Source organism: Paenibacillus sp. tmac-D7, from assembly GCF_006519665.1.
GTDB lineage: Bacteria > Bacillota > Bacilli > Paenibacillales > NBRC-103111 > Paenibacillus_G > Paenibacillus_G validus.
In genome coordinates this window covers 1-44,639 of the sequence record NZ_VIDW01000039.1, presented here as the reverse complement: position 1 = coordinate 44,639, position 44,639 = coordinate 1, and the positions used below count along the sequence as shown (strand labels likewise).

Annotated in this window: 40 protein-coding genes, 1 tRNA gene and 2 pseudogenes; 11 read left to right on the top strand and 32 right to left on the bottom strand. The window is 50.7% G+C overall.

Annotation, left to right across the window (positions count from 1 at the left end):
• The 17 genes and pseudogenes from FKP33_RS21125 to FKP33_RS21045 all read right to left on the bottom strand — a co-directional run.
• A pseudogene (locus FKP33_RS21125) lies at positions 1–396 on the bottom strand (transposase); the annotation flags it as partial.
• Between the two features lie 225 nt (positions 397–621).
• A pseudogene (locus FKP33_RS21120) lies at positions 622–1,094 on the bottom strand (chromate transporter).
• Positions 1,095–1,173: 79 nt separating this feature from the next.
• On the bottom strand, positions 1,174–1,848 hold the full coding sequence (locus tag FKP33_RS21115) for a chromate transporter (protein ID WP_258313512.1): 675 nt from the start codon (positions 1,846–1,848) through the stop codon (positions 1,174–1,176).
• Positions 1,849–1,928: 80 nt separating this feature from the next.
• A complete protein-coding gene (locus tag FKP33_RS21110) occupies positions 1,929–3,362 on the bottom strand; it encodes a sulfatase family protein (RefSeq protein WP_141336299.1) in 1,434 nt (477 codons plus the stop codon).
• Between the two features lie 443 nt (positions 3,363–3,805).
• The gene (gene pgmB, locus FKP33_RS21105) at positions 3,806–4,441 is read right to left on the bottom strand and encodes a beta-phosphoglucomutase (RefSeq protein WP_141336298.1); all 636 of its coding nucleotides are present in this window, start codon (positions 4,439–4,441) and stop codon (positions 3,806–3,808) included.
• Positions 4,438–6,144, bottom strand: coding sequence for a glycoside hydrolase family 3 protein (locus FKP33_RS21100; protein ID WP_141336297.1), 1,707 nt, complete (start codon positions 6,142–6,144; stop codon positions 4,438–4,440). The genes pgmB and FKP33_RS21100 overlap by 4 nt, the downstream gene beginning before the upstream one ends.
• A gap of 34 nt (positions 6,145–6,178) precedes the next feature.
• On the bottom strand, positions 6,179–7,048 hold the full coding sequence (locus tag FKP33_RS21095) for a carbohydrate ABC transporter permease (protein ID WP_141336296.1): 870 nt from the start codon (positions 7,046–7,048) through the stop codon (positions 6,179–6,181).
• Position 7,049: 1 nt separating this feature from the next.
• A complete protein-coding gene (locus tag FKP33_RS21090) occupies positions 7,050–8,006 on the bottom strand; it encodes an ABC transporter permease (RefSeq protein ID WP_258313511.1) in 957 nt (318 codons plus the stop codon).
• Between the two features lie 304 nt (positions 8,007–8,310).
• On the bottom strand, positions 8,311–9,858 hold the full coding sequence (locus FKP33_RS21085) for a sulfatase family protein (protein WP_141336295.1): 1,548 nt from the start codon (positions 9,856–9,858) through the stop codon (positions 8,311–8,313).
• A gap of 171 nt (positions 9,859–10,029) precedes the next feature.
• Positions 10,030–11,550 carry an extracellular solute-binding protein gene (locus FKP33_RS21080; RefSeq protein WP_141336294.1) on the bottom strand — a complete coding sequence of 507 codons (1,521 nt, stop codon included), beginning with the start codon at positions 11,548–11,550 and terminating at the stop codon, positions 10,030–10,032.
• Between the two features lie 70 nt (positions 11,551–11,620).
• Positions 11,621–13,459, bottom strand: coding sequence for a cache domain-containing sensor histidine kinase (locus FKP33_RS21075; protein WP_141336293.1), 1,839 nt, complete (start codon positions 13,457–13,459; stop codon positions 11,621–11,623).
• Positions 13,456–14,472 carry a helix-turn-helix domain-containing protein gene (locus FKP33_RS21070; protein ID WP_141336292.1) on the bottom strand — a complete coding sequence of 339 codons (1,017 nt, stop codon included), beginning with the start codon at positions 14,470–14,472 and terminating at the stop codon, positions 13,456–13,458. The genes FKP33_RS21075 and FKP33_RS21070 overlap by 4 nt, the downstream gene beginning before the upstream one ends.
• Positions 14,473–14,795: 323 nt before the next feature.
• Complete coding sequence (locus FKP33_RS21065; RefSeq protein WP_141336291.1) at positions 14,796–15,257, bottom strand: sulfatase-like hydrolase/transferase; 462 nt, start codon at positions 15,255–15,257, stop codon at positions 14,796–14,798.
• A gap of 25 nt (positions 15,258–15,282) precedes the next feature.
• The gene (locus tag FKP33_RS21060; RefSeq protein WP_141336290.1) at positions 15,283–16,275 is read right to left on the bottom strand and encodes a Gfo/Idh/MocA family protein; all 993 of its coding nucleotides are present in this window, start codon (positions 16,273–16,275) and stop codon (positions 15,283–15,285) included.
• A 35-nt stretch (positions 16,276–16,310) separates the two neighbouring features.
• Positions 16,311–17,306 carry a zinc-binding dehydrogenase gene (locus FKP33_RS21055; protein WP_181410233.1) on the bottom strand — a complete coding sequence of 332 codons (996 nt, stop codon included), beginning with the start codon at positions 17,304–17,306 and terminating at the stop codon, positions 16,311–16,313.
• A 207-nt stretch (positions 17,307–17,513) separates the two neighbouring features.
• Positions 17,514–18,743, bottom strand: a complete 1,230-nt coding sequence (locus FKP33_RS21050; protein ID WP_306439379.1) for an anaerobic sulfatase maturase — start codon at positions 18,741–18,743, stop codon at positions 17,514–17,516.
• A 1,002-nt stretch (positions 18,744–19,745) separates the two neighbouring features.
• Positions 19,746–22,328 carry an adenosylcobalamin-dependent ribonucleoside-diphosphate reductase gene (locus FKP33_RS21045; RefSeq protein ID WP_141336287.1) on the bottom strand — a complete coding sequence of 861 codons (2,583 nt, stop codon included), beginning with the start codon at positions 22,326–22,328 and terminating at the stop codon, positions 19,746–19,748.
• 455 nt (positions 22,329–22,783) lie between these two features.
• Here FKP33_RS21045 and dat point away from each other — a divergent pair, with 455 nt between their 5' ends.
• The gene (gene dat, locus FKP33_RS21040) at positions 22,784–23,623 is read left to right on the top strand and encodes a D-amino-acid transaminase (RefSeq protein WP_141336286.1); all 840 of its coding nucleotides are present in this window, start codon (positions 22,784–22,786) and stop codon (positions 23,621–23,623) included.
• 106 nt (positions 23,624–23,729) lie between these two features.
• On the opposite strand, the gene FKP33_RS21035 is transcribed toward dat, so the two are convergent.
• Positions 23,730–24,575, bottom strand: a complete 846-nt coding sequence (locus tag FKP33_RS21035; RefSeq protein ID WP_054798160.1) for a lipoate--protein ligase family protein — start codon at positions 24,573–24,575, stop codon at positions 23,730–23,732.
• 212 nt (positions 24,576–24,787) lie between these two features.
• Here FKP33_RS21035 and FKP33_RS21030 point away from each other — a divergent pair, with 212 nt between their 5' ends.
• From FKP33_RS21030 to FKP33_RS21020, 3 genes are all read left to right on the top strand, one after another.
• Positions 24,788–26,599, top strand: coding sequence for a DEAD/DEAH box helicase (locus tag FKP33_RS21030; protein WP_127609586.1), 1,812 nt, complete (start codon positions 24,788–24,790; stop codon positions 26,597–26,599).
• On the top strand, positions 26,596–27,654 hold the full coding sequence (locus FKP33_RS21025; RefSeq protein ID WP_306439378.1) for a YqhG family protein: 1,059 nt from the start codon (positions 26,596–26,598) through the stop codon (positions 27,652–27,654). The genes FKP33_RS21030 and FKP33_RS21025 overlap by 4 nt, the downstream gene beginning before the upstream one ends.
• Positions 27,655–27,814: 160 nt before the next feature.
• Positions 27,815–28,753, top strand: coding sequence for a hypothetical protein (locus FKP33_RS21020; protein ID WP_141336285.1), 939 nt, complete (start codon positions 27,815–27,817; stop codon positions 28,751–28,753).
• A 136-nt stretch (positions 28,754–28,889) separates the two neighbouring features.
• Here the strand turns inward: FKP33_RS21020 and FKP33_RS21015 are convergent, their stop codons facing one another.
• The gene (locus FKP33_RS21015; protein WP_054800490.1) at positions 28,890–29,093 is read right to left on the bottom strand and encodes a YqzE family protein; all 204 of its coding nucleotides are present in this window, start codon (positions 29,091–29,093) and stop codon (positions 28,890–28,892) included.
• A gap of 221 nt (positions 29,094–29,314) precedes the next feature.
• Here FKP33_RS21015 and FKP33_RS21010 point away from each other — a divergent pair, with 221 nt between their 5' ends.
• Positions 29,315–29,728 (top strand): YjdF family protein, encoded by a 414-nt coding sequence (locus tag FKP33_RS21010; RefSeq protein WP_141336284.1) that lies wholly within the window; start codon positions 29,315–29,317, stop codon positions 29,726–29,728.
• A gap of 213 nt (positions 29,729–29,941) precedes the next feature.
• Here FKP33_RS21010 and argS read toward each other — a convergent pair whose 3' ends face one another.
• Positions 29,942–31,645, bottom strand: a complete 1,704-nt coding sequence (gene argS / locus FKP33_RS21005) for an arginine--tRNA ligase (RefSeq protein WP_141336283.1) — start codon at positions 31,643–31,645, stop codon at positions 29,942–29,944.
• Positions 31,646–31,856: 211 nt separating this feature from the next.
• The gene (locus tag FKP33_RS21000) at positions 31,857–32,342 is read right to left on the bottom strand and encodes a GNAT family N-acetyltransferase (protein ID WP_054798603.1); all 486 of its coding nucleotides are present in this window, start codon (positions 32,340–32,342) and stop codon (positions 31,857–31,859) included.
• A gap of 332 nt (positions 32,343–32,674) precedes the next feature.
• Between FKP33_RS21000 and FKP33_RS27800 the strand changes: the two genes are divergently transcribed.
• On the top strand, positions 32,675–32,824 hold the full coding sequence (locus FKP33_RS27800; protein WP_230876321.1) for a hypothetical protein: 150 nt from the start codon (positions 32,675–32,677) through the stop codon (positions 32,822–32,824).
• Between the two features lie 292 nt (positions 32,825–33,116).
• On the opposite strand, the gene FKP33_RS20990 is transcribed toward FKP33_RS27800, so the two are convergent.
• The 3 genes from FKP33_RS20990 to FKP33_RS20980 form a co-directional block, all read right to left on the bottom strand.
• Entirely contained in the window at positions 33,117–35,240 is a 2,124-nt protein-coding gene (locus FKP33_RS20990) for a heavy metal translocating P-type ATPase (RefSeq protein WP_141336282.1), read from the bottom strand.
• Entirely contained in the window at positions 35,230–35,601 is a 372-nt protein-coding gene (locus FKP33_RS20985; RefSeq protein ID WP_127609592.1) for an ArsR/SmtB family transcription factor, read from the bottom strand. The genes FKP33_RS20990 and FKP33_RS20985 overlap by 11 nt, the downstream gene beginning before the upstream one ends.
• Before the next feature lie 211 nt (positions 35,602–35,812).
• Positions 35,813–35,896 (bottom strand) — tRNA-Leu (locus FKP33_RS20980).
• 351 nt (positions 35,897–36,247) lie between these two features.
• Here FKP33_RS20980 and FKP33_RS20975 point away from each other — a divergent pair.
• Positions 36,248–36,472: a hypothetical protein gene (locus FKP33_RS20975; protein WP_141336281.1), complete on the top strand. Its 225-nt coding sequence runs from the start codon at positions 36,248–36,250 to the stop codon at positions 36,470–36,472.
• 18 nt (positions 36,473–36,490) lie between these two features.
• Here the strand turns inward: FKP33_RS20975 and FKP33_RS20970 are convergent, their stop codons facing one another.
• From FKP33_RS20970 to FKP33_RS20955, 4 genes are all read right to left on the bottom strand, one after another.
• A complete protein-coding gene (locus FKP33_RS20970; RefSeq protein WP_141336280.1) occupies positions 36,491–36,700 on the bottom strand; it encodes a hypothetical protein in 210 nt (69 codons plus the stop codon).
• 180 nt (positions 36,701–36,880) lie between these two features.
• A complete protein-coding gene (locus tag FKP33_RS20965; protein WP_054798495.1) occupies positions 36,881–37,117 on the bottom strand; it encodes a hypothetical protein in 237 nt (78 codons plus the stop codon).
• A 177-nt stretch (positions 37,118–37,294) separates the two neighbouring features.
• Positions 37,295–37,618: a hypothetical protein gene (locus FKP33_RS20960; protein WP_141336279.1), complete on the bottom strand. Its 324-nt coding sequence runs from the start codon at positions 37,616–37,618 to the stop codon at positions 37,295–37,297.
• 134 nt (positions 37,619–37,752) lie between these two features.
• Positions 37,753–38,322: a xanthine phosphoribosyltransferase gene (locus FKP33_RS20955; RefSeq protein ID WP_127609600.1), complete on the bottom strand. Its 570-nt coding sequence runs from the start codon at positions 38,320–38,322 to the stop codon at positions 37,753–37,755.
• A gap of 307 nt (positions 38,323–38,629) precedes the next feature.
• On the opposite strand from FKP33_RS20955, the gene FKP33_RS20950 reads away from it, so the two are divergent.
• Positions 38,630–39,346 carry a DUF4309 domain-containing protein gene (locus FKP33_RS20950; protein ID WP_258313510.1) on the top strand — a complete coding sequence of 239 codons (717 nt, stop codon included), beginning with the start codon at positions 38,630–38,632 and terminating at the stop codon, positions 39,344–39,346.
• Between the two features lie 58 nt (positions 39,347–39,404).
• On the opposite strand, the gene FKP33_RS20945 is transcribed toward FKP33_RS20950, so the two are convergent.
• Positions 39,405–40,025 carry a DedA family protein gene (locus FKP33_RS20945; RefSeq protein WP_054798493.1) on the bottom strand — a complete coding sequence of 207 codons (621 nt, stop codon included), beginning with the start codon at positions 40,023–40,025 and terminating at the stop codon, positions 39,405–39,407.
• A 174-nt stretch (positions 40,026–40,199) separates the two neighbouring features.
• On the opposite strand from FKP33_RS20945, the gene FKP33_RS20940 reads away from it, so the two are divergent.
• Positions 40,200–41,249, top strand: coding sequence for a YkvI family membrane protein (locus tag FKP33_RS20940; protein WP_127609604.1), 1,050 nt, complete (start codon positions 40,200–40,202; stop codon positions 41,247–41,249).
• Here FKP33_RS20940 and FKP33_RS20935 read toward each other — a convergent pair.
• Both FKP33_RS20935 and FKP33_RS20930 read right to left on the bottom strand, forming a co-directional pair.
• Positions 41,172–41,678 carry a hypothetical protein gene (locus FKP33_RS20935; RefSeq protein ID WP_127609606.1) on the bottom strand — a complete coding sequence of 169 codons (507 nt, stop codon included), beginning with the start codon at positions 41,676–41,678 and terminating at the stop codon, positions 41,172–41,174. The two genes, FKP33_RS20940 and FKP33_RS20935, sit on opposite strands and share 78 nt — an antisense overlap.
• 25 nt (positions 41,679–41,703) lie before the next feature.
• Positions 41,704–41,970: a hypothetical protein gene (locus FKP33_RS20930; RefSeq protein ID WP_054798490.1), complete on the bottom strand. Its 267-nt coding sequence runs from the start codon at positions 41,968–41,970 to the stop codon at positions 41,704–41,706.
• Positions 41,971–42,062: 92 nt separating this feature from the next.
• Between FKP33_RS20930 and FKP33_RS20925 the strand changes: the two genes are divergently transcribed.
• Together FKP33_RS20925 and FKP33_RS20920 are read left to right on the top strand one after the other, a co-directional pair.
• Entirely contained in the window at positions 42,063–42,827 is a 765-nt protein-coding gene (locus tag FKP33_RS20925; RefSeq protein WP_141336278.1) for an SDR family NAD(P)-dependent oxidoreductase, read from the top strand.
• A 49-nt stretch (positions 42,828–42,876) separates the two neighbouring features.
• The gene (locus FKP33_RS20920) at positions 42,877–43,902 is read left to right on the top strand and encodes an EamA family transporter (protein WP_141336277.1); all 1,026 of its coding nucleotides are present in this window, start codon (positions 42,877–42,879) and stop codon (positions 43,900–43,902) included.
• 173 nt (positions 43,903–44,075) lie between these two features.
• Here FKP33_RS20920 and FKP33_RS27285 read toward each other — a convergent pair.
• The coding region (locus FKP33_RS27285; protein ID WP_373423933.1) for an ATP-binding protein at positions 44,076–44,639 on the bottom strand (564 nt) is incomplete at its 5' end.

Genomic DNA, 44,639 nt, shown 5'->3' with positions numbered 1-44,639 from the left:
TGAGAGGAAGGGACAGGTTTTACAAACCTCCGGGTTTGATGTGTAATGTCTGTCACCTTCTCGATTCGTTGTTTTGTAGGTGAGCTGCTGGTTATTTGGGCACACATAAGAATCGGTACCTACATGGTATTTAAATTCCCATTTATGAAATAAACCCTGTGTGGGATGAAAGCGACGATGAGCAATAACGGAAAAAATCCTTCTGTCGTGTAATTTCTTGCAAATGGGATTGGTTAAATAACCCGAATCCCGGGCTACGGCTTCGACTTTAAAGCCGAAACGCTTTACCTGTCGGTCCAGTCGTTCAACGTAAGGTAAGGAATCGTGGACATTGCCTGCAGTGACATGTACATCCGTAATGATGTTGTACTTCATATCGACGGTACGATGGTCTTGAAAAATTAAATATTCAAGTCCTCAGCTCATCCAATACTCTTCTTCTTTATTTCACTAATAATGAGAAAAAACGCATTTCTTAAATATTCAATATTTATGAATAATATACATTGTTATTTCACTTGGTTCCTAACCATCTTATTATGAGTAAAGGGCTTGTTAAATAATGAATTTATTCAACTAAAAAACCAAATGTTCACTCTGATTTTGATTGGCGGATTGAATTTAAGAAAAGATAGCCGCTCCAAAAAGCCCTGACAGCACAATAACATAGAGCGGATGGGTTTTAAGCTTCAATAAGGCGAAAAGAGATGAGACGAAGATGATCCAAGCGATCATAGTGTACCAAGTCAAATCGAATGTGACCATATTGCTACTCAAACCGAATTTAATCGCCCCGTAAAAAATAAGGCCGGTCACGATAGCGCGCAATCCGTAAAATGCCGATTTGACCACTTTGTGCTTATATATTTTATAGAAGAAGGTTGCTACGGCAACGACGATGATTAGCGAGGGCAAAAGCATGCCTAATGTGGAAACAACTGCCCCTGCGAGTCCGGCAGTTTTATGCCGACAAAAATAGCAGTGTTCGTAGCGATCGGTCCCGGAGACATACCGGCTACAGCAGTTACATCGATGAATTCCTGACCGGTCATCCATTGATTCTTCTCGACTGCAGCTCCGATTACGGGGATCATGGCATAGCCGCCGCCGAAGGAAACAAATCCGATCGTCAAAAATGTGCGAAACAACTCCCAAAGCATCATCATACGCTCCTCAAATTCCGTCTCCTAAATAATAATCCGTATACAGGTATTGGCTTGGTTCCTCTTTTTCCAAGCTCACCTTCATTCCCATCAGTTCTTTGATTTTGACCTGAAGAATGCCGATGAATGCGCCGGTAACAATGGCGATAACCGGGCTAAAATGCGTAATTACCATAATTGCGGTTGTTGCCAAAACGGTACAAAAGGTAGTTTTATCAACAATGGCCGTTTTACCGATCTTGATCCCGGCATATGCGATAAGAGCAACTATGGAAGGCTTGATGGCTTTAAAGGCCGCTTCAATCTTCGGATTGTCCTGAACCTGCAGGAAAGCGATGCTTAGCCCCAGAACGATGAAGAAAGTTGGAAGCAACACACCCAGCATGGCCGCGATGGCGCCGGGAATGCCGGCGATTCTGAAGCCGACGAAAGTGGCGGAATTAATCGCGATGGCACCGGGAATGGATTCGGAAACCGCGAACACATCGGTCACATCCTTTTCCTTAATCCATTTACGGCGCTCTATTACTTCCCTCTCAATGAGAGGGATCATGGCATAGCCCCCTCCGAATGTAACAGGGCCAATCTTAAAGAAGCTCCAAAATATTTGACCTAAAAGCTTCCAATTCAGTTTATACGTTATTCGAGATTTCTGCTGGGTTAATAGGACACTTTTACTTGCCAATACGGGATCAACTGACATGGGATCGCCGTCCTTTTTGTATTTGAAATAATTTATTAGCTTCTTAATCCAAAAAAAGTTATCTACTCTTTGCTTGGAAGAACCGTGGCCTCAACCGATACCGGCCATCTCTCGCTCTCAGGAACATCGACGGCTTTGCCCCACTTGGACAGTAACGCATAATGCTCAGCTTTTTCCTGATGCTTTTCGATGATCGCCCCAATGTTCCAGGTTTGCTGGAGATGCTTTTGAAACTCTCGTGCAATATCGGTTCTTTCGCTATGGAGGTTATAAAGCTCGAACGGATCCTCCTCAAGGTCGAAAAGTTGATTGAATTCCTCGTGAAACGCATACGCCACATATTTCCACCTTCCTTTGCGAAGCATACGGCCTGGGATATGGCGTCCATCAAACGTATGCAGGGTCTCGCTGATGACCATTCGTTCTTTATCCTCCCCTCCGCCGGAAAGCTGCCGCTTCAGACTGATACCGTCAGGTCTCGGCGGTGTGGGCGCACCGGCAAATTCGCATAATGTCAGCCCTACGTCCATAATACTGACAGGTTGGGAAATTTTATGCCCGACGGTAATTCCATCGCCGGCAAAAACAATCGGAATCTTCGCGGATCCTTCATAGAATGTATTTTTGCCGATTAGCCCATGTTCGCCGGCTTGTTCGCCATGGTCCGACATGTAGACGAATACGCCTTGGCGGTCTTGCCGTTCAAGGTATCGGTTCCACGCTTCACGCACCTCGCCGACCTGTCCGTCTATGGTTTCGATCATACCCAGATAGGCGGTACGAAGCTTTCTCAACGTATCTACAGTCAGCTTGCTCTCTCGCAGCTTAGACAGGATAGGGTGATCACTATCGCTTTCGAACGATTGCGGAAGATCGATCCTCTCCTTGTAATACGAATATAAATCCGCAGGAGCAACGAACGTATGGTGAGGGCCGTAAGTTCCCACCACGATGCATTGGGGCTTCTCGTGGTCTTGGTTCAAATATTCCAAGGCAGCCCTGATCACCGCTCTATCATATTCAAGCACCGGCGAAGTACCTCCGCCGATAATCTTCAAAGGTTGATTGGCCATCGTTCCGACATAAGGCCCGAGATCGTTTCTTGCTTTACCATACCTTCCCCAAAACAGCGGCGTCATTTCCCCCATGATTCGCTTGGTAAACCCGTGGCGTTGGTCTTCTCCCAGGAAATGCATGCGTCCGCACAATACCGTCTCATATCCTTCCGCCGCAATACTGTGCAGGAAAGTTGTCTGGGCGCTGCCGATCGCCCCTTCATTCGTATAGATACCGGTTTTTTCCGGCAATTGGCCGGTTAGCATCGACATTCTAGAAGGCACGCAAAGCGGCGACGATGTATAGGCGTTTTCAAACACTGCGCCGTCGGCAGCCAACTGATCCGTGTGGGGCGTACGCACCAACGGATGCCCCGCAAAACCTGCATAGAGAGCATGATGCTGATCGCTTAAAAATACCAGAATATCAGGTTTACTCAATCTATCACTCCGTTCGTTATTCTGTTTCTCCCTGGATCCTCCGTCACTGTCTGTTCGACTGCATTAATTTATGAAGCTCTTTGCCATCGGAAGCGGAACTGATCTGCTTTTTCTTTCTATTGATTTAAGCCTGAAATAATACGGCCAGCAAAATCATATAAAATACCGTATAACGGCCCGATCGACATGCAGGACCATTTGGCATCCAAAAAAAACCGATCCCTTCACCGACTCTCACGGCAGGAATAATCCTGGAGGTCAGTGTCGGGATAAAGTTAAGGCTTTGGTGGCTGAAAAAAATAAAAAATTACCCAACGTAAGCGCAATAAACGACTTCGCCCAAAGCTGAGCCTGCCCCTTAGGGCGAGACGCCCCCTCAGTGCTGCGGGAACGTCCCAATCTTTCCTCATAAATCCCCGCCCCATTACCCCCTAAACAGGGCGTTATACAAGAGGGAGGAGCTCAGTGAGAGAATCCAGCTTGTAGTCCGCCATGGAACAGTTTCTCGCTTCGCTTACGGCAGCCGCTGCCATGCGTCCCCTTTTGGCAGCCAGTATTCCGGCTTCGGCATCCTCTACGACAAGACAATCGGCCGGTTCCATACCAAGCTTTCGCGCGGCCAGCAAAAAAACTTCGGGATCCGGTTTACTCTGCTGTATTTGAGTTCCATCAGCTACTGCCTCGAAGAACCCTTCCAACCCTACTCGCTTAAGTATGAGAGGCGTGTTTTTGCTAGACGATCCGATCGCCAGCTTGCAACCCTGCTCACGCAAGGCGAGTAAAGTCTCTTTGACCCCAGGAAGCAAATCCTTTTCGGACAGATTCTCCAAGAGTCCCCGGTAAAATTCATTTTTTTTCTGTGCAAGCTCCATCTTTTCCTCAGGGGAATAACACCTTTGGGCTTTCTCCAGAATGATCTCAAGACTCTCCATCCGGCTGACGCCGCGCAAACGGTGATTTACCTGCTCGTCGAAATCAATCCCCTCTTGCGAGGCAATATGAGACCAGGCCAGGAAATGATAGTGATCCGTCGATACGATAACTCCGTCCAAATCGAAAATGATCGCTTTATAATTCATAGTCTTGTATCCCACATTCCACAGAAAGGATCAACAGGGCTTATTCCCTTGAACTCGGATCGTCCCATCAGCTTGTCAATCAAGGCATGCAGCACATTGTCATTGGAATTGTAGGCGTTAATGTAGGTTCGTACCCTCGGCGCATCCAAGAGATGGTACGGATTTTCGACGGAAATAAAGATCGTCGGAATCGAGGACATGTACACGGGAACATTGGCGCCCATCGGCTGCTTCCATTCTATCCGCACCACGGTTTGATTGCTTTTGGTCACCATATTGGCCAAATAAACAATCAAATCGTACTTCCCGACGATATTACTTTGCGGCGTCATCATGCCTTCAAAGCCCGGATTCGTCTCGAACCGGTCGACATCAAATCCTTCCGCTTGCAACAGATTCATGAACTGATCGGCCGCTCCTACTCTTGCCGAATATGCAATCCCCGCTTCAGATTCGATATCGTAAAAAAGCACTTTCTTATATTTGTCGGGGTGAATCGGCAGAACGCCTTTCTCTTCTTTCACGATCGTAACGGCCCTATCGGCACACTCCACCGACCATGCCCGGTGTTCTTCATTTCCTAATACCCGCATGGCTTCATCCAGCGATGGGAACAACGTTCCATCCGCTTGTTTCTTATGAAGCTTTAAGGCCGCTTTCAAGGCAAGAATTTTCGTCAGCGCATCATGAAGCCTTTCCTGCGTAATAACGCCGTTCTCAATGCCCTGCTTCATGTACTTAAAGTCCTCTTCCAGACTGCGGGTGAAGAGGAACATGTCGCAGCCTGCCGCGATGGCATGAGGTACCGCTTGCGCTCTAGGCATAGAGATCATCATCCCGGCCATGGTCGAAGCATCCGTTACGACCAGGCCGTTAAAACCCATCCGTTCCTTCAACAGCTTCGTCGTCAATTCATAAGATAACGAGGCTGGCAAAAGCTCTTCATCCTTCAGATTCGGATTAAGCTTTCTGCTGTAAGCCGGCTGCAAAATATGGCCGACCATTACCGTCATGGCGCCTTCCTCGATACATGCTTTGTAGATGGCCCCGTAAGTGGCGTCCCATTCCTCACAGCTCAAGGGATTGATGCTCTCCACCAAATGCTGATCCCGCTCATCCAAACCGTCTCCGGGGAAATGTTTAATCGAGGCGGCTACGCCGTATTTCTGCACCGCTTTTAGATACTGAACTCCCATCTGCCGGACGCGATCCGGTTCCGAACCGAAAGTCCGAGTATTCGTGATTGGATTCCGGAAGTTATAATCGATATCGATAATCGGTGCAAAAGACCAATTGCAGCCCACGGCGGCTCCTTCCCTTCCGCAAACCGTTCCCAGCTTATAAGCCATCTCTATGTCATTCGTAGCCGCAACCTGCATAACGGAGCCGACGGTCGTGCCTTCATTTGCGATCCCCGAACCGCCTTTTTCCAAATTGGCAGCGATCAACATGGGGATTTTCGAGTTTTGCTGCAGCGTCCTTACGGTCTTTACTATATCTTCCGCGGCCATTGGCCGGCACATCAGCCCGCCGGCATTATAGGTTTTGGCTAGATCGCTCAAGTATTCTTCATCGCTCGAACGTCCGATCATGCAAAACAACTGGCCCACTTTTTCATCCGGCGTCATACTTGCCAACGTCTGTTCCACCCAGGAAATATCTTCGTCCGTCAAATAAAAAGGCTTCTGTTTTAAATGCTGCATATTGCCACTCCTTCTCCTATGGAATTTTTACTGATTAACCTTTTACAGAACCCAACAGCATCCCTTTGTTAAAGTACTTCTGCAGGAACGGATAAACGATCAACAACGGAACAGCGGTAATGATGACTGCCGCCATCTTGACAGCCGGCGTGTAATGAAAGCCTCCTGCATCCGCCTCCATACCCGAGGTCGTTTCAATAAGCATTTGCCGCAAATAAACCTGAAGCGGCCAATCCGAAGAATTGTTTAAAAACAGAATCGCATAAAAATATTGGTTCCAATTGAATACCGCATAAAATAAGGTAAAGGTCGCAATGGCCGGCATTGATAACGGGATGACGATGCGCAAAAACAGTCTCACCTCGCTGCAGCCGTCAATACGCGCGGCCTCTTCCAGCTCGGAAGGGATGTTTTGAAAAAAGCTTCTCATCACAATCAAGTTAAAAGGAGCAATGGCCATATTAAGATACAAAGCCCAATAGCTATTGATAAGACCAAGTTCTTTAATAACAAGATATGTAGGGATCATTCCTCCTGAAAAAATCATCGTAAACAACACCATAAAGTTAAGATAGCGGTGCCCCTGCAGCCAGCTTTTTGACAAGCCGTAAGCCATCAGGCTTGTTAGTATAATATTAATCGCTGTCCCAGTTACCGTGATCTGAACGGAATTTCCAAAAGCCGTTGTGAAATTTTCGTTACTTAATAAATATCCGTAGGCCTCAATCGTCCATTCTCTGGGAAATATGAAAAATCCGCGGGAGAGAAACTCCTGTTCCGTTGCAAAAGAACTGGAGATAACGTAAATGAACGGAATGAAAATGCCCATTAGCGACATAACCAACACACCGTATATTATCAAAGTAAAAAGGGGACTTTTTCCGCGTGCGTCAAAGGATCCCATCCTAATAGACCCCCTCTTCTCCAGCTTTTTTTGCCAGTTTGTTGGCAATTATAATCAAAATCAGACCGATGCTGGACTTGAACAACCCTACAGCCGTTGTATAGCTGAACTCCCCTTGCAGAACACCCGATCTGTAGACGTACGTATCAAATATATCGGAAACAGACAGATTCAATGAATTTTGCATTAGATAGATATGCTCGAAGCCGATGTCCATCACTTGTCCCAGTCTTAGAATAAACAGGATAATAATGGTTGACCTTAAAGCAGGCAGAGTAACGTGCCACAACTGCTTCCATCTGCCAGCTCCGTCCACGACTGCCGCTTCGTACAAGGTGGGATCCACAGAAGCCAATGCTGCCAGAAAAATAATCGCATTCCAGCCCGCTTCTTTCCAGATATTTTGCAATACATACACAATGCGGAAGTAATCCGGATCCGTCATAATCTCCAACCGCTCAAAACCTGCAGTCGCCAAAGCTTTATTGATTGCCCCTTCCTGTGTGGCAAACAAGATAACCGTGATCCCTACAACAACTACCCACGAAAGGAAATGAGGCATATAAATGGCGGTTTGGACAAATTTTTTGAACCATTGTATTCTTGCTTCGTTCAGTACTACAGCAATAAGTATAGGAGCGGGGAAAAAGAAAAATAAATTCAGCGCACTCAATATCAATGTGTTTTTTAATAAGGACCAAAATTCCGGTTCCCCAAACAAACGTTGAAAATGCGCGAATCCCACCCACTCGCTGCCGAAAAAGCCGGTAAACGGACTATAGTCTTGAAAAGCAATAACGATACCGCCCATAGGTATATAACGAAAGATGAGAAAAAATAAAAATCCAGGCAATATCATCAGGTAAAGCGGAAGACCTCTTCTCCATTCCTTCCATGCTTGTTTCTTAAACGTTTGGGATTGCCTCCCGGCAAGCTTGACTGTGATTTCTTGTTGCACAAATATCCCCCCTGCATCAATCATCATTTGTTTTAGTTTTATGGCTTAAGAATAAAGGCTTTGCTTCGGAAAGTCGTTAAACAATCATCTGATTTTTTAACGATTAATATTAGCTCCGTCAGGACATGCAAAAGCGTACCTCCTGCGCCAACTTCTCAATATGGGATGTCCGCGCCAACTGATCACCGTAGCAGCCGAATCTCGGACTCGTATCCTCAACGAAATCCACATGATGCTAGGTCTGTTTGTTTTCAATTTCACGGTTATCTTCCCCCTTGAAGCTGACGACAGAATCCCCTTCCCCCTATTTCCATGTCATTCTGGCGCGAACCTTCGCTTGAAGAAGCGCCATGACGGTATCCGGCTCTTTAGGGAATTCCTCAGGGTGCCTGCGGACAAGTTCTGGAACCAGATGGCTTCTGCCCGTTTCCTCCAGCCGCTTAATGTACCCTTTCAAATACCCCTTCGCATGGAAAGGTCCGCCTTCTTTGATCACGGTCCATAACGGGTCGACAGCATCGCTGTTCCGGCGCATCATTTCGTCATGCCATTGGTTCAAATAATACACCGCCTCCATGCAAACCTCCCGATGTTCGGACGCGACATTATGCTGCTCTTTAGGGTCTTCGGCAAGATTGAACAGCATCTCTTCATCGAACAGATGAAAACCGTCATGATAAGTCCGAATATATATCCAATCCCGGAAACGAACACTGCGTTGGACAACATGCGCGCATTGCGAGACCACCAAATAATCGCGTCCGCAGTCGGCTCCTTCTCTTAGAACAGGGGCATAGCTGACTCCATTCCAATCGTGAACGGCCGGGCTGTCCAGCATATCCGCCAAAGTCGGAAGCAGATCCAGATGATAATGCAGCCCGTCATCCACGATGCCCTGCTTCACTCCCGGCCAACGGATAATCATCGGAATACGGCATGTGCCTTGATCGGCGGTGGCATGTTCCCCGTAAATCCCTAATTGCCCCATATTCTCGCCATGATCAGCAGTGATGATAATGACCAGATCATCCATTACACCTTGCTCTTCCAAAGCGGCAAATAAACGGCCAAGATGCTCGTCCATATAACGGATTCCGCAATCGTATCCGTCAATCATCCTTCTCATGTCGTTCATATCTTGGATTTCCCCAGGGTGCCGCGGGAAGCTGGGATTCGTTTGATTATCATAGGTCTTATTTTTAAAATCAATATTCAGCTCATGAACACAATGGGAACCGACCGCCTGCTTATGTCTTTCCAACACTTCCTCCGTCAACCATACCGGCAGCGGATCATTCTCAAAGGGATTTCCGAATTCCATCGGCGCCCGGTAAGGGGTATGCGAATCCCAGTAATTGATATACAGGAACCAGTTATCCTGACTTCCGTTTCTCCGGATCCAATCCAGAGCTACCGGCGTTACATGCTCGGCCGATTCGTTGCCTAATTTGCCCGTATTTAAAACCTCGTCGAAGCCCGCGTAAAAATGAAAGGTCGAATGTCTTTGGGCAAACGGACTAATCAACGCCGTTTTCAAATCGGCTATTAATCCCAAGTAAGACGGAAGCGATCCTCCGCGCGTCAGCTTACCCATCAGCTCGCGGTCTTTCCCTTCCGGCTTCATATCGCCGGCTGTTCCCCCATGGCCTACCAAGCCGTTTATAATACCGAATTTACCGCTCATCAGCGCTGTCCGGGAAGGGGCGCACGGGGCATCCGAAGTATAATAATTGGTAAAACGGACTCCTTCCGCAGCGATTCTATCAATATTCGGAGAAGTATTCCGATGATAACCGTAACATCCCAAGTGATCTGGGCTCGTTGAATCCAAATCCAGAAACAAAATCCTCATTTGTCTCATCTCCATCTATAAAATAAATCTCACCTGGATTAATCATAAACGGTGCATTTTCTGAAGTCGTTATCCGATCCTCTGATTTTAGATACAAAAAAAATCCTCCCAAGAGTCACATACTTCTTTTGCGAAGAATGCGACTTCTTAAAGGAGGATTAGATTTTGCAATTATTCCTTAAACGACTTGTTGATTTCCTCTATAATTTTATTGCCGCCGTTGGCAAGCCAGTCTGCTGACGCTTTCTCTATAGCGGATACCGGCTCACGGCCCATTATGATTTTGGACACGGTTTCCATAAACTTTATATTCAGGTTGGCGCCGCTTTTCGTCATGGTATCGGACTCAAGCCCTGCCGCCTGATTAAGCCATTTGTGTTTTTGATTTTGGGCGAACATGTCTCGCATCATTTTGTGCAGAGCCGGATCTTCCCACTTGTACATTTGTATACTTGGAGTAAACGGACGGAATACCCAGATGTTTAACAAGTTCTGCCGGTCCTTGTCCGCGGCTTCCAGCTTCTCGTATTTGTCTTCGGAAATCTTCTTATAATGGACCCCTTCTATACCATGCTTGATAAAATCCGATCCCTCCGGGGAAAGCATATAATCCAGGATCATCAAGATCCGGCGCTGCTTCTTCGGATCGATTTTGGCATTAATAACGTATTTGTCCAGACTGTCAATGATCTGCGTTCCGGTCAAGCCTGTCGGGCCCTTTGGAGGTTCGAGAGCGCTTACCAAAGCGTTCGGTACAAGCTTAGTAACGTTTTTAATGGAAGAGTTCCACTCATTAGGATTCAAATAAGCAAAACCCACTTTGTTTGATTCGAACTTTTCAATGGTTGATCTTATTTTGTTTACGGCAAAATCTTTATCCAATACACCTTCATTATAAGCTTTATTCATGAAGGTTAAAAAGCTTTTCCATTCCTCCACTTGCGTCTGATAAGGCACCAATTTGCCGTTTACTTCTTTCCATTGATTTGCTAAGCCGAATCCGGCCATAATAAATTCAATGTCACGAAGCGTATTGGTGGTTGAATCAATGTAAAACGAAAAACCGGTTGTATCCTGTTTTCCATTGCCGTCGGGATCTTTCGTCGCAAAAGCCTTCGCAACCTCATAAAATTCATCCAAGGTTTTTGGTGCAGACAAATTAAGTTTCTTTAGCCAATCCTCACGAACGGACAATGAATCCCTTGCTTCCGTTATATAGTAAGGAAATCCGAGGATCTTTCCTTGAGGATTCAGCCGCTTTAATGTATCCTGAGGAATTTTCGCCAAATTGGGATATTGATTCAAAACAGGTTGTACATCAAGGAATAATCCTTGCTTCTTCCACTTGTTGAATTCCGGATGAAGGACAAAAAATACGTCCGGGAATTCGTTCGAGGCGGCAAGGACATTCAGCTTCTCTTTAATATTGGCTGCAGGTACCCACTGAATTTTTAAATCCACATTAAACTTTTTGTTCAGCTCGCGAATCATCGGATGGTCTTCCGGCCAACCCCCGCCTTGAAAGGAGCGAGCCATCCAATTTATGGTCAACTTTTCACTCAAGTCATCGGCGGCCGCAGCCTGTTCTCCGGCCTCTTTGCTTTTCGAAGCTCCTGCATCCTGCTTGGAGCAGCCTATTACGCTACTTAACAAGAGCAAAATTGCACAAATTACTAACAGCTTCTTCTTCATAGTTTTCCCCTTTCTGTTATTAACGATTATTCTCTCACTCTTATCATAGGGGATTTGTATAAAAACAGCTTTACACTATTCTCTGATTTCTTAACTGCAATTCACTTTTCGTTTGGAATCTCATAGGGATTCGAATTGAAACCACAGTCCCGCGTCCTTGAAAAGTTGAAATAACGAGGCCATACCCTTCGCCATATTTTAATAACAATCGGGTATGAACATTCGCCAAGCCTAATGAATCCGTGCGAATATAATCTTGGTTATTGCCGTTTTGCATGATCCTTTCTAATTGCTCGGTGATTTCCCTTTGTTTTGTTTCAGGGATTCCTTCTCCGTTATCGGCAATCTCGATCACCAGGTCATCCGAATCGTTATACGCGCTGACAATGATACTTGCATTTCCGCCTCTCGGCTCCACGGCATATTTAATGGCATTCTCGACGATCGGCTGGATAGTCAGTTTAATAAGCAAGCAATCGTGGAACTTGGGGTTTACGGCGATCCTGCTTTGAAATTTCTTCGGGAATCTGATATGGGTGATTTCCAAATATTTTTCCAAAATGGCCAGTTCTTCTTTCAATGTGACTTCTTTGTCGGAAATCTTTGCCGTGTAACGGTAAACATCCGCCAAGTTGCCGGCCATACTTACAACGAGCTCGTCGTTATGGAGATAACCGATGCTTTTAATAACGTCCAATGAATTATAAAGCAGATGGGGATTAATTTGATTCTGGAGCGCTTGGATATAGGCCTCTTTCTGGCGTAATCGCGCGTGAATTTCCTGCAGCTTTAAGTTTGAGATCGTATTAAGCTGATCATTTAATTGCTCGACCATCTTGTTAAAGCTATAATTCAGCTTCTGAAATTCATTGCTTCCCTGATGGTATACCGCTCTTGTCTCGTAATCGCCTTGAAATACTTTGTCCATTTTACTTTTCAAATGAAGTACGGGAGTTACGAATATATTGGATACCCATGGCACCAGTAAGATTACCATAATGGCGATCAAGAAAAATGCAATGATCGTGGCATTCCTGGCAGTATAGTAACCGCTGGCCATTTCATCAAAAGGAACGATGGCAACGATTTTCCAGCCTGAAACCTTTAAGCTGCTTGTGGAAACCAGTATCTTTTCACCCTTGTATCTTTGAATGCTGACAACGCCTGCTTCCGGAATGCTAATCTCGCCCAACGGCGTATCCGAAAGTTTGCGTCCCAGCCAATCCTTGACCGGATGGTATACGATCGTGTCGTCCTGCGACAGCATTAAAAACTGCCCCGTTTCTCCTAACTTGGAGCGTTCCAAGGTGGATTCGATCTCGGCCAATGATAAATCCATGATAATGGACCCGACAGGCTTCAAGCTTGTAATGCTATAGACCGGATTGATCATTGAAATGACGGACATTCCGTTTTCCTTCGGATACGTAATGGTATGCGTAGGGATGAGTACACGTTGTTCCGAAAATGGAACGGAAAACCATGGCTCCCTTTTGAAATCGGCATTACCGAAATAAAAAGTGCGCATAGCTAACGTTCGGCCATCCATAGACTTTAAAAAAATACCCGCTACTTCATTAAAGTTTAAAGCAACATGACGTCTTAGTTGTTCTTCGATTTCTTGCAAATCAAATATCGTAAGATCCGGGCTTCCTTCAAACCAGCTTTGAATAAGCGTTGTATTCATTAAAGTTTTTGTCGTTTTGGACAGCTGCACAAAGTAAAACTCGATATGATGATTCAATCTTTTGGTAGCTTCGTCCGTGACGGTATGAAAGTCTTGTTTTACAGCATTGCTGTAATTGATGTGGGAAATAATGCCCATAAGAAGAATCGAGGCCAGGCTGATTCCCATAAACAGAACAACCATACTCGCTTTAATCGGAAATCTCATCCAAATACTCTTCATATGCCCATACCTTTTCTATACTCATTTGGCGACAAACCTGTCATATTTTTAAACACACGATTAAAATACGGCATCGACGAGAAGCCGACCATATCGGCCACCTGATAAATTTTCAAATCCGGCTCAAGCAGCAATTGTTTGGCCTTATCAATGCGAATCTGGTTGATATAGTTGACAAAAGAGTCCCCTGTATGCTGCTTGAACAACGCACTGAAATGAGAAACGCTCAGCCCTGCGTATTCAGCTATTTGTGTGAGGCTGATTTCCTGCATGTAGTTTTTCTCGGCATAGTCGCACGCTTGCTTGATGACAAGCCTGAATGAGCGCTTGTTAAGCTGATTTTGGCTGTACTTGCACCAAAGCTCGGTCAGTTGTTGAATATGGCGTTTGAGCGACTCTTCACTTTCGCCGTCCGCCGAAATCTTCACATAATCCGGAAAAGAGTATTCCAATAAATCGCTTAATTTCCCAGCCAGAATACGAAGAAGCCCCAATTTGGAACTCGGATGGCAGTGCCGGTTTTTTATAATCGCTTGGATCAAATGTGACTGTTCCAAATTCAGCCGCTGTACGTCCATCGATTGGATTTGATCGACATAAGATTGGATCTGCGTAAGCTGCTCGTGCACAGGATGAAGCATCTCGAGCCTTTTAATGGATCTCTCTAACGCTTCCTTCAACATATCTTCACGAACGGGCTTAAGCAAATATTCGGATACACCGTAACGGATCCCCTGCTGCGCATAAGAGAAATTATCATATCCACTTATAATAATGCTGACGATTGGGAATTTTATATCATCAATTTGTTTGATTAATGAAAGGCCGTCCATCTTGGGCATCATGATATCGGTGATAAGAACGGTTGGACACAGCTCTTGAATCAAATTCCAGCCTTCGATACCATTCTCGGCTTCACCGACCACCTTGAAGCCGCTGCCAATCCGATCGATCATTTCGACAATCCCGCTGCGAATCCAATGCTCATCTTCGGCCACCAGCACATGGTACATCGGAAAGCACCTCCAAAATTCGTTCCATCTAATTTCTTGCTTTGGTGGAGATATTCCTTTTATCGGCCATATGCAAATTTATACATTTTCGAAAAGTTATACAATTGAAAAAAAAGGCATCCCATGTCAAATGAACTTTGACACACATATGGGACAGCCCCTGCTTTTCCCTATTTGATCTTTTTCCCCCATGGGACAACTGAAGCAAAAGCGCCGGTGGAAGTCGGATCCTCAATGGGCGCGCGCGATAATCCCCCAGTCTCATTCCACCACTCTACCACTTTGTAGTGCAAACGGATTCGTACCTATTCCACCTCAGGCTATTAAAAAAGCTTCGATCCGTAATAATCCTCCAAATATTTAACGCTTTCGCCGTTGTTGCCACATCTTTGTAGCTGTGGAACCGCGGATCCGGATTCGCTCCTGCCAGATCCAACCCGTCGGAGATAATCGGTAACTTGGAATTCGTGATCCGCGGGGGACAATTCCAGATGCCAACCAAAATAATTGGTCTCATATCCGGCCCTATTAAACTCCTTCGTGATACCCCAGTCTTGCGGATCAAGCACATGGCCGATTTGGTACACCCCGGCCTGATGCGGGAATTTACCGGCCATCCAGGTTACCCGCGACGCTGAACACTGTGCGTATGTGCTTATAGCTCCGGTAAACCGGACGGAACTTTCTGCAAGCATGTCCAAATTGAGGGTATGGTAGCCCGGATCAATACAACCCATCGCATTAACTTGTTGCTGTTCCATAGAAATCATAGTGACATTTCTCAACTGCGCTCTTCCTCTTTTTCTATGACTACTTTAAATTATCAAGTCCGAAATGATTAAAGTCATCCAACTTTACAACCTTGCCGGATAGGGCAGAGCTGCTTGCAGCCAAGGTAAACTTATGGGTCCGCATTGCATCTTCCAAGGGGCATGGGCACACCTCGGGAGCTTGATTTAGAACTGCTTTATGAAAATCAATCGTAGCTCCCATCCCCCGATCTTGGCTCTTAAAAACCTCCTCGTGACTAGGAGTTTTAACAATGAGACGTTCGTTCGTAATCCGAATCAATCGATTTTTTTGAATAACATCAAGGAAAGGCTCTTCCCCGGAATTTGGGAAAAGAGCATAAGTCGAATAAAAATTGCCGACACAGCCGTTTTTGAAAGCCGCGGTTATACTGTATGCGTCCCAATTATTCATTTCACCCTTCGTGGCAACCTGCGTGTAAGAGGCGAACAGATGGTCGACATCCGCCAAAAAATGGATGGACAGATCAATCATGTGGGTCGTCTGGTCAAACATCTGCCCTCCGCCCAAATGTCTTTCTCGAATCCACTCTACTAGCGGGATAGTCCAGTAAAAACGGCCGACAGCCATAGATACCGGTTTCTCTCTTATGAATTCAGCTGCTTTTTTTACAATATCCATGCTGCGCCAATGAAAGCCAACGGTAGAGATAATCCCGCCCTGCTTAATCAGTTCGATGATTTCCATTGCCTCTTCGACGCTGGAAGCTATTGGTTTTTCCATATACAAATGAATGTCTTGCGCCGCAATGGCCCGAACCTGTTCTACCCGTCCCCGTGCTGGTGTCGTCAAGTAAACGGCGTCCGGTTTTGTTTGGTCCAGCATCGTTTCCAAATCCGTAAAGGGCATGCCCCCAAATTTGTCGGTAAAAGCTCTTGCTTTTTCCATGCTCGTTCCGCAAACCGCTAGCAACCGGGCATCCGCAAGTTGCCTTAACTTTCCAGCATGGTGTGTCGCCATGCGCCCTGTTCCTACAATAGCATAAGTAATCAAGTGAAATCTCTCCCCGCCTGTTATTCGGTATACCGTTACTCTTTCCACCTCAATACAACGCCTGTATACTCTTCTTGTTTATGAAGCAATCCGTCATACGCTTGTGCAATTTGTTCCGGCAAAAGACGGTGGGAAATGATTGGATCCAAGATTAATCTTCCGGAATTCACCCAGTCAAAAGTGTTTTTTTGAATTTCCAGCAACTTGGATGTTTCCATAAAGTTTAAAGCCCCGCGCAGGGTCAGCCAACGCAAATGCACCTCCGCCAAGACTTCTGTCAGATTTCCTTCAATAGGCACACGTGGCGTCCCCAATAGAATCACTTGACCGTGATTAGCGGTAGACTTCAGCGCCTGCTTGATCACCAGACTGTGTCCAACGGCATCAATAGAGATGTGACACATTTGGCCATTTGTAAACTTCTTGATCCGCTCCAACACTTCATTCTCATTGCCACTTACGGTATAACGAATTCCGCATTTTTCAGCCAATTCTCTTCTGAATCCATTGGGATCGATTCCGATTACTTTACAGCCCATCAGTTGAAAAATTTGGGAAGCCATGTTGCCGATCATTCCGAGTCCATAGACGGCAACCCAAGCGTTAGTCGGAATGTCTGTAACATAAAGGGAAGTTGCTGAGATACTCGCCAGCCTGGTCGCCGCAGCGGTACCTGAATCCAAATTGTCGGGAACTTCAACAATCATCTTATCTTGCTTAACAACGATCATGGAAGCGTGTTGGCCATGAGTAAAAACCCGTTGGCCCGGTTTAAATTTTGTAACTCCGCTGCCTACTCTGACAATCGTTCCCACATTAGCGTATCCGGCTCTCCATGGATATTCGCACCATGCTCCCTTTTGATAAACACGTTCCGTCTTGGCTTGAAAGATGGCCAGTTCCGTACCCGGACTAATAAATGACGCTTCGGTTTCAATTAGAATTTCATCCGCTTCCAAATTAAATTCCTGTTCTGCCTCGCGAAGCTCTACTTGATTGGCAGCAGGGACAATAATTTGCTTGAACTTCATAATCATCTCAACTTCCTTTTCTTAAAAATTAGTAACATTACGTTCTCTCAACACTCCCTTAACTATAAGCTAGCTTATAAATATTTTCGTTGCACAATCCGATGATTTCTTATCCTTCACTCTCGCCGCAAATTAAAAAAAGTGAAATTCCTTTGTTATGCAAGGATTCTCACTTTATGAGTAAATCACAGATTAAATTGGGATTGCTTATCGAGCAAGGCCGGTCTTTTCCTCTTGCAGAAACGCGCCGCAGCATTTTTTGAATTTCAAACCGCTTCCACAGAAGCAAACATCGTTGCGTCCAGGCAGTTTTAGGCCGCTTTTTAAATACTGCTCCAACCAACGCATCCTGATATTGGCCGCTACAATCTTCATGCGCTCATCCGCGTAGGCATAAATCTGCATATAGCTTTTGCAAAAATAGTCCACATCCACTTGATCATCGAACCTGCTCCAGGTGCGATTTCTTGGACAGCCCCCATGGCATAAATTCAAATAGCGACAGCTCGTGCATTTTTCAGGAAGCCTTGGCTTCATCGACAGAAACTTCTGGTACACGGGACTGGCCAATATGTCATCCAGGGAATCTTCTCCGACATTCCCTATCTTGTAATCGTCACTAATGAAAAAATCACAGGGATAAGCATCGCCATTTTGTTCAAGAATCAACGTTTTCGGGCATTCTTTGCGATGAATGCAGAGCTCTGCCCCTTGCTGCAAATAAACGCTTAACATGTTATCGAAAAAGCGGATCGATCTATTCGGGTTACCGTCTTTATACCAAATGTCAAAGGCGTCGCACAAAAATTTTCCGTATTGCTCGGGGGTAATCAAATATTGGCCCTGTTTATCCGTTTGTTGGGCACGAAAATCCATACAGGGGATAAACTGAATATATTCAAAGCCTTCGCGATCATAAAACTCCATTAATTCCTGGACCTTGTCCACATTTTGATCATGAACGACGGTTAAAATATTGAAATCGACCTTATACTTGCGCAAATGCTCAATTCCGTTCATGATCATGTGAAAGCTGTCCTTGCCTGAGCCCGTAACGCGTCTTGCGTCATGGATTTCCTGCGGTCCGTCAATGCTAACACCAATCAGAAAGTTATATGTTTTAAAAAAACACGCCCATTCCTCATTAATAAGAGTACCGTTTGTTTGCAGTCCATTGCTGATCTGCGTGTGCGGAGGCGCATACTTGGCCTGTAAACGGACCACTTCTTCAAAAAAATCCAATCCGGCAAGCAGCGGCTCGCCTCCCTGCCAGGCAAACGAAGCGCCCCCCTTAGATTTCGCCATATATTCTTTGATAAATTTCTCAAGAATTCGTGTTTCGATCCGGTTGATTTTCGGCCCCGGCTTCCCCCCGCAAGTGCTGTAATAACAATAATCGCAAGCAAGATTACAATCCTCCGAAACCGTTTTCCACATGACGCCAAGAGAACCGGAATCGACTGTAGTTGAACAAGACTGCGCCATTAGTAAAACCTCCATCTAAGATGAGCAAATGTATCCGCACTGTCTTTTTACTAAGAAAGTTAATTTCAGTGTACCAAGGCAAAACTTTAAATACTAGGCTAAATTCGTAAACTTGGTGGTATATGTTAAGGAATCAGAGGATTGTTTAACTTTTCCTTTCAAAAAATTAAGTAGGAGGGGGCGGTTAGCCCCCGACCTCTTACACCACCGTATGTACCGTTCAGTATACGGCCATGAAATATTCCGCAGGATTTTATATCTGTCCATTAAGCTCTTTAAACCGTTAGCAGACCAATAGGTATTGTTAAATTGATTGCTTAGGAAAGGCAAGTTGCTGAATTTATTTTTCATTTGCTTTTTAAAATAAATTGCCCATCTAAATTTGGGATGGGCAAATATCGTTATAAACCTTATTGTCTTACGTAATCAGGAAGTTTTAATCGTTACCCATACTTTTTGAAACACTTTTCGGCTCAAATATGTATTCGTTGTCGTCAAATGCATATTCTGTAGGAGAATCCTGACCAATCCAGTAGAGGCAGTTTTTTAGTGCCGGAAAGGATCAAATCATCAATCATTGTTAAAATTCTTTTAATCGGCACTTTCTAACGACAAGTTTTCAGTCCGCGTCTATCTTATCACATTTTTCGTCACGACCTATGTACCTAATTAAGAAGATCACAAACAAATTATCTCATTTATAATCTAATAAAAAAATCAATATCCTAGCCTTATTAGTTCCATCGACCAAATTCGCTTCAACATGCTGTTATAAGTTAAAACCCTTGATACATCAAGATTTTTGACATACCAAGGGTCCAATAATTTCTCAAACATATACCCTAAAATGTCTCAGTTATCGATCAAATCTGTCTCAATTATAACCGTTACTCATAATAAAGAAAGCTGTCGAGACTTTCTCGACAGCCTGAAGAGGCCGCTCGGCCTCTTTCCTTACGAACATCTGCTGTATCCGCAGTTGGAGCAGTTTTTGCAGCCTTCGCTGTTGATCAGCGAGGCGGAGCCGCAGGACGGGCACAGGTCAAGGGATGTGGCCGCGTTGCGGGTAACCGCGTATTGGGCGGTAGTTTCCATCACGACTTCTTGCGTGGCCGTGATGTAGTCTTCGGCGGTATCGGTGAAATCGCCATGCATTTCAAGCGCTTTGGCCACTGCGTCAGCGATCGATTCAACGCGGTTGGCGCCGAATCCGATGGCGCCGGAACCGCCGATGCCCTTCAGGTGCTTCACGAGCAGCTGTACTTTGTTGCCGTGATCGCCGTAGCGGAGGAACAAGGAGCAGACGCGGCCGAGTGCTTCGGACATCGCGAACACGTCGGAGCCGGCCTTGCCTACGTTCAAGAAAATTTCGCTCGGCGTGCCGTTCATATCATTGATCGTAATGTACGCCATGCCGAAAGGCGTATTGAATTTATAAGTCGCACCGCGCAGCGCTTGCGGACGGCGCTTATACTGCTTGTCGAACACTTCCTCCGTCTTCGCGTCGATGTTCACGGACAGCGATTGCGACAAGCTGGACAACGAGGAATGGTCGTTGGCATTCTCTGCAGACGCGGCCGGAGCCTGCTCGACCTTCTTCTCTTCCTTCTTCTCCGTGCTGAGCACCTGCACATCGCGGCTGCCGTCACGGTAAATCGTTACGCCTTTGCAGCCGAGATCGAAAGCAAGCTCGTACAAGCGTTTCGTTTCTTCGACCGTGAAATCGGACGGGCAGTTCGCTGTTTTCGAAATGGAACTGTCCACCCACTTCTGGATGGCCGCCTGCACACGTATATGATCCTCCGCAGACAAATCCATCGATGTAACGAAATAATCCGGGAGCTCTTCGTTCGGATGCTGATCCTTCCACTGCTGAGCGATCGGAACGTACTGCTTGTCGAATCCGAGTCGGCTTTGGCGGTAATATTCGAAGGCAAAGTACGGTTCGATTCCCGTCGATGTGCCGACCATCGTCCCCGTGCTGCCCGTAGGCGCTTGAGTAATGACCGTCACATTGCGCATGCCCTTCTTCTTCACGGCGGCGCCGACTTCCGGATATACGGAGGTCATCGATTTCATAAAGCCGCTTTGCAGGAATTTATCGGCCTCGAATTGGGTAAACGAGCCCTTCTCCTCGGCGATATCCGCAGAAGCGAGGTAAGCCTCCCGCGCCATAAAGCCATAGATTTTATCCAAAAACTGCAGCGATTCCGGACTGCCGTAACGAATGCCGAGCTTTATCATCAATTCCGCCAGCCCCATCGATCCTAGGCCGATACGGCGTTCATTCTGCTGGTTCAGACGGTTTTCTTCGAAATGGTAAGGCGTCTTGTCGATGACGTTGTCCAAGAACCGTGTCGAGTAACGAACGACTTTGGCCAGTTCATCCCAGTCGACGTCGTGATTCGCCTCATCGTAAAACTTCGACAGATTCACGGCCGACAAGTTGCAGACGCCCCAAGCGGGAAGCCCTTGTTCGCCGCACGGATTCGTGCAAATGATCGGGTTGAAGTACCAGCTGTTGGACATCTGGTTGTAATATTCCATAAAAACGACGCCGGGCTCCGCCGATCTCCAAGCCGACTCGATGATCGTATGCCAAACGTCGCGCGCTTTGACCGTACGGTAGGTAATAACGGCTTTGCCGGTCTTCCGCCACTTCTCCAGATCGCCGTCCCAAATGTCGTTGTACTCGGGGTCGGTCGTATCCGGGTATACGAGCTCCCAGTCCAAATCTTCCTTAACGGCTTTCATGAAGCTGTTGCTCACGCAAACCGACAGGTTGGCGTTCGTAATTTGCCCCATCGTCTGTTTGACGGTGATGAAATCGACCACGTCCGGATGCCAGTCGTTGATCATCAGCATCAGCGCGCCGCGGCGGCTTCCGCCCTGTTCGATCAAGCCGGTCGTATAGCTGAACAGCCCTCCCCATGAAACGGCGCCGCTGGAGGAACCGTTCACGCCTCTGACAACGGAACGCCGCGGACGGAGCGAGGACAGATTGATCCCTACACCTCCGCCGCGCGCCATAATTTCCGTCATCTCCGACAGCGTCGCCATAATGCCGCCGCGGCTGTCATGCGGAGACGGAATGACGTAACAGTTAAACAGCGTAAGCTCGTCGCTGGCGTCCGCTCCTGCGGCGATGCGCCCGCCGGGAACCAGCTTCCAGTCGTCCAATATATAACGGAACTTGTCCGTCCATTCTTCGCGCTTCTCCGGTGTTGCCTCTACTGATGCCATGGCAGCGGCCAAGCGATCCCACATTTGCTGCGGTGTTTTCTCAAGCGCTAATGTCAGCTTCTCGACCGACGACTCTACGACGTCGCCGCTGCGCAGCTTCACCTTGACTTGTCTGCCCTGACGTTCGATCACTTCACCGACTTCCTTCGCGGGAAATTTCGGATCATCTTTAGTCAATACCAGAACCGTATCGCCCACCTTCGTATGACTCGTATCGGCGTCCTTCATAGCGTAACGGTCCAGAAATATTTTCTCGCTTAAACCTTCCAATTTGGTCTGCTGCGTAGTTTTCAAAACAACAACCTCCCGGAATAAATGATCACCCAAGTCGTCAAATCACAATATCTGGTATGCGAAATTCATTATACAATACAATATATAGTGTATCGAATGAGATATCCTTGAAATTGCCGAGTTAGTCCGAGCCTCTCCCGAATTCTCTTCGATTTTCTTCGTTTTGCTCTCTTTTTCGTTCACCATAACTATAGTTTATTCGACAAAATCCGTTTCTTCTAACGCGTGGGAAGAGGACTTTCGACACGTTGACGAGCCATTCACTTCGTCTCGAACCGTCCCTCACTGCGATCTGGACGGGCCTTTTGTACCTGAGCCGATAATCGGCCTTTCAAACTTTTGACAACTCCGTACAACGTTGTTAGTCTAAAATTATCATAGCACAAACATCCGCAGAAACGCAAACACACGTTCCTGTTTCCGCGCAACCTGTATAACTTAAGGAGGATCATGCGATGCCGCAGCAAATATGGTTTCAGCAAGGGCTGCTTTCCAAAGAAGAGGTTCGAATTTCACCCGATGACCGCGGGTATTATTTTGGGGACGGCATTTATGAAGTGTTTCGCGTGTATCACGGCCGTCTCTTCGAAGCAGACGCCCATTTCGACCGGTTGGAGCGGACGGCTGCCGCCCTGCGGATCCCGCTTCCGCTCCCCCGCGAAGCGATGACTGCGAAGCTCCGGGAACTGATTGCGGCGAACGAGCTGCAAACGGGCACCGTTTACATGCAAATCACACGCGGAGAAGCCCCGCGCTCCCACCCGTTCCCGGCCGACGCCGCACCGGTGCTGTTCGCTTCCGCGTCGGAATACGGACGGCCCCTTGCCTCCATGCAGCAAGGGATTAGCGCCGTAACGGCGGAAGATATCCGCTGGCTGCGCTGCGACTTGAAGACGCTCAACTTATTGCCGAACGTGCTTGCGAAGCAGGAGGCGCTTGATCGCGGCGCGGACGAGGTGATCCTGCACCGCAGCGGCACGGTAACCGAGTGCAGCGCGTCCAACGTCATGATCGTCCGGGACGGGGCCGTCTGCACGCACCCGGCCAACCATCTCATTTTGCACGGGATCACAAGGCTGGTGGTACTCCGGCTCGCCCGGGAGCTCGGCATTCCCGTCATCGAAGAGCCGTTCACGATCGACATGCTCCGGGAAGCCGACGAAGCGTTCATTACCGGTACAACGGTGGAGGTGACGCCGATCGTCCGCATCGATGACGCCCCTGTGGCTCAAGGCATCCCCGGTCCGGTCACACGAAGGCTGCAGGCAGCCTTTGAGCTATTAACCGGCCTTTAAATCCGCTTTGTGCTCTGCGCGGTCCCCACAAAAAAACTGTACCGCCGTCCAACGTATCGCGCATGCGCCGTCAGGGGCGGTACAGAGTTTTCCCATTCAAGATCCGTTATCTCCGCAAATTCCATTCACGGTTATCGTACTTCTCCTTCACCAGCTGCTGCGCCAGCTCGCGCTCGTACAAGGTCAGCTCGCCTTCCACGAGCCGGATGCCAAGCCCTTCGGCGATGCCGGCGGCGAACGCCTCGTCCACAGCCTCAAGCCCGACGGCGTCTCGTCCGGCATCCCGCATCAAATCGTTGATGGCCACCGCTTTGCGGAGGAATTGCTGTTTCATCCGATCCTTCACCTTATCGCTGGAGAACAGCAGCAAATCGAACAGCGCATCCGCGTCCAGATCGAGCAGGATCGAGCCGTGCTGCAGCACGACGCCTTTCGCCCGCGTTTGCGCGCTGCCCGCCACTTTCCGGCCCTCCACGACCAGCTCGTACCACGAAGGAGAATCGAAACAAGCCGCCGAGCCCATGGACGCGTACTTCTGCTGGTCGTCCTCGCTTGCCAGCTGCACCATATCGGCTTCCAGCCCCAAACGGCGGAACCCGAGCAGCAGCCCGTGGCTGAGCACCCGGTACGCCTCCGTCACGCTGCCCGGAATGCCCGGATAGTCCTCGGAGACGATGATACTGTAGGTCAGCTCCTGATCATGAAGCACCGCCCGTCCCCCGGTCGCCCGCCGGACGAAGCCGAGCCCCGCACGTTCCACCGCTGCGAAATCGACTTCATCCTTCGCCTTCTGAAAGTATCCGATCGACAGCGTCGCCGGCGACCAGCCGTAGAACCGCACCGTCGGCGGCACCTTCCCTTCGCTGTGCGCCGTCAAAATCGCCTCGTCGACCGCCATATTGTAGGCCGGAGCCCCATGCCCCGACCGAATGAACCGCCACTCTTCAACCATTCCCCATCACCAGCTTATATATAGGATCTGCGCCCCGAAAGTGCGCTTCCCTTCATCATAATGCATTCGAACGCCGTTTGAAAGCCCGCCCTTTCGTGCATACTAAAAATTAACTCTGGCTTGCCTGGTTAAAAAGCTCGGCTACCAGAACCGATGCAGCTTTTTAACCGATCTCTAGCATCGTGCCGATGAAAAAGGAGCGAAAAACCCTCATGCAACCTACCGAACGAAAAGAACACGTGCGGCCGTTGAACGAGCATGTCGAGCTGCATTTTGAACGGGATTGGTTCGAGGAGCTGCATGCCCGGGCGCAGCGTAACGGCCCATGGGACGATTGGACGATGTTCCGGCTGGCAATCGAAGCCGAGCGCTCCGGCTTAATCCGGTCGTTCGACGAGCTTCTGTGCCTGACGCATCTGCCCAATCTCGTGCCGATGGAGCATCAGATCGATACGGCCAGGAAGGTGCTCACCGAAATGCGCGGTCGCGCCATTCTCGCCGACGAGGTCGGTCTCGGGAAGACGATCGAGGCCGGTCTTATTTTGAAGGAATACTTGATTCGGGGTTTGATCAAAAAGGTGCTCATTCTCGTCCCCGCTTCCCTCGTGCTGCAGTGGGTCCGCGAGCTGAATCAGAAGTTCGGCATCCCCGCCGTCGCGCAGAAGAAGGAATATATGTGGGCGCAGAACGACATTATCGTCGCCTCGATGGATACCGCGAAACGCGACCCGCACCGCAGTATCGTGATGGAGCAAGAATACGACATGCTGATCATCGACGAGGCGCATAAGCTGAAAAACAAAAAAACGACCAATTACCAGTTCGTCATCGAGCTGCGCAAAAAATATTGCCTGCTGCTGACCGCCACCCCGGTGCAGAACGATCTCAAGGAGCTGTACAACCTGATCACGCTGCTGAAGCCGGGGCAGCTCGGCGGACAATCGAGCTTTCAAGCGAACTTTGTCGTCGACAAGCGGGTGCCGAAGAACGAAGGTCAGCTGCAGCAGGAGCTTAGTAAAGTGATGATCCGCAACCGGCGCAGCGACGGCAACGTCTCGTTCACGAAGCGCGTGGTGCGCAACATCCCGCTTCAGCTCTCCGCGGAGGAGCAGGCGCTGTACGACGGCGTCACCGACTTCGTCAAAGGACGTTATGAGGAGTCCGGCGGCGATCTCAGCAGCATCCTCTCGCTCGTTACACTGCAGCGCGAAGTGTGTTCAAGCCGCGACGCCGTGTTTATTACACTGGTCAATATGTTTAAGAAGACGGAAGAAGACTCGCCGATCCGCCCACGTATCTGGGCGCTGGTCGAGCTCATTCGCAGCATCAAAGCAAACACGAAGGCGGAGAAAGTGCTCGAGCTGATCGAGTCGATTCAGGACAAGGTCATTATTTTCACCGAATACCGCGCTTCGCAGGAGTATCTGCTGCAATATTTGAAGGACCGCAAAATTACCGCCGTCCCGTATCGCGGAGGAATGAACCGGGGCAAGAAGGATTGGATGATGGATCTGTTCCGCAACCGCGCGCAAGTGCTGATTGCGACCGAAGCCGGGGGCGAAGGCATCAACCTGCAGTTTTGCCACCATATGATCAACTTCGATTTGCCGTGGAACCCGATGCGCGTCGAGCAGCGGATCGGCCGGGTACACCGGTTAGGACAGCAGCAGGACGTGAAAATATATAACCTGTCGACAACAGGTACGATCGAGGAGCACATCCTTTCGCTGCTGCACGAGAAGATCAACATGTTCGAGCTCGTCATCGGCGGGCTGGATACGATTCTGGAGCGACTGGAGAAGACCACTTCCCTGGAATCGCATCTGGCGAAAATGATCCTGTCTTCACGCAGCCAAGACGACATCCGCCGGCAAATCGACGACCTCGGCCAATCGTTCACACAGCTGCGCAGCGAAGTGCAGGCCGAGGCGCAGGACGGCGAACGGCTGTCGTCGCTGCTGAACGCAGTCGGCCAAACCATTTCTCCGCATTCCGCCGCAGGCGGCGAGGAGGTGCAGGGATGACGATGAACGCGCAGCAAATTCAATCGTTCGTCCTCCGCTACCTCGAAGCCGAGCAGTGCGAAATTATGGAGAAGCATCCCGCTTACGTCACGGTGAAGCTGTCGCCGTCGGCCGATCGGGATTTAAGCCACCGGCCGTATTATTGGAGCTTCGTCGAACGCACCGGGGTAACGCCGGAGACGATGACATGCACCTTTATTTTCGACCCTGACGCATACCGCGAGCTCCATCCTCAGGTGCAGCAGCCCGGCATCAGCACCGCCGCGCCGCCGGGGATGGCCGGGGCGGGCGCGCCTGCGGGCGGCACAACCGGTGCAGCCGCAGGCAGCCCAAGCTCTGCCGCCGCGAACGGCCAGGCTGCGCCGCCGCTTCCGCAGCCGCAGGGCGACAGCATTCTCGGCCGTTACTTCGGCTTCGTGCCAACGGCGTTCACCGCACGAGTGCCGCGCGACGAGGTGACGTACGGCAGCCGCCGGCTGGAGCAAATTTTCGCCGCGGTGCGCGCCAAAGGGAAGTTCGTACGGCTGTTCGAGGCCTACGTGCCTCCGGAGCCGCGGCATACGCAAACGATCCCGTACGAAACGTGGCTCGCCGTCAACTACAAGGTCGAGCTGACGAGCGACATGAAGCGCAGCGAAATTCATTCGATCGGCATCCAGCTGCAAACGGGCGAAATCCGCGAGCAGTTCCAGGAATGGATCGCCGCCCGCAAGCTGACGCCGCGTCTCCCCGCTCATGTGTACGTGACGCCGGACAAGATTACGCTGCCGCGCGCCGTCCTGTTCCTGGAGCAGTACATGGAAGCGAAGCTGGCCGCCTACGATCACCGCTGGGCCGAGGAGGCCCGCCTCCGTCTCGCCGAAGAACACGCGCGCGTTCGCGATTACTACGAGCCGATGCTGCCGACGGCGGAGCCCGAAGCGCGCCCGGAGATCGAGGCGCAGTATGCGAATCGCACGCAAGAAGTGGAATGGCAGTATCGGCCACGCGTCCAAATATCCGCCATCAATTGCGGATTGTTCCACGTCCCCGCTGCGAACGGGAGACTCTCCTGACGAACGCGCGCGAAAGCTAGCGTTTTTGCAGGAAAAGTATTTTCTACGTATCTACAGGTTCTAACAAACTTTTCCCGGCATAACTTGTACAATAAGAGCATATTCGCTCTTGCGGCGCACAGGAACGATGCACCGACTCCACGCGAAGCAGGTGAATGATATGAAGAAGCTAACGATTCTGCTCTCGGCCTTGCTGATCGGGACAAGCCTGCTGGCCTTCGGGCCGGCGCCCGAAACCGTTTCCGTTCATGCCCGGCAGGACGAATTGCCCGCTGCCGCACTCAAGCAGGCTGTCGGCGCGCGGACCTTGCCGACCGGCGTCCCCGCTCCCGAACTGCGGGAAGCGGTCAACCGCTTTATCTCGCAGCTTGCCGAACAGCCCGGCTTCGATACCTGGCCGCAGGCCGAGTGGACAAGCCAGCCGCTCGGGCCCGGAACGCACGGATGGATCATCCTGGTCCGTTCCGGAGGACAAGAAATCGGCTATCTGGTCGTGCATGCCGACGAATCCGGCCAATACCTTCTGACCGAGTACGGTAAAGGCAGCTTCCCGCTTTTCAGCGCAAACACGCTGTACCAAAGTCTGGTACGGCTTGAACTTATCGAATATCCTTATCATGCCGAGCGTTTATATTGGAATCCGCTGCAGGCCGTTTGGAAGGTGTCCGTCGAGAACGCGGACCGGATTTGGTACCTCGACGCCAAGACGGGCGAGGAGCTGCCAATAGCCGAATCGGATCTGCCCTCCCCCGGAGAAAACATGTCTTCTTCCACCATGAAAACGTTCACGAAACTTGATTCGTCGCATACAATAATAGAAACCGGAGAAACAACGCCTCACGATCCTTACGGCACCTTGCCTTGGGTGCGCGGCGAACAGGCTGCAGACGGCAGTTTCCCCCGGGTCCGCGAGCGGATCGAGGCCGGGCAGCCGCCGGTTTTTGCGGCCGAGCTGTATAACGGCTCCGTCACTGTGCCGCTCGCCGTAGCCGGCTACCAGCTTTGGTCCGGCGGCGATTCGTTCGTACAGGTCGCGCAGGACGGCGACCGGTTCATTCCACTGGATGCGTTAGCGCGTCTGGGCCGTTTTTACCCTTAACCTACGGTTTTTCTCCTCTCTTCCCTATATATCGAAAAGCTTCCTGCGTTGCCGTCGGCAGCAGCCGTTCTTCCAGAACGCGCCCATGCTTTCGGGAACAAGAAGCTTTTCCTTTTTTTTTGCGGATCAAAGCGGCTCACCGTTCCTTTTCTTTACGCCGCCCCCAACGCCCCGACCACATCCGCAGCGCGAGCGGCAGCATGCCGAACCATCGAACCTCCCAATGCTCTTTTAATTCTTTCCGCCCGGCGCGCGCCTGCTTACGCACTTCCTTCGGCGTTTCCATGTACCTCACGACCCGTTCGATCACATATTTCGCGAGCTCGTCGCCCTTGACCATGCGCACCTCTCTCCTTTCCTCATCAGTATGCGCACCGGGGGGTTGCCGCAAACCCGAAAACCGACTTATAATAACGCCAGAAGCGTAAAAACACGGTCCGGTCGGTAGTCCGGATGCACGGAACCCCCGCCCGTCCCGGCCCCGGGAAGCGGCTGTTTCCGTGTCGTAGCCTTCCCCCTCGGGATGTCCCTCGCTCCTGTATTCCAAAGGAGGGGAACGTCATGCAGCTTACGGTTTATCGGGATGGCGAATTTTGGGTAGGTGTAGCGGAGGAAGAAGCGGACGGTCGATATAAAGCGTGCCGACACGTCTTCGGCGCGGAACCGCACGAAGCGGAGGTGCTTGAGTTTATTAACGCCGCGCTGCCGCGGCTCTTCCGCAGAACCGCCTCCAGTGTGGAGGCGCCAATATTTACGGAGCGCGGACGCATCAATCCGAAACGGCTTGCGCGCGAGGCTGCGAAAGAGATGGAGCGTCAAGGCATTCGCGATTTGGCCAAAGCAGCGTTAATGGCTGAGCTGGAGCACCGCAAGAAGACACGCAAAGTCGCCTCCCGCGAGCAGAAGGAAGCCGACAAGGCACGCAAGCGCGAGATCGCCGTTCAGAAAGCCAAGGCGAAACACCGCGGCCGCTAAATCTATGACGTCCTGCATGAAACGATGCATGCGGGCAAACACCCGTTCCCGTTCGCCGCACCTTATCGTGAAGGCACCCGGTGGACGGGTGTTTGCCGTTTCGTTGACACGGAAGCGCTCCAACAAAAAAAAGCGGAGCTGCGATGCGCCTCCACTCACGCGCACTAGCCCCGCTTTTCCACTCTCACGACGGTCTTTACATTTTCACAATCCTTACATTTTCTCCGGCGCGTCCAAGCCGATCAAAGCGAGCCCGTTCGTCAGAGCCACGGTCGTCGCTTTCGTCAGCGCCAGACGCGCCGCCTGCACGTCCGCGTTCACATCCGCTTTCAGAATCGGACACTCCTTATAGAAACGGTTGAAAACCTGCGCCAGATCGATTAAATACCGGCTGATGATCGAAGGCTCCAGCTTGTCCATCGCCTGAACGACCCGTTCCTTGAACAGGTGCAGCTCGCGAACGAGACCCTGCTCCGCCGGTTCCGTCAACAGCTCCAGCTTCGCCGACGCCGTATCGACCGCACCCGCTCTGCGCAGGATGCTGCAGGCGCGGGCATGGGCGTACTGCACGTAGGGCCCGGTTTCGCCTTCAAAGTTAAGCGCCTCGTCCCACGAGAAGACGATGTCCTTGATCCGGTTGTTCGACAAATCGTTGAACACAACCGCGCCGACCCCGACTTGACTCGCAACTTCTTCCTTGTTCTCGAGCTCCGGATTTTTCTCTTCGATGATTTCGCGCGTTTTCTCGATCGCCTTGGTCAACAGCTCTTCCAGGTTGATGACATTGCCCTTGCGCGTCGACAGCTTCGCGCCTTCCAGGCTGACTTTGCCGAACGGCACGTGGACGAGCTGCTTCGCCCAGTCATAACCCATCAGCTCGATCACCTTGAACCATTGCTGGAAGTGCAGGCTTTGCCCGGCATCCGTCACGTATACGGCCTTCTCGAAATCGTACGTGTGCTTGCGATAAATCGCCGCCGTAACGTCGCGCGTATGGTACAGTGTTCCGCCGTCCTTCTTCACCATCAACGCCGGAGGCATATTGTAATCTTCCAGCTTCACGAGCAGCGCGCCATCGTCTTCCTCGAGCAGCTGTTTCGTCTTGAGCTCCTCGAGCACAGCCGCCATCTTGTCGTTATAGAAGCTCTCGCCCGCGTACGAATCGAACTTGACGCCGAGCAGATCGTACATCTTGTGGAATTCCTTCAAGCTGATTTCCACGAACCAGCGCCACAGCTTGTGCGCTTCTTCGTCGCCCTGCTCCAGCTTCACGAACCAGGCGCGCGCTTCGTCCTCCAGCTCCGGCTTCACGTCCGCTTCGTCGTGGAACTTGACGTAGAGGCGCTGCAGCTCGTCGATGCCGCCGGCTTCCACCGCTGCCTCGTCTCCCCACAGCTTGTAAGCCACGATCAGCTTGCCGAACTGCGTCCCCCAGTCGCCCAAGTGGTTGACGCCGACGCTGTTGTAGCCGAGAAATTTGAAAATATTGTACAACGCCCGCCCGATCACCGTCGAACGCAGGTGCCCGATATGAAACGACTTGGCGATATTCGGAGACGAGAAGTCGATGACGACGCTTCGCCCTTCCCCGATATTTTGCGAGCCAAAGCGTTCGCCCTGCGCCAACACCTCGCTCACCACATCCGCTGCGAACGACGCTTTATTCAAGAACACGTTCAAATAACCGGCAACGGCTTCCACCCGTTCTACTGCCGGATGCTCGCCCCAGCCTTGCTGCAGCTCCTCGGCGATCGCCTGCGGCGCTTTGCGCAGCTGCTTGCTCAGCTTGAAGCACGGCAGCGACAAATCCCCCATCTGCGGATTCGGCGGATATTCGATCCATTCCGCCAGCGCCTCCACGCTCACGTCTTCCAGCTTGGAAGCCGTCTGCTCGGCCAGCCATAGTTTGTAATTCATCCGTATAAGCCCCTTTCCCGATTGCGGCACGCTGCCGACAAACGCCCGCATACGACAAAGCACCCCGAGCGGGGTGCCTCCGTACGGGGCGCTGCTTTGTTGCTGTCGTCAAACTTCACATACTTTCCATTATATCGACCCGTGAAAATCGAGTCAAGCCGCTTTCACCGCTACTTTCCCAACCGTTCCAAGGCTCTGGCCGAACAAACATTCACAGCATCTTCTGCATCAGCACGACATTCAGCAGCCGTCCGAATTTCACACCGACCTCGCGCATCGTCCCCACCGTGTCGAAGCCGAACAACCGGTGGAGATGCAGGCTCGACGCGTTGCCTTCCTCGATGCGGGAGAGCACGGTATGCAGTCCCGCCTGCTTGCCTTGGGCGAGAACCGCTTCCAGCAGCGCTTTGCCGATCCCTTGCCCGCGGTACCCGTCCCGGATGTATAAAGACAGCTCGCTCGTTCGCGCATAAGCCAGCCGGTCCGAATACCGGTTCAGCGAGCTCCAGCCCGCCACGATACCGTCCAGCTCCGCCACCAGCACCGGGAATGCGTCCCCGTGCTGCTCGAACCATTGCTCCTGCTGCTCCAGCGTGCGCGGCACCGTATCGAACGTGGCCACGGTGTTCGCGATCGCTTCATTATAGATGTCAAGGATTTGCGGTACATCCCTTAGATGGGCTTGCCGTATGCGCATGAATTTCCCAACCTCGCTCTGCCGTAGAATCTCTTCCTTCAACTTCTATCGTAACAAAAATAGCAGGCAAGCGCACACTGATGCAAGATTAGTATTGCTTTGATCAATTTAAGGATCTATATAAAGAACTACATGCGATCGCGTATGTGCTTTTTTATTGAACGAACGGGCAGAATTAGCTCAAAATAGAATGTGATATAATGTGTACCAGTTCGTGAAGGGAGATGATGATGTGAAGCAATCCATCCAAATCTGGCCCGGAACAAAAAAAGATGGTGATAACTCATTTGGTTGATCGCTTTCGAAAATGCTCCGATGAGAAGAATTATACATTGATTCGGTACGATATCATTGTAGGCTTAAAGAAAATGTACGACGAATTAAAAGATGAAGAAATTAAGCAAACAGCTTTGCAATGGATAGAATCTGAAGAAGATATCAAATATCGTAAGAAGTATGCTGCTATATGGTCAAATAAATAAACACTAATCGCACGGAGGTTGCACTAAACGGAGAACGATAGTTCAACGAGCAACATTTATTACTTTAGAGAAAGTGCGAATATATGTTCGTATCAGTTAACCCCTGAGTCTAATGTGAAGCATAAGATTGATGCTAGGATCATGGCCTATATGGGATAGCCCAAGCCTTATACTCATGCCTTAAAAACAATGAAGCGTACGATCCGTTTAAGCATGCGCAGCGGCGGACTAGGACGCGAAAACAAAGTCCCAGACTGCCGCTGTTTTTATTGCGCCATCGTGTCCCGTTAGCTTAGCTTTGTTCACCATCTTTGACTTGTAACAATCGTAAACTATTGAGTGTAACAATTAAGGTTGCCCCCATATCGGCGAAAATCGCCATCCATAGCGTAAGCCATCCCGGAACGATTAATAGCAGTGCCACCACTTTAATTAACAGTGAGAACGCTATGTTCTGCTTGATGATCGCGAGCGTTTTTCTGCTTAGACTCATGGTGTACGGCAGCTTGCTTAAATCATCGCCCATTAAGGCAATATCCGCTGTTTCAAGGGCTGTATCGGTTCCGGCTCCACCCATCGCAATACCGACAGTAGACGCAGCAAGAGCAGGAGCATCGTTTACCCCATCGCCAACCATAGCGACATTAACGTACTGCGAACGAAGCGTTTTAATATACTCTAATTTATCTTGCGGCAAGAGTTCCGCTTTGACTTCGGCAATGCCCAAACGCTTGCCGACAGCATCAGCGGTTGCTTTGTTATCGCCGGTGAGCATGATGGTTTTCTTGATGCCAAGCTCATGCAGCTTTTGAATGACGTTTTTGCTTGATTCCCGTACTTCATCGGCAACCGCGATAAGAGCCAGGATTTTTGCTTCTGTTCCAAGGACCATGACCGTTTTCCCTTGGTTTTGCAGCTCTTCGATTTGGCGTTTTGCTTCTGTTTCCATTGATGTGTGCAGTTCAGCGAAAAGCTTTGGACTGCCCATGTAATAACGCTGTCCATTGATCCTTCCTTTTACCCCTTTACCGGTAATGGAGCTGAATTCTTCCGCATCGGCTTTAAAGTCAACTTGTGCCGCTTCTGCTTTTCTTAAAATCGCAGAAGCTAGAGGATGCTGCGAGCCTTTTTCAAGGATGGCTGAAATTTTTAACATTTCATGTTCATGTTCGCCAAAGGTGATAAATTCCGTTACTTGCGGCACGCCTATTGTCAGCGTTCCTGTTTTATCAAAGGCAACAGCGGAGATCCGTCCTGCTTCCTCCAGGTGAATACCACCTTTGATAAGCACGCCGCGTTTTGCCGCATTACCGATTGCCGTTACAATCGATACTGGAGTGGAGATAACAAGAGCACACGGGCAGCCAACAACAAGAAGTGCTAACGCTCTATAAATCCATTCGCCCCAGCTGCCGCCAAGCAGCGGCGGAACAACTGCGATCACAAGCGCCACCATCATTATTGCTGGCGTGTAGTATTTCGCGAACCGGTCCACGAACGCTTGTGAAGGAGCTCGCTCGGCTTGTGCCTCTTCCACCAGGTGAATGATTTTCGAAATCGTAGTATCTTCAACGGTTTTGGTTACTTTTACTTCCAGTAATCCTTCTTCATTAAGCGTCCCTGCAAACACTTCATCATCGATGGTCTTGGTAACCGGAATCGATTCGCCGGTGATGGCTGCTTGATTGACGCTAGACGAGCCCTTAATGACAATCCCGTCCATGGCAAGCTTTTGCCCAGGTTTTACAATCAGGATATCTCCAACCTGGATATCATCCACGTTTACCATCAGCTCAGTGCTGCCGCGACGAATGAATGCTTCCTTTGGTGCAATGTCCATCAAAGAGCGAATCGATTGACGAGCTTTCTCCATCGAATACCGCTCTAATACTTCGCTGATGGCGAAAAGAATGACTACAGTCGCCCCTTCGCTCCACTGTCCAATGGCTGCAGCACCTAAAATCGCAATGGTCATTAACACGTTCATATCAAACTGAAACCGGACGAGATTTTGGACACCCTTAATAAATAATTCATAGCCACCAATGACAATCGATGTCGTATAGAAAATAAACGAAAGCGACTGATCTTCTCCCAGAATGTAACCGGCAGCAAGCAGCAGAGCAGAGACAATCACGTTCCAGTTTTCTTTCCAAAACAGCCCTTTCTTTTCGACGACATGCTCTTTTTCAGGTGTCACTTTCAGGCTTTCAAATGCCCCTGCCTTCTCTAATTCCGCTACTGTCGTGTTACCAACAACGGTTATTTTGGATGCTCCGAAATTGACTTGTGCATCCTGAACTCCAGGGAGATTTTTTACGTTCTTTTCAAAAATACCGGCACAGTTTGTGCATGTAAACCCTTGAACGCGATACACGTTTTTAGCTTCTGCATGATTTTGCGTATTATTGTCCAACTGGCATCAACTCCTGATTATGCGTCGAGGCAAGCTTGATGAGCTGCCGCACATGTTCATCTTCCAGAGAGTAAAACGCGAGCTTTCCTTCTTTCCGGTATTTGACCAGGTTCAATTTTTTTAACGTTCGCAGATGATGCGATGCCGTTGCAAGCGAGGATCCGATGATATTTGCAACATCACAAACGCACAGCTCATCTTCCTGGCACAGAGCAAATGCTACTTTCATTCTCGTTTCATCGGCGAGCACCTTAAACATGTTCGCCATGCCCGAAATATCTTGCTTCTGCAGTGAGTTTTGTACCCTTTGCACCGTTGCTTCATCAAAACAATACCGTTCACATGTATCATTTTCAGTCATGTAAGCACCTCCATCAATCAAACAATAGTTTGAGTATAGTGTTATGATAATCCCGATTTTATATTCAGTCAAACGTTTATTTGAATGAAATTAAAAACAGCGTGCGAATTAGATGAGACTAAATCACACGCTGTTATTCGCACTTCCACTTTAGTGAACGCAAAAAAAAACAAGACCCTCAACCATCGGTTAAGGGCCTTGCTTTGCTTAATGCGCTCGAGAGGACTCGAACCTCCACGGCTGTTACCCCACTAGAACCTGAATCTAGCGCGTCTGCCAATTCCGCCACGAACGCTCAATCATTACTGTCCCCTTGGGGACAAGAAGTATAATAACATCTTCACACATAGAAGTCAACAGGTTTATCTATATTTTTTGCGATGCCGTCCACAACCGTTCAAGAAACCCAAAGTTTTCGAACCAGCCAGAAAATGAACGCCCATATCGGAAGTGTAAACAAGATGCCGAATACGATTCCGCGGATTGCCGAGCCTTGTTTCATCGTACAGCCCCTCCCTACCGTTCGTTTCCTTAGATCCTGTAGGTACTAGATGTATTCGCTTTATTCGGAAATCATGACTCGTCCGCCGATGGAAGGCATCTTTTTCGTGTACGTCCATATAATGGCTTCAAAGGAGGGATCTCCATGCTCATACTGCTGCAACTGGCGGGCGGGGTCTTGCTGGCGGTTCTGCTGTGGACCGTCTTGAAGTGGACGCTGCAAGCGTTGCTCTGGGGTCTCGGTACAGTACTGGCAGTTACGCTTATTTTCCCGGGCGTGTTGATCATGATCGGCAGTCTGCTGTTTGTCGCTATAGGTCTTCTGGCGGCGTTAGGGCTGCTGCTGATGGCTTCCGCTTTCCGTTCCTGACGTTCGCTTCAGGGAGAATTATCCTTCCCGGTAAGCCTGCAGCGCCTTGTGCGACCAAGCCACCAGCTCCTGCACGTCCCCTTGCTCCGGAGTATTGAATACATGCGTTCCCCGATGCGGGTTCGAACGGTCCGCCAGCACCACTTCCCCCTGTACCCCTTGCTCCCTCTTCTGCACGCGCAGTACATAGTTGTTATCCAATTGAATGAGAGACGCATTCCGTTCCATGCTATCGCCGCCCCCTTTCCGCATGAGCTTTGCTCATTTCCCCTAAGTTACCCGGAAAAGAAGACGCTCATACGAACGAATCGCGCAACCGCTGCGATCCGGGTTTAGGCTGCGTCCTCCCATGAGGACGGTTCGTGCGATACGCATAACGTGCCCGCCTCGCAGCTTCTGCGAACCAGGTCATCGCGTCTCTTCTTCCTCGTCTCCGAACAGCTTCGTTCTCGGTTCGCTGTAAGGCTCGTAATGATACGCCCGATCCAGCTTGACGACGCGCCGGGTGCGCTTTCGAATCATGACGGTCGAATCGTCCCAGGCTACGACGAAGCCTCTCACATCGTTGGCTGGGTCGGCATCTCTAACGATCCTCAGCAACGTTCCTTCGATGCGGTAGCGGTCCAACTGCTCATCGGAAATCAAAACAACCCCTCCTTCCGTATCTGCATAGTCCGTATAATTGAATGGTTCGAAACATAATAAATATACACCAATCGGGGGATACAATAAAAGTAAGGATCGATTGCCCTTGTAAAAAGAAAAAACCTGTCTGCGCTTCAAGAAGCGGCATACAGGTTCTATATTAGCGAATGTCCTACTTTAGCCGACATGCTCCCGAGAATCGTTCGTTTCGAACCAATAATCAAGCACTTTACTCGACATCACACGCTTGTTAATATAATCGACTTGCTGCTCGGTGAATTGCTCTTCCCAAGCCAGATTGAGCTCCTTGCAAAGCTTAACGACCGTCAACAGTTCAGACCAAGCTACGTAACGTTTGTACCAAAAAAATTGAGGATGCTCTATCATATAGGGATACAGATCATCAAAATCCGTATGTTTACAATCAAGGGCACGTTCGAAATGCACCTTCGCCTCATTCAATTTGGTCTCGAAAAAATCATTCGGAATTTCTTTCCCCATGCAAGTAGCACCTCCCCAAGTAGTCAGTCAGATACAACTGCCATTCGCGTTACTCATGGTCGCTTACCCTCATTATAAAGGAAAAACTACCGGGATGGAAGGCTTTTAGTTCGAAACAGGCGATGCAAATGTTGTTATTCGAACTCGATCTTCCCGTCTGCGAGCGAGGAAATGCGGACGAGCGAATCGACCCGGACGCCGGATTCGCGAATCGTCCGGCCCCCCGCCTGGAACGATTTCTCAACCGCGATACCGACGCCGACAAGCGTCGCGCCCGACCGGCGAATGATGCGAATAAGTCCGCGCGCCGCATCGCCGTTAGCGATGAAGTCGTCGATCAGCAGCACACGGTCGTTCTCGTTCAAAAATTCTTTGGAAACCATAATGTCCGTGACAAAGCCTTTCGTGAAAGAAGGCACCCGTTCGCAGTACGTTTCCGTATCGGTGTTCAACGTCTTCTTGCGGCGTGCAAAGACCAAGGGCACGTTCAGCTCCTGCGCAGCCGCGAAGGCGATCGGAATACCCGAGGACTCGATCGTCAGTACTTTCGATACTTGCTCTTCCCGGAACAATCGGGCGAACTCCTTGCCCATCGCCGTTGTCAGCACCGGATCCACCGCATGATTCAAGATCGCGTCCAGCTTAATGACTTCATCGGAGAGGACGATGCCGACCTCCCGAATTTTTTGCTTCAATAACTCCATGCGCTCCACGTCCTTCGAATATACAATCTTTTTTCGTAAACTTATCATAATGGCAAAGCAGGTTTCAAGTGCCACTTGATGAGCAAATGAAAATTTCTTGCAACTTTCTGCTTCTTAATTCGTCTAAATGAGTAATAAGAGGAAGAAATAACGTTCCTTAGCACGAGAATATCCATATGAAAATGATAATTGTTCGTTTTCAAAATTTTTAGCGTTTATTTGAACGAATTTCGTCTTTGTTAACGGAGGCGCGAAAGAGTATGATTAGTAAGGTTATCAACCGATACGTTACACGGAAAGGGAGTTCATGATGAAACGAAAGAAAGCCTTCATCGGGTTCTTGTCCGTTGTTATATGTTTGGCCGCCTTGGCAGCCGGATGTCAGTCCAAACCGGTCGCGGTCGAACCCCAGAAGCAGCCGTCCGTGCAGGAACAGCCGCCGGTTTCCCCTGCGCCCGCGCCGGAAGCCGAGTCAGGCACACCGGATAACGCCGTCCCCGCCCCGGCAACGCCGCTGCCATCCAATGAGAAAGTATCTTTGGCCAGCGCGGAAGACAAGACGGAACAACCTTCGGCAAACCCCGGCAGCGGGAATAACGGCGCCGCCGGCACGAAGCCGAAAATTGAAATTGAACGCCCCTATACGCAAGCGAAACCGACGCTGCTCGGTTTGACGCTCAAAACGAACGCTTCGGCCATTGTGAACAAATTCGGCAAGCCGAAAAACGAATTCGTGATGGATGAAGACTCGGACCCGATGACGGTGTACGATTACGGCGATTTCCTGATCGGCTTTAACGCCAAGCAGGAATTGCATTTCATCGACGTCCGCAGCAGCGATGTTGATCCAGGCTTGAACGGGCTGAAGCTTGGCGATCCGGCGGCCGACATCAGCAAAGCGCTCGGCAAACCGACGGCCAGCTCCAACTATGTCATGACGTATAAAGCGAGCGGCGCGACCTTGAAGCTCGATATCGATCCGAAGACGCAAAAGATCAATTCTATCAAACTGTTTGCCGAATAAAGCAGCGGCAAGGCCCAAAAAAGCCTTCGAGACCGGGATTACCGGGTCGAAGGCTTTTTCATTTAGCTTTGGAGCTGACCGGCGAACGCTTGCGGTATCTCCGGTAAACGAAATAACCGGAGAGCGCGATGACGACAACAACCGCCGCCGTAACCCCCATATAATGGTGCGTCGCATGCAGCAACCGGGGCGCGTTCCTTCCAATCACATGCCCCAGCGTAAGAAACGATGTGCACCAGACGAGCGCTCCGGAACCGGCGAACAGCAAATACCGCCAAATGTTCACGTTGCTGACCCCGGATAAATAACAAGTGAAATGCCGAATGCCCGGTATGTAATAACCGAAGGCGACCGCCCACAGCCCATACCTGGAAAACCAACGCTCGGCGACCGCCAATCGTTCCGGCGTAAGCTTCACCCATTTGCCGTAGCGGTACAGAAACGGCTTGCCGACTTTCTTGCCGAGCGCATAACTGACAAGCATGCCCGTCATGGCTCCGCCGAAGCTTACGATAAGCGACGGTCCGAACGATAGCAGCGGGTCACTGCCAATTGTAAGCGTCCCCACAGTCGTCATGAGGATTTCGTCCGGAACCGGAATTCCAACAATCCCCAACGCCAATAACCCGTACAGAGCGATATACCCGTATTGTTCAATTAATTGCAGCAGATGCTCCAAGATGACACGCTCCAGCGTCGAATTTCGGCGGCGATCCTTTTTCAAAGGAGTCAAGCCATTAAATATTGTATCAGAAACTTGTCCAATTCCCAATAGACAATTCAGTCATCAGGACCCATCTGTTTTCATAAGTTATAGTAAACAAGCCTTACCTAAGGAGGTTATGCGTACCCTATGAAAAAATGGGGAAGCATCTTGCAGGTCAGCTTCACCTATATCGGCACCGTCGTCGGTGCCGGATTCGCCTCCGGCCAAGAAATCTTACAGTTTTTCACCCGATACGGTTGGATGGCAACGATCACGATCGGGATTGCCACCCTGCTGTTCACATGGCTCGGCATCAAGCTGATGCTGATGGCCGGCGCGATGAACGCCAAATCGTACGAAGATTTGAATCGCGTGCTCTTCGGCAAACGGATCGGCAACGCCGTCAGCTTGTTGACGATGGTGTCGTTATTGGGAGTCAGTACGGTCATGCTGGCCGGCGCGGGCTCCGTATTCTCGGAGCAGCTCGACCTGCCTTATCAGTTCGGACTCATCTTCACGCTGACCGCCGCCTACGTGCTGCTGGTCCGGGGAATGGACGCCATTATGGCAGTCAATTCCGTTGTCGTGCCCCTGATGGCCGTATTCAGCATCCTGGTCGTATGGAATGCCCTGGATACCCCCGGTGCCGCCAACTGGCTGCGGCTCGAATCGGATTATTCGACGCTGCGCATCTGGATGGCGCCGTTTCTGTACGCGGCCTTTAACTTGACCATGTCTCAGGCGGTGCTCGTTCCGCTCGGGGTGAAAGTAAAGGATCGTCAGGCGCTCATTTGGGGCGGCGTGCTCGGAGGCGTGACGATCGGGTTCATGCTGATGGCGGCGCATTTCGCATTGTCTTCGCAAATGCCGGGCATTCTGCAGTTCGACATTCCGATGGGACAACTTATTCAACGTGTAGGAGGACTCCTTCAGTGGCTGTTTTTGTTCGTCATTTACGGAGAAATATTCACGACCTTATTAGCCGATGTATACGGCCTTTGTCTGCAGATCGAGCAGCGCTTCCGCTGGTCCTACCAAATTGTGCTGCCCGGCGTGCTTGTCTTCAGCTATGCCATTAGCCAAATCGGCTTCAAAACGCTGATCTCGTCGCTTTATCCGTTATTTGGCATGCTCAGCATGGTTTGGCTCGTGCTGATGATGATCCGCCCCAGCGAGCCGCTGCGCCCCCCGAGCTAGTGCCAGGACGAGCGCCAGCCGAAGCAGCATCATCAAGGCGGCGGCGAACGTAAAGACGAAGCCGCACAGCAAATAGCCGTAATGATACGGCGGGTATGATGCCGAATCGCGCAGCACGGCAACCAAATCCGTGAATAGAAACAAGCTGCCGATCAGGAACAGCGCAAGCAGCACATAATCGAAAAACGTCCATTGCAGCAGCTGCGGCGCTGCCTGTCTGAACAGCGAAGCAGCGGTACGAGGCTTCGCGTCTCCAACCGCCTCCGGGGATAGCGCCCCTTCGGCTTGAACAGCAGCCTCGGGCTGAGGGTCAAGGCCGGCCCCCGACTTGTCGGCCGGCTTGCTGTAAATCATCCAAATGAAAAGAAACGCCGAACCGGTCGCGGCAAGCCCTAGCACGCCGCCGATTACGGCAAGTAACGTCATCATGCGTTCCACCCCCTATGCGGATCATTTATGAATATCGGGCAAGCTCATAAACCGCCCATACAAATAAAGCAAACAAAGCGGCCGGCAGCGCGAACAAACCGCCAAGCAGCAGCCCGCTGCCGCCCGGTACACGGGCTTTGCGCCATAAGACGGCCTGGTTCCAGCGCTGAAGGGGGGGACCGGGGACGAGCGGCGCGTCCGACGTTCCGCATTCCGGCGAATGCTTGATTTTTCCGCGCTTCCAGCCGACCTGATAGGTCATTTCACGCGGGGTTCGGTTCTCCGTCTCCATATGAGGAAGCACCTCCGGTTCATTTGTGCTATTGTAATAGTAGTCGATATGTTGGGAAAAATGCAATGGTATGCGAACTGGAGGGAATGATCATGTCGAAAAAAGCCGCAATAACCGGGGGTGCGCAAGGTATCGGGAAAGCGATCGCGCTGGCGTTCGCAGACAAGGGTTATGAAGTGTGCATCGCCGATGTCGACCCGGAGGCCGGCGCGGAAGCGATTCAGGAGCTGCGCGAGCGAGGACATGAAGGCTACTTCATGCAGGTCGACGTGGGTAAAGAAAGCGATGTCGAGCGATGGTTTTCATGGATAGAGTCGGAGCTGGGCCATATCGACGTACTGATCAACAATGCGGGCATTGCACGGAACGCGCCTATGCTGGAGCTGCCGCTCGCCTCGTTCGACGAGGTGCTCGGCGTTAATTTGCGCGGCGCTTTCGCCTGCTCGCAGCTTGCCGCAAAGCTGATGAAACGCCAGGGCTCGGGCGCGATCATCCATATGGCTTCGACGCGCGGCTTGATGTCCGAGCCGAACACCGAGGCTTACGCCGCTTCCAAGGGCGGCTTGCTCGCGCTCACTCACGCGATGGCGGTCAGCTTGGGCCCTTACGGCATTCGCGTCAACGCGATCAGCCCCGGCTGGATCGAAACGGCCGACTGGCAGAAGACGTCCGAGCGCCGTACGCCGGTTCATTCCGAGCGGGACCGCTTGCAGCACCCGGTCGGGCGTGTCGGCAAGCCCGAGGACGTCGCCGCTGCATGCTTGTATTTGGCGGGCGACAGCGCAGGCTTCATTACCGGGCAAAACCTCGTGATCGACGGCGGCATGACCGTAAAGATGATCTACGAGGAAGAGTAGGGACTCAAGGTTCCCGAGCAGAGACAATTTCGGAGGAGATTGGAGCATCATGTGGTTTGTACTAGCGGCGGCTGCGGCCGCCTGCTTCGGTTTAAGAGGCATTTTATATCAATGGACGTCCAAGCGTCCGCTCGACCGCAACCTGATGTTGTTCGGAGTGTATTTATCGGGCACATGGATTACGCTCGCAGCGGCGCTTGCGCTGCGGGCGCCCTGGACCCCGGCCGTAGGGCTGGGAGCGTTAATGGGGCTGTTCTCGTTCATCTCGAACGCGGCCATGTATAAAGGGTTTGCCGTCGGCAAAATGTCGCTCATGGCCATGTTTACCGGCCTTCCGCCGGTTGTCGTCGCGCTGTTGGCGTTCGCCGTCTGGGGAGAACGCCTGAGTGTATGGCAGCTCCTGGCCTTTGTCGTTATTATGTCGGGCCTCCTGATGGTCCGTTACTCGAATGACCTGTCGCTGCGCAACCTGCAGGGCGCGCAATGGGGTGTGCTGACGATGCTCTTCTTCGGCTTGACGGATTTTTTCACCAAGCAGGCGACGCTGCTGGGCGCTGCGACCTTCCCGACCCTGGTCGTCATGTATGCCACCGGCGGCATTCTGTTCTGCTTCATCTGGCTGCGGCAGCGGGGCCAAGCGTTACATGCAGCGGATATGGTCCGGCAGGCGCGGAACGAGACAGCGGCAGCAAGCGCTGGCGCGAGCGGACGCGGAGCGGCGGATACGCAGGGGAATGCGTCTACGGACGCGAAGGACGGCGGCGAGCCGGTCAACCGGACCGATGGGTCCGCCGCTTCAAGCGGATCCGGCCCGGCTGCGGCCAAGCCGTGGACTTGGCGCCGGACGCTGCTCTGGGGCATGACTGTCGGCATCACGAACGCCAGCGGCATGATGCTCGCCATGCCTGCCTTCAAGCTCGGGACGACCGGGCTCGTGTCGGCCGTGATGGCCGCCAATGTCGTGCTGGTCATGCTGTACGCGCGCTTTGTGCTGAAGGAAAAATTCACCCGGCTCGAATTGGCCGGTTTGATGATCGGGTTAACGGGGATTGTGCTCCTTAAACTTCTTTCCTAGCTTCAAACCGAACTCATTCAGAGCTTCAAACCGAATCCATTCAGAAGCTTCTAACCGAGCCAACGAACCGTAGCGGAACTTTGATCTTCCTTGCTGCCTCCCCGTCACGGACGGCTAGCCGCAATCGTTCATCATCGTTCCGCTATTTCTATAGGATCGCCTTACAGCTTGCGTTATCGGTTTAGTCGGACGACCGAATCGGCCGTAAAGCGCGCGGTATAAGCGTCAACCACATGCCGATGGCACGTGAACAGCAGAAGCTGCCCCCGTTCCGAGACGCGCTGCAGCAGGTCCAAGCTTCGCGCGAGCCGGTCGTCGTCGAAATTGACGAACAAATCGTCCATAACGAGCGGCATGCGTACGCCATTCGCCGCATATTCGTCGGCGAGCGCGAAGCGAATGCACACGTACATTTGCTCGGCCGTCCCCCGGCTGAGGCGCGACGTCTCGACGAGCTGTCCGTCCTGCCGCTGGGCTATGACACGCTGCTCGCCGATCGGAGCAAGCATGCGTTCAAAGCGGCCTTCGGTTATAAAAGCAAAATCCTGTGAAGCCCTTTGCATCACGAAGGGCTGTTTGTCGTGCTCGAACAAACGTTTCGTCTGCACGATCAATTGGCTGCACAGCGCATGGACCGCCCAGCGCTTGGTCAGCTGCGCCAGTTCGGCGCGGCGCTCCTCCGCAAGCTGAAGCAGGTCCGCATGCGCGCGGCCGTCGGCCAGCCGCTCCTGCTCGAA

What these genes read in the sequence shown, in the direction of transcription:
- FKP33_RS21070 (WP_141336292.1), bottom strand. Translation starts at nt 14,472, where the DNA reads ATGTACCATGTGCTGGTGGCCGAAGATGAGCATTGGATTCGCAGCGGG.
- FKP33_RS21015 (WP_054800490.1), bottom strand. Translation starts at nt 29,093, where the DNA reads ATGGTCAAGGGCGACGAGCTCGCGAAATATGTGATCGAACGGGTCGTG.
- FKP33_RS21025 (WP_306439378.1), top strand. Translation starts at nt 26,596, where the DNA reads ATGACGATGAACGCGCAGCAAATTCAATCGTTCGTCCTCCGCTACCTC.
- dat (WP_141336286.1), top strand. Translation starts at nt 22,784, where the DNA reads ATGCCGCAGCAAATATGGTTTCAGCAAGGGCTGCTTTCCAAAGAAGAG.
- FKP33_RS20985 (WP_127609592.1), bottom strand. Translation starts at nt 35,601, where the DNA reads ATGACTGAAAATGATACATGTGAACGGTATTGTTTTGATGAAGCAACG.
- FKP33_RS21000 (WP_054798603.1), bottom strand. Translation starts at nt 32,342, where the DNA reads ATGCGCATACGGCAAGCCCATCTAAGGGATGTACCGCAAATCCTTGAC.
- FKP33_RS20955 (WP_127609600.1), bottom strand. Translation starts at nt 38,322, where the DNA reads ATGGAGTTATTGAAGCAAAAAATTCGGGAGGTCGGCATCGTCCTCTCC.
- FKP33_RS20950 (WP_258313510.1), top strand. Translation starts at nt 38,630, where the DNA reads ATGATGAAACGAAAGAAAGCCTTCATCGGGTTCTTGTCCGTTGTTATA.
- FKP33_RS20970 (WP_141336280.1), bottom strand. Translation starts at nt 36,700, where the DNA reads ATGGAACGGAATGCGTCTCTCATTCAATTGGATAACAACTATGTACTG.
- argS (WP_141336283.1), bottom strand. Translation starts at nt 31,645, where the DNA reads ATGAATTACAAACTATGGCTGGCCGAGCAGACGGCTTCCAAGCTGGAA.
- FKP33_RS20930 (WP_054798490.1), bottom strand. Translation starts at nt 41,970, where the DNA reads ATGGAGACGGAGAACCGAACCCCGCGTGAAATGACCTATCAGGTCGGC.
- FKP33_RS20940 (WP_127609604.1), top strand. Translation starts at nt 40,200, where the DNA reads ATGAAAAAATGGGGAAGCATCTTGCAGGTCAGCTTCACCTATATCGGC.
- FKP33_RS21080 (WP_141336294.1), bottom strand. Translation starts at nt 11,550, where the DNA reads ATGAAGAAGAAGCTGTTAGTAATTTGTGCAATTTTGCTCTTGTTAAGT.
- FKP33_RS21030 (WP_127609586.1), top strand. Translation starts at nt 24,788, where the DNA reads ATGCAACCTACCGAACGAAAAGAACACGTGCGGCCGTTGAACGAGCAT.
- FKP33_RS21055 (WP_181410233.1), bottom strand. Translation starts at nt 17,306, where the DNA reads ATGAAGTTCAAGCAAATTATTGTCCCTGCTGCCAATCAAGTAGAGCTT.
- FKP33_RS20975 (WP_141336281.1), top strand. Translation starts at nt 36,248, where the DNA reads ATGCTCATACTGCTGCAACTGGCGGGCGGGGTCTTGCTGGCGGTTCTG.
- FKP33_RS20920 (WP_141336277.1), top strand. Translation starts at nt 42,877, where the DNA reads ATGTGGTTTGTACTAGCGGCGGCTGCGGCCGCCTGCTTCGGTTTAAGA.
- FKP33_RS21035 (WP_054798160.1), bottom strand. Translation starts at nt 24,575, where the DNA reads ATGGTTGAAGAGTGGCGGTTCATTCGGTCGGGGCATGGGGCTCCGGCC.
- FKP33_RS21100 (WP_141336297.1), bottom strand. Translation starts at nt 6,144, where the DNA reads ATGCAGCATTTAAAACAGAAGCCTTTTTATTTGACGGACGAAGATATT.
- FKP33_RS21050 (WP_306439379.1), bottom strand. Translation starts at nt 18,743, where the DNA reads ATGTGGAAAACGGTTTCGGAGGATTGTAATCTTGCTTGCGATTATTGT.
- FKP33_RS21010 (WP_141336284.1), top strand. Translation starts at nt 29,315, where the DNA reads ATGCAGCTTACGGTTTATCGGGATGGCGAATTTTGGGTAGGTGTAGCG.
- FKP33_RS21020 (WP_141336285.1), top strand. Translation starts at nt 27,815, where the DNA reads ATGAAGAAGCTAACGATTCTGCTCTCGGCCTTGCTGATCGGGACAAGC.
- FKP33_RS20960 (WP_141336279.1), bottom strand. Translation starts at nt 37,618, where the DNA reads ATGGGGAAAGAAATTCCGAATGATTTTTTCGAGACCAAATTGAATGAG.
- FKP33_RS20935 (WP_127609606.1), bottom strand. Translation starts at nt 41,678, where the DNA reads ATGATGACGTTACTTGCCGTAATCGGCGGCGTGCTAGGGCTTGCCGCG.
- pgmB (WP_141336298.1), bottom strand. Translation starts at nt 4,441, where the DNA reads ATGAATTATAAAGCGATCATTTTCGATTTGGACGGAGTTATCGTATCG.
- FKP33_RS21085 (WP_141336295.1), bottom strand. Translation starts at nt 9,858, where the DNA reads ATGAGGATTTTGTTTCTGGATTTGGATTCAACGAGCCCAGATCACTTG.
- FKP33_RS21075 (WP_141336293.1), bottom strand. Translation starts at nt 13,459, where the DNA reads ATGAAGAGTATTTGGATGAGATTTCCGATTAAAGCGAGTATGGTTGTT.
- FKP33_RS21095 (WP_141336296.1), bottom strand. Translation starts at nt 7,048, where the DNA reads ATGGGATCCTTTGACGCACGCGGAAAAAGTCCCCTTTTTACTTTGATA.
- FKP33_RS20925 (WP_141336278.1), top strand. Translation starts at nt 42,063, where the DNA reads ATGTCGAAAAAAGCCGCAATAACCGGGGGTGCGCAAGGTATCGGGAAA.